Source organism: Bradyrhizobium genosp. L, from assembly GCF_015624485.1.
Classification (GTDB): domain Bacteria; phylum Pseudomonadota; class Alphaproteobacteria; order Rhizobiales; family Xanthobacteraceae; genus Bradyrhizobium.
Window position 1 is genome coordinate 681,420 of record NZ_CP061378.1, and the last position, 57,508, is coordinate 738,927.

The 57,508-nt window shown below is 64.3% G+C and carries 53 protein-coding genes (1 of these 53 running past the window's edge); 27 read left to right on the top strand and 26 right to left on the bottom strand.

Annotated elements, in window-relative coordinates:
• Positions 1–25, bottom strand: partial view of a bifunctional glutamate N-acetyltransferase/amino-acid acetyltransferase ArgJ gene (argJ, locus tag IC762_RS03135; protein ID WP_195787201.1) — the beginning only. It extends 1,217 nt beyond the left edge of the window; 25 of the gene's 1,242 nt are visible here — the first part of the coding sequence; the start codon lies at positions 23–25; its stop codon lies beyond the left edge, outside the window.
• Positions 26–479: 454 nt separating this feature from the next.
• Complete coding sequence (locus tag IC762_RS03140; RefSeq protein WP_195787202.1) at positions 480–1,418, bottom strand: peptidylprolyl isomerase; 939 nt, start codon at positions 1,416–1,418, stop codon at positions 480–482.
• 353 nt (positions 1,419–1,771) lie between these two features.
• Here IC762_RS03140 and secA point away from each other — a divergent pair, with 353 nt between their 5' ends.
• Positions 1,772–4,639, top strand: a complete 2,868-nt coding sequence (secA, locus tag IC762_RS03145; RefSeq protein ID WP_195787203.1) for a preprotein translocase subunit SecA — start codon at positions 1,772–1,774, stop codon at positions 4,637–4,639.
• Positions 4,640–4,843: 204 nt separating this feature from the next.
• Positions 4,844–7,615, top strand: coding sequence for an alpha/beta fold hydrolase (locus tag IC762_RS03150; protein WP_195787204.1), 2,772 nt, complete (start codon positions 4,844–4,846; stop codon positions 7,613–7,615).
• Between the two features lie 52 nt (positions 7,616–7,667).
• Here the strand turns inward: IC762_RS03150 and IC762_RS03155 are convergent, their stop codons facing one another.
• Positions 7,668–8,105, bottom strand: coding sequence for a VOC family protein (locus IC762_RS03155; RefSeq protein ID WP_195787205.1), 438 nt, complete (start codon positions 8,103–8,105; stop codon positions 7,668–7,670).
• Between the two features lie 254 nt (positions 8,106–8,359).
• Positions 8,360–8,803 carry a MarR family winged helix-turn-helix transcriptional regulator gene (locus tag IC762_RS03160; RefSeq protein WP_195787206.1) on the bottom strand — a complete coding sequence of 148 codons (444 nt, stop codon included), beginning with the start codon at positions 8,801–8,803 and terminating at the stop codon, positions 8,360–8,362.
• A 180-nt stretch (positions 8,804–8,983) separates the two neighbouring features.
• Here IC762_RS03160 and IC762_RS03165 point away from each other — a divergent pair, with 180 nt between their 5' ends.
• The 7 genes from IC762_RS03165 to IC762_RS03195 all read left to right on the top strand — a co-directional run bounded on the left by IC762_RS03165 (position 8,984) and on the right by IC762_RS03195 (position 16,488).
• Positions 8,984–10,168, top strand: a complete 1,185-nt coding sequence (locus IC762_RS03165) for a substrate-binding domain-containing protein (protein WP_195787207.1) — start codon at positions 8,984–8,986, stop codon at positions 10,166–10,168.
• Positions 10,169–10,306: 138 nt separating this feature from the next.
• The gene (locus IC762_RS03170) at positions 10,307–11,821 is read left to right on the top strand and encodes an amidase (RefSeq protein WP_195787208.1); all 1,515 of its coding nucleotides are present in this window, start codon (positions 10,307–10,309) and stop codon (positions 11,819–11,821) included.
• 51 nt (positions 11,822–11,872) lie between these two features.
• Positions 11,873–12,730, top strand: coding sequence for a branched-chain amino acid ABC transporter permease (locus IC762_RS03175; protein WP_195787209.1), 858 nt, complete (start codon positions 11,873–11,875; stop codon positions 12,728–12,730).
• A gap of 4 nt (positions 12,731–12,734) precedes the next feature.
• A complete protein-coding gene (locus IC762_RS03180; protein ID WP_195787210.1) occupies positions 12,735–13,955 on the top strand; it encodes a substrate-binding protein in 1,221 nt (406 codons plus the stop codon).
• A 7-nt stretch (positions 13,956–13,962) separates the two neighbouring features.
• On the top strand, positions 13,963–15,057 hold the full coding sequence (locus IC762_RS03185) for a branched-chain amino acid ABC transporter permease (RefSeq protein ID WP_246801406.1): 1,095 nt from the start codon (positions 13,963–13,965) through the stop codon (positions 15,055–15,057).
• Complete coding sequence (locus tag IC762_RS03190) at positions 15,057–15,791, top strand: ABC transporter ATP-binding protein (RefSeq protein ID WP_195787211.1); 735 nt, start codon at positions 15,057–15,059, stop codon at positions 15,789–15,791. Before IC762_RS03185 ends, IC762_RS03190 begins: the two co-directional genes overlap by 1 nt.
• On the top strand, positions 15,784–16,488 hold the full coding sequence (locus tag IC762_RS03195; RefSeq protein ID WP_195787212.1) for a branched-chain amino acid ABC transporter ATP-binding protein: 705 nt from the start codon (positions 15,784–15,786) through the stop codon (positions 16,486–16,488). Before IC762_RS03190 ends, IC762_RS03195 begins: the two co-directional genes overlap by 8 nt.
• A gap of 55 nt (positions 16,489–16,543) precedes the next feature.
• Here IC762_RS03195 and IC762_RS03200 read toward each other — a convergent pair whose 3' ends face one another.
• The 8 genes from IC762_RS03200 to IC762_RS03235 form a co-directional block, all read right to left on the bottom strand.
• Complete coding sequence (locus IC762_RS03200) at positions 16,544–16,759, bottom strand: hypothetical protein (protein ID WP_195787213.1); 216 nt, start codon at positions 16,757–16,759, stop codon at positions 16,544–16,546.
• A complete protein-coding gene (locus IC762_RS03205; RefSeq protein ID WP_195787214.1) occupies positions 16,756–18,099 on the bottom strand; it encodes a S41 family peptidase in 1,344 nt (447 codons plus the stop codon). The genes IC762_RS03200 and IC762_RS03205 overlap by 4 nt, the downstream gene beginning before the upstream one ends.
• Before the next feature lie 164 nt (positions 18,100–18,263).
• Positions 18,264–19,799 (bottom strand): Do family serine endopeptidase, encoded by a 1,536-nt coding sequence (locus IC762_RS03210; protein ID WP_195787215.1) that lies wholly within the window; start codon positions 19,797–19,799, stop codon positions 18,264–18,266.
• Between the two features lie 127 nt (positions 19,800–19,926).
• Positions 19,927–20,313 carry a nuclear transport factor 2 family protein gene (locus IC762_RS03215; RefSeq protein ID WP_195787216.1) on the bottom strand — a complete coding sequence of 129 codons (387 nt, stop codon included), beginning with the start codon at positions 20,311–20,313 and terminating at the stop codon, positions 19,927–19,929.
• A gap of 263 nt (positions 20,314–20,576) precedes the next feature.
• Positions 20,577–22,040, bottom strand: a complete 1,464-nt coding sequence (locus IC762_RS03220; protein ID WP_195787217.1) for a L,D-transpeptidase family protein — start codon at positions 22,038–22,040, stop codon at positions 20,577–20,579.
• Between the two features lie 230 nt (positions 22,041–22,270).
• The gene (locus IC762_RS03225; protein ID WP_195787218.1) at positions 22,271–23,233 is read right to left on the bottom strand and encodes an acetyl-CoA carboxylase carboxyltransferase subunit alpha; all 963 of its coding nucleotides are present in this window, start codon (positions 23,231–23,233) and stop codon (positions 22,271–22,273) included.
• 189 nt (positions 23,234–23,422) lie between these two features.
• On the bottom strand, positions 23,423–24,394 hold the full coding sequence (gene xerD / locus IC762_RS03230; protein ID WP_195787219.1) for a site-specific tyrosine recombinase XerD: 972 nt from the start codon (positions 24,392–24,394) through the stop codon (positions 23,423–23,425).
• Between the two features lie 17 nt (positions 24,395–24,411).
• Positions 24,412–24,558 carry a hypothetical protein gene (locus tag IC762_RS03235; RefSeq protein WP_016843561.1) on the bottom strand — a complete coding sequence of 49 codons (147 nt, stop codon included), beginning with the start codon at positions 24,556–24,558 and terminating at the stop codon, positions 24,412–24,414.
• 158 nt (positions 24,559–24,716) lie between these two features.
• On the opposite strand from IC762_RS03235, the gene IC762_RS03240 reads away from it, so the two are divergent.
• Genes IC762_RS03240 through IC762_RS03250 form a run of 3 tightly spaced genes read left to right on the top strand, consistent with a single transcriptional unit; the run spans position 24,717 to position 27,815 of the window.
• Positions 24,717–25,349 (top strand): shikimate kinase, encoded by a 633-nt coding sequence (locus tag IC762_RS03240; protein WP_195787220.1) that lies wholly within the window; start codon positions 24,717–24,719, stop codon positions 25,347–25,349.
• Positions 25,346–26,488, top strand: a complete 1,143-nt coding sequence (gene aroB / locus IC762_RS03245) for a 3-dehydroquinate synthase (RefSeq protein ID WP_195787221.1) — start codon at positions 25,346–25,348, stop codon at positions 26,486–26,488. Before IC762_RS03240 ends, aroB begins: the two co-directional genes overlap by 4 nt.
• A 16-nt stretch (positions 26,489–26,504) precedes the next feature.
• Entirely contained in the window at positions 26,505–27,815 is a 1,311-nt protein-coding gene (locus IC762_RS03250; protein WP_195787222.1) for an HlyC/CorC family transporter, read from the top strand.
• 6 nt (positions 27,816–27,821) lie between these two features.
• On the opposite strand, the gene IC762_RS03255 is transcribed toward IC762_RS03250, so the two are convergent.
• Both IC762_RS03255 and IC762_RS03260 read right to left on the bottom strand, forming a co-directional pair.
• Entirely contained in the window at positions 27,822–28,271 is a 450-nt protein-coding gene (locus IC762_RS03255) for a hypothetical protein (protein WP_195787223.1), read from the bottom strand.
• Between the two features lie 133 nt (positions 28,272–28,404).
• Positions 28,405–28,680 (bottom strand): BolA family protein, encoded by a 276-nt coding sequence (locus IC762_RS03260; protein ID WP_195787224.1) that lies wholly within the window; start codon positions 28,678–28,680, stop codon positions 28,405–28,407.
• A gap of 107 nt (positions 28,681–28,787) precedes the next feature.
• Between IC762_RS03260 and IC762_RS03265 the strand changes: the two genes are divergently transcribed.
• Positions 28,788–29,429, top strand: a complete 642-nt coding sequence (locus IC762_RS03265; RefSeq protein WP_195787225.1) for a J domain-containing protein — start codon at positions 28,788–28,790, stop codon at positions 29,427–29,429.
• A 150-nt stretch (positions 29,430–29,579) separates the two neighbouring features.
• Here IC762_RS03265 and IC762_RS03270 read toward each other — a convergent pair whose 3' ends face one another.
• Positions 29,580–30,671, bottom strand: a complete 1,092-nt coding sequence (locus tag IC762_RS03270; protein WP_195787226.1) for a citrate synthase/methylcitrate synthase — start codon at positions 30,669–30,671, stop codon at positions 29,580–29,582.
• A gap of 76 nt (positions 30,672–30,747) precedes the next feature.
• Between IC762_RS03270 and IC762_RS03275 the strand changes: the two genes are divergently transcribed.
• Positions 30,748–31,971 (top strand): citrate/2-methylcitrate synthase, encoded by a 1,224-nt coding sequence (locus tag IC762_RS03275; protein ID WP_195787227.1) that lies wholly within the window; start codon positions 30,748–30,750, stop codon positions 31,969–31,971.
• A gap of 5 nt (positions 31,972–31,976) precedes the next feature.
• On the opposite strand, the gene IC762_RS03280 is transcribed toward IC762_RS03275, so the two are convergent.
• Entirely contained in the window at positions 31,977–32,639 is a 663-nt protein-coding gene (locus IC762_RS03280; protein ID WP_195787228.1) for a DedA family protein, read from the bottom strand.
• A 291-nt stretch (positions 32,640–32,930) separates the two neighbouring features.
• Here IC762_RS03280 and cobS point away from each other — a divergent pair, with 291 nt between their 5' ends.
• From cobS to IC762_RS03315, 7 genes are all read left to right on the top strand, one after another.
• The gene (gene cobS / locus IC762_RS03285) at positions 32,931–33,929 is read left to right on the top strand and encodes a cobaltochelatase subunit CobS (RefSeq protein ID WP_195787229.1); all 999 of its coding nucleotides are present in this window, start codon (positions 32,931–32,933) and stop codon (positions 33,927–33,929) included.
• Positions 33,930–33,932: 3 nt separating this feature from the next.
• A complete protein-coding gene (locus tag IC762_RS03290) occupies positions 33,933–34,343 on the top strand; it encodes a GNAT family N-acetyltransferase (protein WP_195787230.1) in 411 nt (136 codons plus the stop codon).
• A complete protein-coding gene (gene cobT, locus IC762_RS03295) occupies positions 34,340–36,235 on the top strand; it encodes a cobaltochelatase subunit CobT (RefSeq protein WP_195787231.1) in 1,896 nt (631 codons plus the stop codon). The genes IC762_RS03290 and cobT overlap by 4 nt, the downstream gene beginning before the upstream one ends.
• Before the next feature lie 3 nt (positions 36,236–36,238).
• Positions 36,239–37,312, top strand: coding sequence for an esterase-like activity of phytase family protein (locus IC762_RS03300; RefSeq protein WP_195787232.1), 1,074 nt, complete (start codon positions 36,239–36,241; stop codon positions 37,310–37,312).
• A gap of 248 nt (positions 37,313–37,560) precedes the next feature.
• On the top strand, positions 37,561–38,673 hold the full coding sequence (locus tag IC762_RS03305) for an NADH:flavin oxidoreductase/NADH oxidase (RefSeq protein ID WP_195787233.1): 1,113 nt from the start codon (positions 37,561–37,563) through the stop codon (positions 38,671–38,673).
• 131 nt (positions 38,674–38,804) lie between these two features.
• The gene (locus IC762_RS03310) at positions 38,805–39,905 is read left to right on the top strand and encodes an LLM class flavin-dependent oxidoreductase (protein WP_195787234.1); all 1,101 of its coding nucleotides are present in this window, start codon (positions 38,805–38,807) and stop codon (positions 39,903–39,905) included.
• Positions 39,906–40,053: 148 nt separating this feature from the next.
• Positions 40,054–40,473 carry a hypothetical protein gene (locus IC762_RS03315; RefSeq protein ID WP_195787235.1) on the top strand — a complete coding sequence of 140 codons (420 nt, stop codon included), beginning with the start codon at positions 40,054–40,056 and terminating at the stop codon, positions 40,471–40,473.
• 3 nt (positions 40,474–40,476) lie between these two features.
• Here IC762_RS03315 and IC762_RS03320 read toward each other — a convergent pair whose 3' ends face one another.
• Positions 40,477–41,094 carry a TetR/AcrR family transcriptional regulator gene (locus IC762_RS03320; RefSeq protein ID WP_195787236.1) on the bottom strand — a complete coding sequence of 206 codons (618 nt, stop codon included), beginning with the start codon at positions 41,092–41,094 and terminating at the stop codon, positions 40,477–40,479.
• Between the two features lie 53 nt (positions 41,095–41,147).
• Here IC762_RS03320 and IC762_RS03325 point away from each other — a divergent pair, with 53 nt between their 5' ends.
• The 3 genes from IC762_RS03325 (at position 41,148) to IC762_RS03335 (ending at position 46,170) form a co-directional block, all read left to right on the top strand.
• Positions 41,148–41,384: a hypothetical protein gene (locus IC762_RS03325; RefSeq protein ID WP_195787237.1), complete on the top strand. Its 237-nt coding sequence runs from the start codon at positions 41,148–41,150 to the stop codon at positions 41,382–41,384.
• A gap of 288 nt (positions 41,385–41,672) precedes the next feature.
• Positions 41,673–45,125 (top strand): acyl-[ACP]--phospholipid O-acyltransferase, encoded by a 3,453-nt coding sequence (locus IC762_RS03330; protein ID WP_195787238.1) that lies wholly within the window; start codon positions 41,673–41,675, stop codon positions 45,123–45,125.
• A gap of 70 nt (positions 45,126–45,195) precedes the next feature.
• Positions 45,196–46,170 carry an alpha/beta hydrolase gene (locus IC762_RS03335; protein WP_195787239.1) on the top strand — a complete coding sequence of 325 codons (975 nt, stop codon included), beginning with the start codon at positions 45,196–45,198 and terminating at the stop codon, positions 46,168–46,170.
• Between the two features lie 134 nt (positions 46,171–46,304).
• Here IC762_RS03335 and IC762_RS03340 read toward each other — a convergent pair whose 3' ends face one another.
• The 3 genes from IC762_RS03340 to IC762_RS03350 all read right to left on the bottom strand — a co-directional run bounded on the left by IC762_RS03340 (position 46,305) and on the right by IC762_RS03350 (position 48,483).
• Positions 46,305–47,510 (bottom strand): ABC transporter substrate-binding protein, encoded by a 1,206-nt coding sequence (locus tag IC762_RS03340; RefSeq protein WP_195787240.1) that lies wholly within the window; start codon positions 47,508–47,510, stop codon positions 46,305–46,307.
• A gap of 269 nt (positions 47,511–47,779) precedes the next feature.
• Positions 47,780–48,004 (bottom strand): hypothetical protein, encoded by a 225-nt coding sequence (locus IC762_RS03345; RefSeq protein WP_195787241.1) that lies wholly within the window; start codon positions 48,002–48,004, stop codon positions 47,780–47,782.
• A 146-nt stretch (positions 48,005–48,150) separates the two neighbouring features.
• A complete protein-coding gene (locus IC762_RS03350) occupies positions 48,151–48,483 on the bottom strand; it encodes a hypothetical protein (protein WP_195787242.1) in 333 nt (110 codons plus the stop codon).
• A 384-nt stretch (positions 48,484–48,867) separates the two neighbouring features.
• On the opposite strand from IC762_RS03350, the gene IC762_RS03355 reads away from it, so the two are divergent.
• Both IC762_RS03355 and IC762_RS03360 read left to right on the top strand, forming a co-directional pair.
• Positions 48,868–50,874, top strand: coding sequence for an RDD family protein (locus tag IC762_RS03355; protein ID WP_195787243.1), 2,007 nt, complete (start codon positions 48,868–48,870; stop codon positions 50,872–50,874).
• A 115-nt stretch (positions 50,875–50,989) separates the two neighbouring features.
• Complete coding sequence (locus IC762_RS03360) at positions 50,990–51,238, top strand: hypothetical protein (RefSeq protein WP_246801408.1); 249 nt, start codon at positions 50,990–50,992, stop codon at positions 51,236–51,238.
• Between the two features lie 298 nt (positions 51,239–51,536).
• On the opposite strand, the gene IC762_RS03365 is transcribed toward IC762_RS03360, so the two are convergent.
• The 6 genes from IC762_RS03365 to rpmB form a co-directional block, all read right to left on the bottom strand.
• The gene (locus tag IC762_RS03365; protein ID WP_195787244.1) at positions 51,537–52,166 is read right to left on the bottom strand and encodes a hypothetical protein; all 630 of its coding nucleotides are present in this window, start codon (positions 52,164–52,166) and stop codon (positions 51,537–51,539) included.
• 23 nt (positions 52,167–52,189) lie between these two features.
• Entirely contained in the window at positions 52,190–52,768 is a 579-nt protein-coding gene (locus IC762_RS03370; RefSeq protein WP_195787245.1) for a hypothetical protein, read from the bottom strand.
• Positions 52,761–53,702, bottom strand: a complete 942-nt coding sequence (locus IC762_RS03375; protein ID WP_195787246.1) for a CBASS oligonucleotide cyclase — start codon at positions 53,700–53,702, stop codon at positions 52,761–52,763. Before IC762_RS03375 ends, IC762_RS03370 begins: the two co-directional genes overlap by 8 nt.
• A gap of 2 nt (positions 53,703–53,704) precedes the next feature.
• A complete protein-coding gene (locus tag IC762_RS03380) occupies positions 53,705–54,532 on the bottom strand; it encodes a hypothetical protein (protein WP_210338413.1) in 828 nt (275 codons plus the stop codon).
• 98 nt (positions 54,533–54,630) lie between these two features.
• Positions 54,631–55,221 (bottom strand): 7-cyano-7-deazaguanine synthase, encoded by a 591-nt coding sequence (locus IC762_RS03385; protein WP_210338414.1) that lies wholly within the window; start codon positions 55,219–55,221, stop codon positions 54,631–54,633.
• Positions 55,222–55,400: 179 nt separating this feature from the next.
• Positions 55,401–55,709 (bottom strand): 50S ribosomal protein L28, encoded by a 309-nt coding sequence (gene rpmB / locus IC762_RS03390; RefSeq protein WP_195787249.1) that lies wholly within the window; start codon positions 55,707–55,709, stop codon positions 55,401–55,403.
• Positions 55,710–56,053: 344 nt separating this feature from the next.
• Between rpmB and IC762_RS03395 the strand changes: the two genes are divergently transcribed.
• Positions 56,054–56,884 (top strand): DUF3108 domain-containing protein, encoded by an 831-nt coding sequence (locus tag IC762_RS03395; protein ID WP_195789975.1) that lies wholly within the window; start codon positions 56,054–56,056, stop codon positions 56,882–56,884.
• Positions 56,885–57,508 lie beyond the last annotated feature (624 nt).

Sequence of the window (57,508 nt, forward strand, 5' to 3'; positions counted from 1 at the left end):
CGAGGGGGGAGACGGCGGTGGACATCGGGAGGCATCCGGCTTCGGGGAGGGAAGCGCTGCTTATCATCAAGCCGGTCGGAGCGGGAGAGGGTGACCCGCAGGAATGCGTCGTCATGAATCGTTCAAGAAGCCTGGTCCGCGCCCGCCTCTCACCTCCCCTCGAAAAGGGGAGGTCGCTTTGCTCGTTAGAGCAAAGCGGGTGGGGATCTGGTCTCTCAGTATCGCTCGCGGCTGACCCCCATCCCGACCTTCCCCTTTCAGGGGGAAGGAGAAACGCGTAGCCCGGAGAAGCCAACGGGTCGCGCAACGCGCGCCCGACGACAGGCTCCTCGCAATCCGGGAGCCATGTAACCGCGGAAGGGCCTGTCCCGGATTTCACTGCGCTTCATCCGGGCGACACATACGGCAGGATTTCGCACCCGAAAATGCAAATGGCCGGGACATGCCCGGCCATCGCAACTGCGTCTGCTTCGCGGCGCTTACTTCTTCGCCGGCGCCATCTTGTTGTCGGCGGGCTTCGGCGCATCCTTGGCGGCGTCGGCCGGCGGGGCGGCGGGAGCGGCCGCGTCGGCCGGCTTGTCCATGCGCTCGACCTTGGCGGCCTCGCGCAGCTTGGCGACATAGTCGGCCTGGGCCTTGCGGGTCACGTAGGTCTCGATCTGGGCCTTCACCTGCTCGAAGTCGGGCGCCTTGCGGTTGCGCTTTTCCTCGACCTTGATGATGTGCCAGCCGAACTGCGACTTCACCGGGTCCGAGATCTTGCCCGGCTCGAGCGCGAAGGCGACCGCGGAGAATTCCGGCACCATCTGCTCCTTGGTGAAGAAGCCGAGGTCGCCGCCGTCGGAAGCGCCGGGGTCCTTGGACTTCTTCTTGGCGAGCTCGGCGAAATCGGCACCCTTGTCGAGCTCGGCCTTGATCGCCTTGGCCTCATCCTCGGTCTCGACCAGGATGTGGCGGGCGCGCACCTCCTGCTCGCCGGTGATCTGCTTGGCGGCCTCGTCATAGACCTTCTTCATGGCATCGTCGGTGGTGGCGGCCTTGCCCTCGGAGGCGAGCAGGCTGTCCATCAGGAGGCGATTGCGGGCGAAGGCCATGCGCCGCTTGAAGTCGTCGTTGTTCTCGATCTTCTTGTCCTCGGCGGCCTTGGACACGATCTTCATGTCGATCAGGAACGACAGCACGTTGTCCTTCTTGGTCGACGGGTCCATCTGCTGCAGGCTCGGCCCCAGTTCCTCTTCGGCCATCGCGACGTCGCTGGCATGGATCTCGGAACCGTTGACCTTCGCCAGGACCGGGTCGGATTCGGCGGCGCGGACCGGCAGGCCGGCGGCCAGCACTGCGACAAGACAGCCGGTTGCGGCCAGGGCGGCGAGCCCGAGGCGGAGGCCGGTTTTTGTTTCCGGAGGCGAGGTGGTCATGCAAAATCCTTAGGTCCAAAGGAGGGGCTTGAGCGGGGCGGACACTCGCCCAATCGCACCGCGATGGCAACGCGAAAGTCTTGTCAAAATGATGAATTCCTTGACATCCTGCCAACGTTGACAACCCCCCGACCGGGCCATATCTCTGCGCAATCGTGTCGACGGCAAGAGCGCTTATTTTGCTGCGTTTTTGGCCGTTGAACCCAGGATGGCCTGTTTCCCACTCAATTGGCGGAGAGCCCCCGGGTCGGGCTGTCGTCGCCGCGCGTCACGGTGAGTTGATTGGCGACCCGGTGGACTATCTCAGGCTGTAACCGAACAACGAACTCGAGACCGAAGAACAGGAATTTCGCATGATCGGCGCGCTCGCCCGCAAGTTTTTCGGCTCCTCCAACGACCGTCGGGTCAAGGGCTATCAGTCCCGCGTCAACGCCATCAATGCACTGGAGCCCGAGCTCATCGCGCTCACCGATGAGCAGCTCAAGGCCCGCACCGACGAATTCAAGCAGCAGCTCGCCGACGGCAAAACGCTGGACGACATCCTGGTTCCGGCCTTCGCCACCGTGCGCGAGGCGGCCAAGCGGACACTCGGCCAGCGCCATTTCGACGTCCAGCTGATCGGCGGCATGGTGCTGCACGAGGGCGACATCGCCGAGATGAAAACCGGCGAAGGCAAGACGCTGGTCGCCACCCTCGCGGTCTATCTCAACGCGCTCGCCGGCAAGGGCGTCCATGTCGTCACCGTCAACGACTACCTCGCCAGCCGCGACTCCGGCTGGATGGGCCAGATCTATGCGTTCCTCGGGCTTTCCACCGGCGTGATCGTGCATGGCCTCGACGATTCCGAGCGCAAGGCGGCCTATGCCTGCGACATTACCTACGGCACCAACAACGAATACGGCTTCGACTATCTGCGCGACAACATGAAGTACCGCCTGGAGGATATGGTCCAGCGCGGGCACTATTACGCGATCGTCGACGAGGTGGACTCGATCCTGATCGACGAAGCGCGCACGCCGCTGATCATCTCCGGCCCGCTCGACGACCGTTCGGATTTCTACAACACCATCGACACTTTCATGCCGAAGCTGACCAAGGTCGACGACTACGAGGTCGACGAGAAGCAGCGCACGGTGACCCTGACCGAAGCCGGCATGGAGAAGCTGGAGACGCTGCTGCGCGACGCCGGCCAGCTCAAGGGCGAGTCGCTGTACGACGTCGAGAACGTCTCGGTGGTGCATCACGTCAACCAGGCGCTGCGCGCGCACACGCTGTTCACCCGCGACAAGGACTACATCGTCCGCGACGACGAGCTCGTGATCATCGACGAGTTCACCGGCCGCATGATGCAGGGCCGCCGCTACTCCGAGGGCCTGCACCAGGCGCTCGAAGCCAAGGAGCACGTCTCGGTCCAGCCGGAGAACCAGACGCTGGCCTCGATCACCTTCCAGAACTATTTCCGGATGTACGCCAAGCTGGCGGGCATGACCGGCACGGCGCTGACCGAAGCCGACGAATTGTTCGACATCTACAAGCTCGAGGTCGTCGAGATTCCGACCAATCTGCCGGTGGCGCGTCTCGACGAGGACGACGAGGTCTACCGCACGCAGAATGAGAAATACGGCGCGATCCTCGCCGAGATCGAGCGCGCCAACAAGCGGCTGCAGCCTGTCTTGGTCGGTACGGCGTCGATCGAGAAGTCGGAGGTGCTGGCCGAGTACCTGAAGAAGCACGGCTACAAGCAGATCGATTTCAGCTCCGGCTCGGGCATGGAGAAGCTCTACGCGGCCGCCCGCGCCGGCAAGCCGGCCAAGCTGTTCGCGGTGCTGAACGCGCGCTTCCACGAGCAGGAAGCCTATATCGTCGCCGAAGCCGGCGTACCCGGCGCGATCACGATCGCGACCAACATGGCTGGCCGCGGCACCGACATCAAGCTCGGCGGCTCGCTCGATATGCGGCTCCAGCAGGAGACCGCCGGCATCACCGACGAGGCCGAGAAGGCGACGAAGATCGAGCAGATCAAGGCCGACATCGAGCGCTTCCGCGAGATCGTGCTGAAGGCGGAGGAGGATTTCGAGGTCGAGCCGGCGAAGGGCAGCAAGCCCGCCAAGACGGTGAAGAAGCCGGGCGGACTCTACATCATCGGCTCCGAGCGACATGAATCCCGCCGCATCGACAACCAGCTGCGCGGCCGCTCCGGCCGTCAGGGCGATCCCGGCCGCTCGAAGTTCTTCCTGTCGCTGGAAGACGATCTGATGCGCATCTTCGGCTCCGACCGGCTCGACAGCATGCTGCAGCGGCTCGGCCTGCAGGAAGGCGAGGCCATCATCCATCCCTGGATCAACAAGGCGCTGGAGAAGGCGCAGCAGAAGGTCGAGGCGCGCAACTTCGACATCCGCAAGAACTTGCTCAAGTTCGACAACGTCCAGAACGACCAGCGCAAGGTGATCTTCGACCAGCGCGTCGATTTGATGAAGGACGACAGCGTCGCCGAGACCGTCACCGACATGCGCCACGCCTTCGTCGAGGACGTGGTGACCAAGTACATCCCTGAGCATGCCTATGCCGAGCAGTGGGACACCGCGGGCCTGAAGGAAGAGCTGAAGCGCGTGCTCGACGTCGATCTGCCGGTCGACGAATGGGCCAAGGAAGAGGGCATCGCCGACCAGGAGCTGCTCAACCGGATCGAGACCAACGTCGACGAGCGCATGGCGGCCAAGGTCGCGCAATGGGGCCCCGACGTGATGCGCTATGTCGAGAAGACCATCCTGCTGCAGACGCTGGACCATCTCTGGCGCGAGCATCTGATCATGCTCGACCATCTGCGCCAGGTGATCGGCCTGCGCGGCTACGGCCAGCGCGATCCGTTGCAGGAGTACAAGACCGAGGCCTTCAATCTCTTCCAGGAGATGAGCGCGCATCTGCGCGAGGCCGTCACCGCGCAGCTGATGCGGGTCGAGATCGTGCCGCCCGAGCAGCCGCCGGAGCCGCTGCCGCCGATGGAGGCGCACAAGCTCGATCCCAACACCGGCGAGGACGAGTTCGCCCGCGCCAGCCTGACCGAGGCCACCTACGCCCAGGCCTCGCTGGCGCCGGGAATGCCTGCCGGCGGCACCCGCGATCCGAATAACCCCACCAGCTGGGGCAAGGTCGGCCGCAACGAGGACTGCCCCTGCGGCTCGGGCAAGAAGTACAAGCACTGCCACGGGCGGTACGCGTAAGCTGGCGGTGGCGGGTGGGCCAACGACCCGCCTGCCGCAGCGCAGTGGCCAGAGCCACTTGCAGCGCTTGTGAAGCCCTTCACTTTGCAACTTCTAAGTGATCGAGTAGCCTTGGCGTTGCGGCGTCCTGGCTGACGTTCGGCGGCATTTTTTCGTTGCCGCACGGGCCTTTGTCGTCGAGCCGGACGTTCGACGGGGCCGATCATGTCGCGTCTGATTCAAATTGCGGATTGGACTGGCGAGAAGCGTGCCAATGTCGTGTTCGTTCACGGACTTGGCGGGCATCCCTATGACACGTGGCGACGCTCGCCGACCGGCGACACGTTTTGGCCGCTTTGGCTGGCCGAGGACGTCAAAGGCCTGAGCGTCTTTTCGTTCGGGTATATATCTCCGGCAACGAACTGGCTCGGGACGGCGATGCCGCTGCTCGACGAGGCGGCCAATGCGCTTCGGGTGCTGTTGAACGATACCAGGCTTCATGATGGTCCCATCGTATTCGTGTGTCACAGCCTCGGTGGCTTGATCGTCAAGCAGGTCCTCCGCGCTGCGAACGAACAGCGGAGCGACCCGCAAACGGCCGAGTTCCTCGCCCGGGTCCGGCAGGTCGTTTTCGTCGCCACCCCACACACCGGGTCCGGCAAGGCGACGCTTCTCGAACGACTGGGTTTCTGGACCTGGGGATCGGATTCGGCGCGCGACCTCGTCGCCAACAAGCCAGAACTTCGCGATCTCAATTTCGGCTATCGGATTCTGGCCAGGGAGCGAAAGGATCAGCTACGGCATCTCAGCTACTACGAGATGGTCAACACTCTGTTTGGGCGGATCGTGGAGCCCGACTCGGCCGACCCCGGGCTCCCCGATTGCACGCCGACGCCGATCAGGGAGGATCACATCACCATCGCCAAGCCGCGCCGCCGCGACGAATTGGTGTACGCCGAGACGCGGAATTTCATCGCGAAGCTCGCGCCCGAGCCTGGTGGCGCAGCGGTGCTGCGCACATACCCGCTCGAGCCTTTCACGGTCGAATGGTCATGGTCGCAATTTGTGCCCAAGCTGATCCGGATCGGCGCGATCGGGCTCGTTGCGGTAGCGATCTGGTTCGCTGTGCCGCGGCTGCATGCGGTCTATTCCGCCATTTTCAGCACCCAGGCGCAGGTCAGCAAAACCCAGTCGAAGATCGAGCAATTGCACTCCGATGTGGTTCGGATCGTTTCGGAGAAGGAGGGCGTGCCTCTCGATATGTTGCGCGCGGTCGTCGAGGAAATGGGCGCGGCCGCGACAACCAAGGACCCAGGAGAGATCGGCCGGCTGCTGATGCAGAAGGCCGATGAGTTCAAGGCACTGACCGAACGTCTCAACCGCCTCTCCGATAGCGACCCGGAGGTCAAGAACCTGAGACTGGCGGCTGCGGCCGCCCTGACAGAGGGGCGCTTTGCCGACGCGAATTCGTATTTCGCCTCCGCTCAGTCGCGCGATCTGGCTGGTGTGGCGGATATCGAGGCGATGGCCAGGAAGAAGCGCCTCTCAGCCGCAGAGTCGACTGCACAATGGGCATCTGCGGCCATGCTGCGGCCCAACCCGGGCGCCTACCGTGAGGCGGCGCAGCACTATGCGGAGGCCGCACGCATCGCGATCCCCGCAGATCCCAAGGTCGCGCGAAACTATCAAAGACAGCAGGGCAACGCGTTGAGCGCGCTCGGCGGAGAGTTCGGCCAGAACGAAGCGTTACACGAAGCGATTGATGATTTTCGCGGCTTGCTGGGGACGATCGATCGGACCAGCGATCGGCTCGGTTGGGCACGTGCCAAGAACGATCTGGGTTTCGCTCTCTGGAAGCTCGGCGGGCGGGAGCCTGGCGTCGGAACGCTGAATGAAGCTGAACGGACCTACCGCGAGGCACTGGAAGAACTGACGCCGGAGCACGAGCCGGCCGACTGGGCGGATGTGCACAACAATCTTGGGCTGGTGCTCTTCGCAATTGGAGAACGGGAAGCGGCCGCCGACAAACTGAAGGATGCCGTCGTCAATTTCCGCCAGGCACTCGAGGTGAGGAGCCGCGAGAAAACTCCCGTCGCTTGGGCGCAGACACAATCCAATCTGGGCATGGCTCTTTTGAGGCTTGGGCAGCGGCAAAGTGGCACCGAGACGCTTGAGCAGTCCAAGGCTGCCTTCGAAGAGGCCTTGAAGGTGAGGACTCGCGAGAAGAGCCCCTTCGACTGGGCGGAGACACAGAACAGTCTTGGATTTTCGCTGACGGAAATCGGACAGCGACAAAACAGCAACGAGAAATTGGAGCAGGCGGTCGGCATTTTTCGCGAGGTCCTGAAGGAGAAGAGCCGCCAGCGTTTCCCGCTTGATTGGGCGATGGCGGAGACCAATCTGGCCATCGCGCTCGTCGGGCTCGGGCTACAGGAAGGACAGCCTCAGAAGTTCGAGGAGGCGACCGCGCTGCTTCGGGAAGCGTTGGAAGAACGGAGGGAGGATCGCGTTCCGCTCGATTGGGCCGCAACGCAAGTCGTGCTTGGCGGAACGCTTGCACAGATCGGGCACCGGGACCGCAGCACCGAGAAGCTGAACGAGGCGATTGCATGCTACCGGGAAGCCCTCAAGGAATATACCCCCGAACGGCACGCGCCAAACTGGGCGGCCACGGAAGTGTCTCTTGGCATAACCCTGATTTCGCTTGGCGAACTGAGCGGTGACGTAGAGAAATTCCAGGACGCCGTCGTGGCTTTGAAGGCGGGACTGCAGCAATACACGCCCGAACGCTTTCCGGTGCAATGGGCGGCAACTCAGGTCTCGATAGGCTATGCGCTTTGCAGAAAGGGTAAGCAGGGCGGCGAAACGCAGAATTTGGTGGATGGGGTCGCAGCCCTTCGCGAGGTGATGAAGGCGCAGATATTCGATCAGGCCTCGGCACAATTCGAGATGGTCCGGAACGAGATCGCTTCCTGCGCGCCTCCTGGCTCGCAGTGACGAAACGTCATCTGCGTGGGAATGGCGGGCGCATGCTCCGGTTGCGTCCGTCTCACCCCGCGAACGCGCTATCGAGATCGGCGATCACGATCTTCTTCATCTTCATCATCGCCTGCATGGCGCGGTTGGCCGCCTCGCGGTCGGAGGCGCCGAGGTAACCGCCGAGCGCTTTCGGGACGACCTGCCAGGACAGGCCGAATTTGTCCTTGAGCCAGCCGCAATTGCCTTCCTCACCGCCGTCAGCGGTGAGCTTGTTCCAGAAGTAGTCGACCTCCTCCTGGGTCTCGACGCTGATGAAGAACGACACGGCTTCGTTGAACCTGTATTTCGGACCGCCATTGAGCGCGTGGAAGCGTTGCCCTTCGAGCTCGAAATTCGCCATGAAGTCATTGACCTGTTCGATCCTGGCGTTGGGGAACACCGATTTGTAGAACGCGACCGCGTCGCGGACGTTGTTGTCGAGCCAGAGGAACGGGGTGATCGACGGCATCGGGAACTCCTGGTTGGGGACGGCGGATCGACCTGCGCGACGGCGCGCGGGCTGCGCCAAACGGGCGCGCCCATAGGACGCGCGCGCGAGCCCACACCCGACATGTCCTGAGAACTTTTTTATGGTTCGCCGGGCTCGGCCCGCCGTGCCGCCAGAGCGTTTTCGAGCGAAGTGGATACCGGTTCGCGTGAAGAAAACGCGTCAAAACAAAAAGCTAGAGCTTCGGTTCTGATTCAATCAGAACCGAAAATGCTCTAGTTCGCGCTGCCGATCAGGCTTTCCAGCAGGCGCTTGAGCTCGTTGGTCGACTTGTCGCCATAGCTCTCGACGATGTGCTCCTCCTGGCTCACCGCCAGCGAGTTGAGCCGCCGCGACAGCGCCTTGCCGCGGTCCGAGACGAACATCAGGACCTTGCGCCGGTCCTTCGGATCCTGCACGCGGTAGACCAGCGCGTCCGACACCATGCGGTCGATCATCTTGGTCAGGGTCGGATGGTTGAGCAGCACGGCATCGGCGAGCTCGCCCATCGAGTGGCCGTTGCCGTCAGACAGCACCTTGAGGATGCGCCACTGCTCCACCGGCACGCCCTCCTTGCTGAGGCGTATTTCCAACTGCCGGTTGATCTCCCGGTTGGCTTGCGCCAGCAGGTAGGCGAGATGTTCGGTGATCGGGAAATTTTCTTTCGACGGTTTGGCCACGGTGTGAGACTTCGTATTGGTCCAAATGAGCGAATGACCGGCAACGGTTGCTGCATCTATATGCACGCCAATCCTTGAATATTCAATATTCTCAAAATAGGATCATTGCCCAACAAAAGGGCGGATGCCGCGGGTCGCCCGCTGAATGTGCTTTGAGCCTGGTGTTAGACAGGAGTTGGCGTGCGCTCGACGGTAAACTTCCCGGCTCGCGGCGAGCCTGCCTTTCCGCCGTCTTTGCTGCTCAGGAATCTGTCGTCGCCGGCGATCGATCGCGCCTTGTCGCCGGACGACCACGCCTTTGGGCGCCGCAGCGCCCGCGCCAAGCTCCGGATCGGCGGCTTCATCTGCTGCTCCGGCTCGCCCGGGGTCTGGGGTCCCTGCGCCACCAACAGCGCCGAGCTTGCGGTTGCCGAGATCAACCGCCGCGGCGGCATTCTGGGACGCGAGATCGAGCTGTCGATCTACGATGCCGGCGGGCCGGTCGACGAGGTGGTGCAGCGCGCCGAGCAGGCGCTGGCGTTCGACGATCTCGATCTCGTCGTCGGGCTGCACACCAGCGCGGTTCGCGTCGCCTTGCGCAAGGTGATCACCCGCAAAGGCATCCCCTATATCTATACGCCGGTCTACGAGGGCGGCGAGCAGACCCCGGGCGTGGTGGCGATCGGCGAGACGCCGCGCTGGCAGAGCCGGCCGTCGATCCACTGGCTCGCCGAGGTGAAGCGCGCCGCGCGCTGGTACCTGATTGGCAGCGACTATGTCTGGCCGTGGCAGTCGCATCGCGCCGTCAAGCGCTACATCGCCGAGACCGGCGGCTATGTCGTCGGTGAGGAGTTCGTTCCGCTCGGTGAGGACAATCATGAGCCGCATCTGGCGCGCATCCGCGCCGCCAAGCCCGACGTGGTGCTGATCTCGCTGATCGGCACCGATAGCATCACCTTCAACCGCGCCTTCGGCGAATGCGGGCTCGCCACCACCACGCTGCGGCTCGCGGGCGCGATGGACGAGACCGTGCTGCTCGGTATCGGCGCCGACAATTCCGAGAACCTGTTCTGCGCCTCCGGCTATTTCCCCGGCATCGGCTCGCGCGCCAATGACGATTTCCAGGGCCGCTATTTCGCGATGTTCGGTCCGAACGCACCACCGATCGGTTCGCTTGGCCAATCCAGCTATGAGGGGCTCTGCCTGCTCGAGGCCGCCGCGGCCAAGGCTGGCACCCTGGCGATGCGCCCTTTGCTCGCGGCGGCGCGCAACATCGTCTATTCGGGGGCGCGCGGGCCGGTCACCGTGCGCGATGGCCGCACCCGGATGGCGATGTATCTCGCGGAAGCCGACGGGCTCGATTTCCGGCTGATCAAGCCGATCTGACGGCGGCCTGCGACCGCCGGGGTTCGAAATAATACTTGAAAAGGAAAATATTTCCGTTTTGAATAGTGCATCTCGCCGACCGCCCGCCAAGACGGGCGCGGCGCCATGCCCAGGGACCACCAAATCCAGGAGAGCTCCGTGACCGTCTCCCTTCCCACGCCCACGCAACTTCGTGCCGTCGCCGAACAATGCGGCCTGTCGCTGACCGACGAGGACGTTGCCTCCTTCCGCGGCCTGATGCAGGGCTCGATCGAGGCCTACAATCTGGTCGGCGCGATGCCGGACGAACTGCCTGAGGTGAAATATCCGCGCACGCCGGGCACCCGCCCCGCGCCTGAAGACAACAAGCACAACGCCTGGTACCGCAAGGCGACGGTGAAGGGCGCGAGCTCCGGCAAGCTGAAGGGCAAGACGGTCGCGCTGAAGGACAACATCATGCTGGCCGGCGTGCCGATGACCAACGGCTCGTCGACACTCGAGGGCTACGTCCCCGACTTCGACGCCACCATCGTCACCCGCATGCTCGATGCCGGCGCCGAGATCAAGGGCAAGGTGCATTGCGAGCATTTCTGCCTGTCCGGCGGCAGCCACACCGGCTCCTACGGTCCGGTGCACAATCCGCACAAGATGGGCTATTCGGCCGGCGGCTCGTCGTCCGGTTCTGGCGTCGTGGTCGCGCTCGGCGAGGTCGACATGGCGATCGGCGGCGACCAGGGCGGCTCGATCCGCATGCCGTCCTCGTTCTGCGGCACTTACGGCATGAAGCCGACCTGGGGCCTGGTGCCCTATACCGGCATCATGCCGATCGAGATCTATGTCGACCACACCGGGCCGATGACCGCGACGGTGGAAGACAACGCGCTGCTGCTCGAAGTGCTCGCCGGCGACGACGGCTACGATCCACGCATCAAGGCGCCCAAGGTCGAGGACTACACCAAGGCGTTAGGGGCCGGCGTCAAGGGCATGAAGATCGGGATCGTCAAGGAAGGCTTCGAGCAGCCGACCGCTGAGGCCGCCGTCAACGAAAGCGTCCGCGAGGCGGCCAAGCGCTTCAAGGATCTCGGCGCGAGCATCGAGACCGTCTCGATCCCGATGCACATGGCCGGCGGCGCGATCTGGACCCCGATCGGTACCGAGGGACTGACCCAGACCATGATGTTCGGCGACGGCTACGGCCTCAGCCGCGGCGATCTCTATTCGACCTCGCTGATGGATTTCCATCGCGGCTGGCGCCGCCAGGCGGATTCGCTGTCCGAGACCACAAAGCTTTTCATGCTGCTCGGCACCTACATCAACAACAGCTTCGGTCCGCGCTTCTACGGCAAGGCGCTCAACATTTCCCGCCGGCTGGCTGCGGCCTACGACAAGGCCTTTGGGGATTACGACCTGCTGCTGATGCCGACCACGCCGATGAAGGCGACCAAGCTGCCGGCGCCCGACGCCAGCCGCGAGGAGATTGTCGCCCGCGCGCTGGAGATGATCTCCAACACCGCGCCGTTCGACATCACCCATCACCCCGCGATGTCGCTGCCCTGCGGCATGGTCGATGGCCTGCCGGTCGGGCTGATGCTGGTCGGCCGCATGTTCGAGGAATCCACCATCTATCGCGCCGCGCATGCCTTCGAGCAGGTCGGCGACTGGAAGAAGATGTGAGGCGGACGTTGTTCCAGGTAGAGGCCGCAAAGTCTGGATGGATCGGACGCCATGGCTAGCACGTTTGCCGCGGCGTTCGAGATCATCAGCTTCGGCGCGATCATCGTCCTGGTCGTGCTCGGGCTCGGCATCATCGCCAGCATGATGGGCATCTTCAACTTCGCGCAGGGCGAGTTCGTCCTGCTCGGGGCCTATGTCACCTATCTGGCGTCGGCACATGGCGCGCCGGTCTGGGCCGGCATGGTCGCCGCGCCCTTCGTGGTCGGCGCGCTCGGCTTCGTGCTGGAGGCGCTGATCATCCGCCGCTTCTATGCCGCGCCAGTCGTCGCGATGCTCGGCACCTATGCGCTCGGCCTGATCATCCGCGAGAGCGTGCGCACTTTGATCGGCGGCTTCTATCTTACCGTGCCGGAGCCGATCGGGGGCTCGATCGATCTCGGCAGTATGCACATCTCGGCCTGGCGCTTCACCATCATCGTGATCACGCTCTTGGTGATGGCCGGCTGCTATCTGTTGCTGGCGCGCACCTCGTTCGGTCTGCGCGTGCGCGCCACGCTGGAGAACCCGGCGCTGGCGCGCGCCTCCGGCATCTCGACGCCGCTGATCTACGGCGCCACCTTTGCATTCGGCGCGGCGCTGGCCGGGCTTGCCGGCGCGCTGATCGTGCCGGTGTTCAGCCTGTTCGCCGATCTCGGCATCCGCTTCCTGATTCAGGGCTTCGTCGCCGTCATGGTCGGCGGCGTCGGCTCCTTCATCGGCCCGGTTGCGGGCGCCGGCGTGATCGGCACGCTGAGCGCGGCGCTGCCATGGGTCATGTCGCCCGTCGTCGCCGACGTGCTGGTCTTCGTGCTCGCCATCGCCTTCATCAAATTCCGGCCGCAGGGCCTCATCGCTGGAAGAGGGGTTTAGTCGCATGTCATTTCAACGCACCGATCTCACGCGCCGTCGCTTCATGAGCAATTTTGCCTTCGCCACCGGCGCGCTCGCGACCGGCGTCGGCAGCTGGGTGATCCGTCCCGATTGGGCCAATGCGGCCGAGGGCCCGATCAAGGTCGGCATCGCGACCGACCTCACCGGCCCGATCGCCTATGCCGGCAATGCCGACGCCAATGTCGCCAAGATGGTGATCAAGGAGATCAACGCTGGCGGCGGGCTGCTCGGCCGGCCGCTCGAGCTCTACATCGAAGACACCGCCTCCAACGAATCGGTCGCGGTCGGCAACGTCCGCAAGCTGATCCAGCGCGACAAGGTCGACATGGTGCTGGGCGGCATCACCTCCTCGATGCGTAACGCGATCAAGGATCCGATCGTGGCGCGCGGCAAGACGCTCTACATCTATCCGCAGCTCTACGAGGGCAAGGAGTGCACGCCGTATCTGTTCTGCACCGGCCCGACGCCGGCGCAGCAATGCGACGAGTTCATCCCCTGGCTGATCAAGAACGGCGGCAAGAAGTTCGCGCTGCCGAGCGCCAACTACGTCTGGCCGCACACGCTCAATGTCTATGCCCGCAAGGTGATCGAGGCCAATGGCGGCGAGGTGGTGTTCGAGGAATACTACCCGCTCGACCAGGTCGATTTCTCATCGACGGTCAACCGCATCATCTCCAACAAGGTCGACGTCGTCTTCAACACCGTGATCCCGCCGGGCGTCGGCCCGTTCTTCAAGCAGCTCTATGAAGCGGGCTTCCTCAAGAATGGCGGCAGGCTCGCCTGCGTCTACTATGACGAGAACACGCTCGCCATCAACCAGGCCAACGAGATCGAGGGCCTTGCCAGCTGCCTCGACTATTTCAAGGTGCTGACCAAGGACGATCCGGTCTCGGCCAAGATCCAGGCCGCCTACGATAAGGATTTTCCCGGCAACTTCCTGTTCGCTGCCGGCAGTGCGGCAACCGGCACCTATCGCGGCCTCAAGCTGTGGGAAGCCGCCGTCAAGGAGGCCGGCAAGGTCGACCGGGATTCGGTTGCAGCCGCGCTCGATCATGCCAAGATCGCGGAAGGGCCGGGCGGGCCGGCCGAGATGGTTCCGGGCAAGCGTCATTGCAAGATGAAAATGTACACGGCCGTCGCCAAGGCCGGAACCTACGAGGTCGTGGCGCACAGCGACGGTCTCGTCGACCCCAAGGAATGCTGAGCGACCGATGGGTGGAGCAGAGCAGGCGGTCGCCGACGCCGGGAAGGGACCCGGCGTCGTGACGGGCGAGATTGCACCGGCCGCACGCGTGCCGGCGGGACGGGCGTCGGCACGATGGAAGATCCTGCCGATCGTGGAAGGGCTGGTGCTGCTCGTGGCGCTGGCCCTGCCATGGGTCCTGCAGGATTATCTGACGGTGTTCGCCACCCGCGTGGTGATCCTCGCACTGTTCGCCATCTCGTTCGACTTGGTCTGGGGCTACGCCGGCATCATGAGCTTCGGCCAGGCGCTGTTCTTCGGCGCCGCCGGGTACGGCGTCGCGCTGCTGGCGCGGGACGTCGGCGTCACCTCGATCTTGCTGATCCTGCCGGCGGGCGCTCTGATCGGGCTGACCGCGGCGCTGCTGCTCGGCGGCTTCCTGCTGCTCGGGCGCTACCCGTCGAGCGTGATCTTCGTCTCGCTCGGCACGCTGACGGGTTCCTATGCGGCCGATCGCCTGGCGCGCGGCTGGTATTATCTCGGCGGCCAGAACGGCATCCCCTCGATCCCGCCGCTCACGCTCGGCAGCTACGAGTTCGAGGAAGGCCCGGTCTATTATTACACGGTGCTCGGCATCCTCCTCGTGGTCTATCTGCTGTGCCGTTTCCTGGTCCGCTCGCAATTCGGCCTCGCGCTGGCAGGGTTGCGCGAGAACGAGCAGCGCATCGCCTTCTTCGGCTACAAGGCGCAGCACCTCAAGGCCATCATCTTCGCGATCGGCGGCACCGTCGCCGGCCTCGCCGGCAGCCTCTATGCCTTTCATGAAGGCTTCGTCTGGCCCAACATGCTCGGCGTCGTGTTCTCCACCCAGGTCGTGCTCTACGTCCTGTTCGGCGGCTCCGGCACGTTGATCGGCGCTGTGATCGGCACCGTCATCATCGAGGGCGTCAGCTTCTGGCTGTCGGACAATTACCGCGACATCTGGCCGATCATCCTCGGCGTGCTGCTGCTGCTCGTCATCATGTTCCGGCCACTCGGCCTGATCTCCTTCGTGCTCGGCGAGCGCGAACGGGTCGGCAGCTTCGGCAAGGAACCTGAAGAGTCGCCGAAGGAGGGCCGCTAATGCCGCTCCTCGAAGCCTCCGGCATCAGCAAGATATTCGGCAAGCTGACCGCGCTCGACGGCGCGGCGCTGACCGTCGGCGAGAACGAGTTTCACGGCCTGATCGGCCCGAACGGCTCCGGCAAGAGCACGCTGATGAAATGCGTCGCCGGCGCCGAGGTACCGACCACGGGCAAGGTCTCGTTCGTCAACACCGACATCACCGCGTTCACGCCGACCGAGCGCGCCCGTGCCGGCATGAGCCTGAAATTCCAGATCACCTCGGTGCTGCCGACGCTGACGCTCTACGACAACATCCTGCTGGCGTTGCAGGCGCAGTGCTCGCTGCTCGATCTGGTGTTCTCGCGGACGCGGGCGGCGTTGCACGAGCAGGTGATGACGATGCTCACTCAGTTTCGCCTCGCCGATCGGGCGCACGATGCCGCCGCCAATCTCTCGCATGGCCAGCAGCAATGGCTGGAGATCGCGATGGCGCTGGTCGGCAAGCCGCGCCTGCTGCTGCTCGACGAACCGACCGGCGGCATGAGCCTGGAGGAGCGCCGCGTCACCGGTGAACTCCTGCAGCCGATCAAGCAGCATTGCTCGCTGGTCATCGTCGAGCACGACCTCGATTTCATCCGCGACATCTGCGACCGCCTCACCGTGCTCGACCAGGGCAAGGTGCTGGCATCGGGGACGGTCGCCGAGATCCAAGCCAACAAGAGCGTCCAGGAGATCTATCTGCGCCGTGCCTGACCCATCCTTCCTCGATATCAGGCATCTCGATGCCGGTTATGGCCGCAGCCAGGTGCTGTTCGATGTCAACATCGGCATCCCCTGGCGCGGCGGCGTCGCCGTGCTCGGCCGCAACGGCGCCGGCAAAACCACGCTGATGAAGACCATCGTCGGCGAGCTCGCGAGTTCGCAAGGCGAACTGCTGTTCGACGGCCGCGACATCACCCGCAGCCGTACCGAGCAGCGCGTGCGCTCCGGCATCGGCTACGTGCCGCAAGAGCACTCGGTATTCGCCCGCCTCTCGGTGCGCGACAATCTCGCCGTCGGCTCGTTGAGCAACCCGGACGCGGCGCGCGCGGTCGACCGCGTGCTCACGATCTTCCCGAAGCTCGGCCAGCGCCTCGACCAGCCCGCCGGCACGCTGTCCGGCGGCGAGCGCAAGATGCTGGCGATCGGCCGCGCCATGCTCGGCAATCCGAAATTGCTGCTGCTGGACGAGCCGACCGAGGGCGTCTGGATCGGCGTCATCGAGGAGATCACCGAGCGCCTGATCGAGCTTGCCAAGGACATCTCCGTCGTGATCGTCGAGCAGCATCTCGACCTCGCGCTGCGCGTCGCCGACTACGCCTACGTGCTCGACCGCGGCCGCGTCGCGCTGCAGGGCGAGGCGGGCAGGGTGCGCGGCGATCCGGAGCTGCTGCGGTATCTGGCGCCGTAATGCTCCGTCATTCCGGGGCATCGCGAAGCGATGAGCCCGGAACGACGAAGGCGGCTCAGGCCTCAGGGCCCACGAACAGCCGCCAAACCCCCTCGAACAGCGCCATCGCGATAAACAGCGTCGACGCACTCAGCAGGACGCCCGCGGCGAAGTCATGATACGGGCCGCCTCTCGTGAGCCAAAATCCAATCAGCGCAGCGCCGATCACGCAGATCCAGCCGGCCAGCGCGCGCCGGGACTCGCGGAGCAGGGCGGAGATGCCGCCGGTCACCCCGGCGCACTCGTCCGGATCACCGTCGGATTGGCCGACGGTGCGCGTTCGAGATGGCTCAACGCTGCCTTGAGCTGGCTGTCCTGTTCGGTCCCGATCAGTTGCTCCTTGATCGGCGGTGACGCGGTCGCGGGCGATGCGCCCTTGCTGCCCGGCGTCACGTCGGAATTTGGCAGCGTGCCAGGATTGGCGAACGCGCCGTGCAGTTGCGCTTCCCGCCAGATCAGGGAATTTTCGACCTGTTCGTCCTTGGCTGCCTGGACGACGATGTCCGGCGTGATCCCGTCACCCTGAATGGAGCGGCCCGACGCGGTATAATAGAGCGCCGTGGTGAGCCGCAGCGCGCCATGCTCCTTGATCGGGATGATGGTCTGGACCGATCCCTTGCCGAAACTCTGCGTTCCCATCACCGTCGCGCGGTGGCGATCCTGCAATGCGCCTGCGACGATTTCGGATGCGGACGCGGAGGCGCCGTTGACGAGCACCACCATCGGGGTATCCGGCAGCAAGGCGCCGCTCGCGGGCGCGGTGAACGATTCATCGTCGTTGCCGTTGCGGCCACGGATCGAGACCACGGTCCCGCCGTTCAGGAAATCGCTGGAGACGTCGACCGCGGACGTGAGCAACCCGCCGGGGTCGTTGCGGAGATCGAGCACGACACCGGCAAGCTTGCCGTTGGCCTCGTGCTGCAACGACATGATGGCCTGCTTCAGTTCGTTCGGCGTCTCCGCGCCGAACTCGCTGATCCTGAGATAGCCGACATCGTTCGGCTCCAGCCGCGACTTGACGCTATGGACTTCGATGATCTGCCGGGTCAGCGGCACGTCGAAGGGCGACTGGCTGCCGCGCTGGATCGTCAGTTTGACGACCGATCCCGGCGTGCCGCGAATCTTCCTGATCACGTCCATCAGGTCGATGCCATGCGTGCTCTGGCCGTCCACCGACACGATCGCATCGCCCGGCTGCAAGCCGGCGCGGGCGCCCGGCGTGTCGTCGATCGGCGAGAGGACGGTCGGCAATCCGCTATGATCGGTGATCTTGAGGCCGACGCCGCCGAACTTCCCGCTGATGTCCTCGCGGGACTCACGGAATTCCTGTTCGGTCATGTAGGAGGAGTGCGGATCGAGCCGCGACAGCATCCCCTTCAGGGCCGCGTCGGTCAGCTCGCCCGAGCCGACCGGATGCACGTAGTCCTGCTGCACGAGTTGCATCACGCCGGCGAGAAGGTCGACGTCGACCCTTGAAGGACCGGCGGCGACCTCGGAAGCGAGAGCGAAGCCCGCGACGGCGGCCGTGGCCACGCCGACGATGGCGATCGTACGCAAATGGGATGTCTTCATTGCTGTCCGTCCGGTGAATGCACATGCGACGCGAGGATGCCACGGGAGCCGCCGCGGCGTACTTCAAACAAAAGCGATGAGATCATGATGCGGTTCCATGGCATCGCATCATGATCCCGAGAACCAGCCGTCGCCAGGAGACGCCGCGGCGGCTGGCCGGCCGATCAGCCGATCGGCATGGCGACGAAGCGGGTATTGTCGGACGTCTTCACCCGCATCAGCACATCGTGCTTGCCGTCGGATTTTGCTTCCGAGAGCGCGTTGCGAAGGTCAGCCGCGGAGCTGACGCTCTTGCCGCCGACGGCCAGGATGATGTCGCCGGATTGCAGGCCGTGCTCGGCGGCCGGGCCGTCCGGCTCGATCCCGGTCACGACCACGCCCCTGTCGCCGGCGCCGCCGACGTCGCTGGCGGGGGCGACCGACAGGCCGAGATGCGGAATGCCCTTTGCGCCCTGCTCGGAGCCGTCGGCCCGGGCAGTCTTCTGGATCTCGTTCGGCATCTTGGCGAGGGTCACGTTGATCGTCTGCGCCTCGCCCTTGCGCAGGATGTCGAGCTTGGCCGAGCTGCCCGGCGCCATTCCCGAGATCTCGCGCGCCAGCGTCCGCGAGTCCTTGACCGCGTTGCCGTTGACCGCCGTGATCACGTCACCCGGCCGGATGCCGGCCTGCGCCGCAGGCGTGTCCGGCTGGGCCTCGTCGACCAGCGCGCCCCGGGCCTGCTTCAGGCCGAGGCTTTCGGCGATGCCGGTCGTCACCGGCTGCACCTGCACGCCGATGTAGCCGCGCGTCACCGTGCCGTGCTCCTTGAGCTGGGCGACGATCATCTTCACGGTCGATGCCGGGACGTCGAAGCCGATGCCGACCGAGCCGCCGGACGGCGAATAGATCGCGGTGTTGACGCCGATGACGTTGCCATTGGTGTCGAAGGTCGGGCCGCCGGAATTGCCCTTGTTGATGGGCGCGTCGATCTGGATGTAATTGTCATAGGGGCCCGCGCCGATGTCGCGACCCTCGGCCGAGATGATGCCGGCCGTCACGGTGCCGCCGAGACCATAGGGGTTGCCGACCGCCACGACCCAGTCGCCGACCCGCGGCGTCTGGTTTTCGAGATTGACGTAGGTGAAGTCGCTCTTGCCTTCGACCTTGATCAGCGCGAGATCGGTCTTCGGATCGGTGCCGATCACCTTCGCGGTATAGATGGTGCCGTCGTCGGTGGTGACCTGCACCGAGGTGGCATGATCGACGACGTGATTATTGGTCACGGCATAGCCGTCCGCAGAAATGAAGAAACCGGAGCCGACGCCGGTGATGACCTGATGGCGCTGCAGTCTGCCGCCGTCGGGCGAGCCGTCATAGCCGAATTGACGGAAGAATTTCTCGAATGGCGTGCCGCGCATCGACGGCGGCAGGTTCTCGGCCCCGGGACCGGCCGCGTTCGCATCGCCTTCGTCGAGCTTCACGCGGACCGAAATGACGGCCGGTTTGACCTTCGCGACCAGGTCGGCGAAGCCCGCCGGGCCCTGCGTCTGCGCGATCGGCGCGGCGAATGCCCGTTCGACGAATCGCCCGTGGCTCAGCGCCCCCGTGACGGCGACGGCAGCGCCGATCATTGCGACGGAGCCCAGCAGCGCGAGCCGGCGGGCCGAAAGCGGTTTGCGATTTGATTTGCCGTTGTCGTTTGATGTGTTGGTGTCAGGCATGATGTCTCTCGCGGAAATGGTTGATGTCGCCGACACCAAACCTATCGCCGCCGCATTACGACGTCCTGTCCGAGGCATTAATTCGAGGGATAGGTTGCTAAATTCGCGGTAACGCTCGACGGACGCGTCATGTCTTTGCGATGCGCTCGACCAGATGCGCGCGCGAAGCGCCGGGCTCGAACCGATCCGCAAAATACTGAGTTTCGTGGATGACCCGACCGTCGCGGAATTCCATGATGCTCACCGTGTAGGAAGGGACGCCGTCATAGGTCAGCACGAATTCGGTGACCCAGAGATCGCCGCTGCCGATCATGCGCCGGATCGTGAAGCGCTTGGTGTTCGGCTGCACCGTCCGGCTCTGCTGGATGTTGCGCCGGCCGCGGATCCGCTCGCCCGATTGCGGATAGTCGAGCACCGCATCGTCGGCGTAGATGTCGTGCTCCGCCTCGAAATCGCTGGCATCCGACGCCTCCCAGTGACGCTGCAACGCAGCCCGCACGGTGCGATCATCCATGGCAATCTCCCGGCCGTGATTGTGCGGCATTTCACGCCCTGCCTCACGCCATTGGCAAGCGCAATCTCGTCGCGATGTTGCAAGGACTCTCTACGCCGTCATTCCGGGGCATGCGAAGCATGAGCCCGGAATCCATTCATCCAGGCGTGGTGTGGCGCGATGGATTCCGGGTTCTCGCGGAGCCTGTCATCGGGCGCGCGTTCGCGCGACCCGTTGGCGACCCCCGGAATGACGAGTGGAGAGACGGCGGCTGGAGCGCCGCGCTACTTCATCGCCGAGAAGCGATTGTCGAACGAGCTGGACTGCACCACCGGAGCGGCGCCGGCGAGCTGGCTGTTGGTGGTCGGGGCAGGCGCAGGCGCTGCGGCGGTGTCGGTGATCGACGGCTTCAGCGCCGGCCTGGCGGCGGGCTTCGGCGCGACGCGGACCACCGATTGCGGCTTGGCTTCGGCGAGCTTCGGCCTGGCCGGTGCCGCCGCGACCGCCTTGGGTGCGGGCGCAACGGGTGCTGCCGGGGTCGCGTCGGCCGCGGCAGTGCCGCCGATGCCGACCTTGCGGGCGAAGCTGGAGAAGAAGCCGCCTTCGGACTTGTCGGCCCTCGCCGTGGCGACACGGGTCGTCGGCGTCGACGACGTCGTCGCCACCGCGGGCTCATCCTGCGCCACTGCGAGATTCGGCTTCGGCGGGTTGACCGTGCCGGGGATGGTGCCGGGCGCGCGCGCCAGCGCCATCGATTGCAGGTTCTGGCTGTCGCCGCCTTCGGAGAGACCGGTGTTGCCTTCCGGAATCTTGGAGGCGAAGATCGCGTTCATGCCGCCGTCGATGCCGGTGTTCATGCGGGCCATCGGCGTGCCCTTCGACACCAGCTTGGCCATCTCGGCGTTGTCCTGCTGCTCCTTCTCGCGCACCGCATTCGCGATCTCGTCGGGGATCACATAGGCCGGGCACTTGGCGGAGGCGTTGAACACCGGATCGCGTGTCGCGTTCGGCGGCTTGGCCGCATCGAACACATATTTCTTCTCGCAGAAGTCGACCTTCGGCTCCTGCTTGGTCACCTCGAAATGGTCATTGCCTTCCTTGATCATTCGCCAAAAAGGCATGTTCGGGTTGTTGCGGTGCTTGGCCATGTTGGCCGCGGTCATGTGGAACGGATAGGCCTGGAATTGAAACGCCTTCTGGCCGCCGAAGAAGGACTCGCGGCCGAGCGAATAGATCTCCGCGATCTGCTCGTCGGTCATCGCGTAGCAGCCGCGCGAGGAGCAATCGCCATGCACCATCAGCTCGGAGCCGGTGCGGCCGAGCGCCTTGTCGAAGGCGTTGGGGTAGCCGGTGTTGAACGAGAGGTAGTAGGCCGACTGCGGGTTCATCTGGCTCGGGTTGATCGAGTAGAACCCTTCGGGCGCCTGGCGGTCGCCTTCGCGCACCTTGGGGCCGAGATCGCCCGACCAGCGGCAGATCGGATAGGTCTTGAGCAGCGCGAACTGGCCGGAGCGGTTCTGTTTCCAGACCTCAAGCGTGGCCTCTTCCTTGAACAGGCGGACCAGGATCGGCGACTGCAGGTCCATGTCCTTCTCGGCCATCGCGGCGACGAGTTTCGGCGGCACCGGCTGATTGGCCTTGGCGTTCTGGGCCAGCGAAATCTGGTCGGTGTCACAACCGGCGAGCAGCACGCTCGCCGCAAGGGCGGCGGAGGCGAGAAGCGCGCGTACGACCGTGCGATGATTCAAAGTCCGAGCTCCACACCCACCGGGCGATTTTTCGCGACCCCAACACGGCGAAAAAGCCCTGAAGCCATTGTCTAAAATATTAGCCTTCGCTCCCCCTGCTCGCAACCTGAACGGGGGGAACCAAACCTTACGGTAGCAGGCATGGTTCAAGGAATGTTAAAGACCCGGCTCGGGGCTGAATTGCGGCCAAAATTGCCGATTTGGGCCAAAAATCGCGCCGTTTCGGCACATCAGCCGAGCTTGCGGCCGATATCCAGGAATTTCTGCCGCCGCTGTTTGCGAATCGCGTCCGGATCAAGATTTCGTAGGTCGCCAAGCGCCTGGGCGATGGCATCGCCGGTGGTCGCGATCATCGCCGCGGCATCCCGGTGGGCGCCGCCGGAGGGCTCTTTCAGGATCTGGTCGATCACGCCGAAGCGCAGCATGTCCTGGGCGGTGATCTTCATGCTGTTGGCGGCTTCCTGCGCCTTGGTGCCGTCGCGCCACAGGATCGAGGATGCCGCCTCCGGCGAGATCACGGAGTAGATCGCATGCTCCATCATCAGCACGCGGTTCGCGGTCGTGATGGCGATGGCGCCGCCTGACATGCCCTCGCCGGTGACGATCGCAACGTTGGGTACGCCGAGCGAAAGGCAGGCATCGGTCGAGCGCGCGATCGCCTCGGCCTGGCCGCGCTCCTCGGCGCCGATGCCGGGATAGGCGCCGGCGGAATCGACGATCGACAGCACCGGGATGCCGAAGCGGTCGGCCATCTCCATCAGCCGCACCGCCTTGCGGTAGCCTTCCGGCCGCGCCATGCCGAAATTGTGCTTGATGCGGCTCTCGGTGGTGGCGCCCTTTTCCTGGCCGACCACGCAGATGCTCTCGCCGCGGAAGCGGCCGAAGCCGCCGACCAGCGCCTCGTCGTCGGAGAATTTGCGGTCGCCGGCCATCGGCGTGAATTCGGTGATCAGGCCGCCGATGAAATCGGTCAAATGCGGCCGCTGCGGATGCCGCGCCACCAGCGTCTTCTGCCACGGCGTCAGATTGGCGTAGAGCTCGGTGAGCGCCTGCGCCGCCTTGTCCTCGATGCGGGCGACCTCGTCGCCGATGTCGCTGCCGCTGGCCGCGAGCGCACGCAACTCGTCGATCTTGGATTCAAGCTCGGCGACGGGTTTTTCGAAGTCGAGATAGCTGCGCATCGGGTCAGGCATCGCGTCAATATAGGGAGGAAGGGTGCGAGGGGCGAAGCGGTTTTGGCGTCGGATAGAGAAGTTTTGATACTTCAATTGGTTAACGCGCGCTCGGGTCGAGCGCACGCTTCGTCGCGGGCAGGTGACGCTCTTTCTGCGGAGACGCCGCGGAAGTCAAGACGTTGCCGTGGTCCCGTAGCCCGGATGGAGCTACGCCTTCTCGGCCAACGGGTGCAGGTCGCGGACCAGGCTCTTCAGCCGCTCCTCGACCACATGGGTGTAGATCTGGGTTGTCGAGATATCGGTATGACCGAGCAGGGTCTGCACGATGCGCAAGTCAGCACCGTTGTGCAGCAGGTGGCTGGCGAAGGCATGGCGCAGCACGTGCGGAGAGACCAACCGCGGCGCGAGGCCGGAGGCGCTCGCGAGCTCCTTCAGGTCGCGGGCGAAATGCTGCCGGGTCAAATGGCCGCTCTCGCCGAACGAGGGAAACAGCCATTTCGATGTTGCTGCTTTCTTCTTCTCGGGCTGCATCACGGCCATCGCCGCGAGGTAATCCGCCATCGCCTGGCGCGAGGCGTCGTTCAATGGCACCAGCCGCTCCTTGTTGCCCTTGCCGCGCACCACGATCATCCGCGTGTCGCGCCGCGCTGCGGACAGCGGCAGCGACACCAGCTCGGAGACGCGCAGGCCGGTGGCGTAGAGCACCTCGAGCAGGCAGTAGAGCCGCAGCGCGCGCAGCCGCTGCGCCGGCGAGACGTCGCTCCCGGTCAGTTGTTTCGCGCGGGTCAGCATGCGGTCGACATCAGTGATCGACAGCACCTTGGGCAGGCCGCGTCCGCGCTTCGGGCCGGACAGGATCGCGGCCGGATCGTCACTGCGGATCCGCTCATTGAGCAGGAAGCGATAGAGATGCCGGATCGCCGACAGCCGCCGCGCCACGCTCGACGATTTGAAGCCGCGCGTATCGAGATCGGCGAGATAGCCGCGTAGCGCCTCGGTGTCGGCGCCGGTGAAATTCGTACCGGCGTGGCTGAGGTAATCGGAGAAGTCGGTGAGATCGCGCCGGTAGGCGTCGAGCGTGTTGGCGCCGGCGCCCTGTTCCGCGGCGAGCATGTCGAGGAACAGCGCGGTCAGGCGGGCGTCGGAGGATTTGGCAGCAGGTCTGGCAGGAGCGGGCATGCCAGCAATCATAGCGCCTATTTCTTGAGGAACTTATCCGGCGGGATGGTCACCGTCATTTCCCGCGGCTTGGGATGGACGAAATTGGCCAGCGCGAACACGATCCCGTAGCCGATGCCGAAGATCACGGCGACGACCGTCAGGAAGCGGAACAGGCTGGGCATGGAGGCGGCTCGGGAGGCGAATTAACCAATGAAATCATCCAACATGTTCCCCGTGTCGTTGCAAGTCTGGCTGGTAAAGTCTGGCTGGTAACGGTATCGCCGGGGGTAGTATAGGTGGCCTTCAATATGACAAATCGCCCCGCGACCAGAGCTTTTTGATGTCCGACGCAGCCGTCCCGGCACCCACCACTCCGACCCTCGAGGCCGATATCGCGGCCGCGCTGGGGCCGCGGTCGATCGTGCTGGTCGGCATGATGGGGGCCGGCAAATCGACCATCGGCCGGCGGATCGCGGCGCGCCTGCGGCTGCCCTTCACCGATGCCGACACCGAGATCGAGACCGCCCACCGGATGACGATCCCGGAAATCTTCCAGGAATATGGCGAACCCTATTTTCGGGACGGCGAAGCGCGGGTGATCGCGCGGATACTCGAAGAGCGTCCGGTCGTGCTGGCGACCGGCGGCGGCGCCTTCATGCGCGAGGAGACCCGCGACCGGATCCGGGAGCGGGCGGTCTCGATCTGGCTCAAGGCCGACACCGACATCATCATGCGCCGGGTCCGTCGCCGCGCCGACCGCCCGCTGCTGCAAACCGCCGATCCCGAGGCGACGGTCAATCGTCTGCTCGGCGAGCGCGAGCCGGTCTACGCCAATGCCGACCTGACCGTCGCCTCGCGCGACGTGCCGCATGACCGCATCGTCGACGAATGCCTCGAGGCCCTGCGCAGCTATCTCTGCGGCCCACGCTCGGCTGTCGAGCCGCCATCCGATGGAATGAACGCAACCTCATGACTGCGCCTTTGAAACACTCCGCATCCGTCACCGTCGATGTCGCGCTCGGCGATCGCGCCTACGACATCGTGATCGGCCGCGACGTGCTGAAATCCCTCGGCGAACGCGTCGCGGCGCTGCGGCCCGGCGTGCGCACCGCCATCGTCACTGACCGTACCGTCGCGAAGCACTGGCTGGAGCCGACCGAGGCGTCGCTGGCCGCAGCCGGCATTCCCACGGCGCGGATCGTGGTCGAGGAGGGCGAGGCCTCGAAGAGCTACGCGACGCTGACCCAGGTTTCGGAAGCGCTGATCTCGGCCAAGATCGAGCGCAACGATCTGGTGATCGCGCTCGGCGGCGGCGTGGTCGGCGATCTCGCGGGCTTTGCGGCCGCGATCCTGCGCCGCGGCGTCGATTTCGTGCAGGTGCCGACCTCGCTGCTGGCGCAGGTCGATTCCTCGGTCGGCGGCAAGACCGGCATCAACTCGCCGCAAGGCAAGAACCTGATCGGCGCCTTCCACCAGCCGGTGCTTGTCATTGCCGACACCTCCGTGCTCGACACGCTGTCGCCACGCCAGTTCCGCGCCGGCTACGCCGAGGTGGCGAAATACGGCATCCTCGGTGACGAGGCCTTCTTCACCTGGCTGGAGAAGAACCACGCCGATATCTTCGCAGGTGGCGCTGGACGCGAGCACGCCATCGCGACCTCCTGCCGCGCCAAGGCTGGTGTCGTCTCCCGCGACGAGCGCGAGATCGGCGAGCGTGCGCTGCTCAATCTCGGCCATACCTTCGGCCATGCGCTGGAAGCTGCGACCGGCTTCTCCGACCGCCTGTTCCATGGCGAGGGCGTCTCGGTTGGCATGGTGCTGGCGGCGGAATTCTCCGCGCAGCTCGGCATGATCGCGCCTGACGATGCGGCCCGCATCGCGCGTCATCTTTCCGCGGTAGGATTGCCGACGCGGCTGCAGGACATCGCCGGCTTCAAGCAGGAGGGCCTTGCCGACGCGGACGCGCTGCTGGCGCTGATGGCGCAGGACAAGAAGGTCAAGCGCGGCAGGCTGACGTTCATCCTGCTCGAGGCCGTCGGCCGCGCCGTGATTTCCAACAATGTCGAGCCGTCGCTGGTGCGCGACTTCCTGCAAGCCAGACTGAAGGCCTAAACCGCGGATCAAGTCAGTGGGCTGGTTCACCTTCGCGATCGTGCTGGTCTGTCTGCTCGTTTCCGCGTTCTTCGCGGCGAGCGAGACCGCGCTGACCGGCGCCTCGCGCGCCAGCATGCTGCGGCTGTCCAAGCAGGGCAACAGCGAGGCCAGCGTCGTCTCGAAGCTGATCGCCATGCGCGAGCGGATGATCGGCGCGCTGCTGCTCGGCAACAACATCGCCAATATCGGTGCCTCGGCGCTGGCGACCGGCGTGTTCACCGCCTGGTTCGGCGATGTCGGCGTGCTCTACGCCACCGCGGTCATGACCGTGATGGTGGTCGTGTTCGCCGAGGTGCTGCCGAAAACCATCGCGATCAACGCCCCGGACCGTATCTCGCTGCTGGTTGCGCGGCCGATGCGGCTGACGATCCTGCTGCTCGGGCCGCTGCTCGCGGTGATCGAGGCCATCGTGCTGGCGCTGATGAAGCTGCTCGGCATCAAGGTCGGGGCCCATCAGGCCGTACTGTCGCCGACCGAGCGCCTGCGCGGCGCGGTCGACCTGTTGCATCACGAGGGCAAGGTCGAGAAGCAGGACCGCGACATGCTCGGCGGCCTGCTGGACCTGCGCGAGCTTCAGGTCTCCGACGTCATGGTCCACCGCACCGAGATGACCATGGTCAATGCCGATCTGCCGCCGGAGGAACTGGTGCGCGAGGTGCTGGCGAGCGAATACACCCGGATCCCGCTGTGGCGGGAAAAGCCGGAAAACATCATCGGCGTGCTGCACGCCAAGGATATGCTGCGCGCGATCCGCGCCAATGAGGGTGATATGTCGGCGATCGACGCCTCGGCGATCGCGCTGCCGCCCTGGTTCGTGCCGGAGATGCGCCCGGTCTCCGAGCAGTTGAAGGCGTTCCGCCGCCGCAAGACCCACTTCGCCCTCGTCGTCGACGAGTATGGCGAGGTCGAAGGTATGGTGACCCTTGAGGACATTCTGGAGGAGATCGTCGGCGACATCTCCGACGAGCACGACGTCGTCGTCGCCGGCGTGCGCGCGCAGCCCGACGGTTCGGTCGTGGTCGACGGCTCGGTGCCGATCCGCGATCTCAACCGCGCCATGGACTGGCACCTGCCGGACGAGGAGGCGACCACGGTCGCCGGCCTCGTGATCCACGAAGCGCGCTCGATCCCTGACCGCGGCCAGAGCTTCACTTTCCACGGCTTCCGCTTCCGCGTGCTTCGCCGCGAGCGCAACCGCATCACCGCGCTGCGCATCGTCGCCGTGCCGCGCGAAGGGACTGAGCTCGAGGAGAAGAAGCCGAAGCGCGCGGGCACGGCGTTCTGAAGCGGCCTACTCGATATCGATCGAGATGCCCGACAGCTTCCACAATCCGTCGGAGGCGATGAAGCCGAGCTGGTACTTCACCTGCTTGGGCGTGGTGTCGAAATGGCCCTTCAGCCGCAGCACGCCCTTGTCGTCGATCTTGGCGTCCTCGTCGAGGATGATCGGCTTGGCGACCACGGCATCGAACACGGCGTGCTTGTCGACCAGGTCCTTGAAGATCGTCTGCAGCTTGTCCGGCGGGAACTGGTCCCGGAACGGCTTCGATATCTTGGCATGGAAGACGGTGAAGTTATTGGCGGCTACCGCATCGTTGAGCGAGACCAGGATGCTCTTGATCAACACTTCCTGAACGAACGGGCTCGGCATGTCCAGCGCCGAGGCCGGACCCGTCAGCCAGACCAGAAGCAGGCCGGCAATGGCTGCGATCGACCGGAAGCGCACCCTGCAAGGGATCATCGACGGCCCCTCTCAAATCGGCTGGCGATGTGATCCTTGAGCCTGCCCGCTCACAGACGGGACTGTCCATCGCCGAACAATATCCGTCCCTCAATAGAGCAAAACCACCGCGGCGTCTTGCGGCAAGCGCGAGCTAGCGCGGCTTTTCCCCGGGAGCGTGTGCGTGGATCGCCAGCGCATGCACGGAGCCGGCGAGTTCCTGCGCCAGTGCTGCATTAATCATGCGGTGTCGCTCGATCCGGCTCTTTCCTTCGAACGCCGGCGACACCATATACACTCGGAAATGCGTCTCGCCGCCCGGGCTGTGGCCGGCGTGGCCCTCATGCAGATGTGATTCATCGACGACGTCGAGGCTTTCCAGCAAGAAAGCTTCACGCAACTTGTTTATGATAACGTCCTTCGTGCTCATGCTGCGGCATTACGTTCGCGGCGGCTTTTCGTCAATGATGTAGCGGGAAACGAGGTCTGCGCAATGTCAAGACTTGAAGAATTGTGCATTGCGTAGTCAAACAAAGCATGCCGATCGATTCATCCAAATTCTTCGACTCCATTCGCATCAAGCCGACCAAGGTGAGTGCGAAGCGCCAGGCGCAGGCCGGCGATCAGGCCGTGACCTGCGAGTGGGCGGGCTGCCAGAACAAGGGCGCGCACCGCGCCCCGAAGGGTCGTGACAATTCGCGCGAGTACTGGCACTTCTGTCTCGATCACGTCCGCGAATACAATCAGTCCTACAATTTCTTCCAGGGCATGAATCCGGACGACGTCGCGCGCTACCAGAAGGATGCGCTGACCGGTCACCGGCCGACCTGGAAGATGGGCGCCAATGGCGGCAAGAAGGGCGAGGGCGACATCGACGCCGCGTCCGATCCGTTCCACATGTTCTCCGAGCTCAACGGCCGCGGCCGCTGGCGGCCCGGCCCGGGGGGCGCGCAGGAGGCCAAGCAGGAAACCCGCAAGGTCATGAACGCCGAGCGCAAGGCGCTGCAGGTGATGGGGCTTGCCGCCGGTGCGACGCTGGAAGACGTCAAGGCCAAATACAAGGCGCTGGTCAAGCAGCATCATCCCGACGCCAATGGCGGCGACCGCTCCACCGAGGATCGCCTGATCGAGATCATCAAGGCGTATAATTATCTGAAGACCGTGGTACGCGAGGCTTAGGCCTTCGCGCTTAACCTCCCCTTGAAAAGGGGAGGTCGCTTTGCTCGCGAGAGCAAAGCGGGTGGGGATACCCTCTCCGCATACAGTGTCGCTCGCGGCTGACCCCCATCCCGACCTTTCCCCTTTTAGGGGGAAGGAGAAGATTTTCGATCACTTCGGCATCGCCCCGACATAGGACGAGCTCGGCCGGATCAGTCGGCCGGTGCGGCGTTGCTCCAGGGCGTGGGCGGTCCAGCCGGCGGCGCGGGCGACCGCGAAGATCGGCGTGAACGCCTGCCGCGGGATCTGCAGCGCGTCGAGCAGGATCGCGGTGAAGAATTCGACATTGGTCTCCAGCGGCCGTTCCGGGTTCTTGTTCCGCAGCGCTGCGCGGATATAGGCCTCGACCTCGCCGGCAAACGGCAAATCGGCGCCGTCAGCGGCGAGCCGCTCGATCGCGGCTTTCAGCACGTCGGCCCGGGGGTCGCGCACCCGATAGACGCGGTGGCCGAATCCCATCAGCCGTTCGCCGCGCGAAAGCGCGTCGTCGACCCAGGGCTTGATCCGCTCGCGCGTGCCGATCGCATCCAGCATCTCCAGCACCGGCTCCGGCGCGCCGCCATGCAGCGGCCCGGTCAGCGCGCAATAGCCGCCGGTGATCGCCGCAAACAAATCGGCCTGGGTCGAGGCGATCACCCGCGCGGTGAAGGTCGAGGCGTTCATGCCGTGATCGCAGACCGTGACGAAATAGGCATCGAGCGCTGCGACCTCGCGCGGCTCGGCCTTGCCACCCCGCAGCATCCGCAGCGTATCGGCGGCGTGGCTGATCGTCGGGTCCGGCGCGATCGGGTCGTGGCCCTTGGCACGCTGGACCAGCGCACCCGCGATCACCGGGAAGGCGCCGACGATGGTCGCCTCGTGCTCCAGCCCGTTCTCGCCGCGCAGGCCAGCGCTCGCGGCACGAAAGCCGTCGACGATCGACATGCCGCGGGTCGCCGGCAACAGCTCCGGCAGGCGGGCAAAGGCGCGTTCGCGGGCGGCGCCGAGGCCGGCGCGGACATTGGCCTCGCTCAGCGCCTTGCCGGTGGCGCCGTTCCACAGCCGCGCGGTGACGCCCTCGAAGCCCGACTTGCCGGCGAGGTTGGCGACGTGCTCGCCGGCGATGATCAGTTCGCCGCGCTCGCCGTCGACATGGCTCAACACGGTCTCGGCGGCGGGAACGCCGTCCAGACCGATCGTGCTTTTGGTGAGGTGCAGATTCATGGCCCGATCTCCTTGTTTCGTACCGATAAGGTCGGGCCTCTCGACGTATTGATCAACCTTGATTATATCAATCAATATGAAAAAATCCGCCGAGCTTTACCTCTCCGCCCGGGAAGCCGCCGCCGAGCTCGCGATCTCGCCGGCCACGCTCTACGCCTATGTCAGTCGCGGCCTGATCCGCTCCGAGCCGTCGCCGGATTCGCGCAGCCACCGCTACCGTGCCGAGGACATCAGGGGCCTGAAGGAACGCCGCGTGCCGTCGCCGGAGCCGCGCGGTTTTCGCAACTTCGACGCCGATCTGCCGGTGATGGATTCGGCGATTGCGACCATCACCGAGCAGGGCCCGATCTATCGCGGCGTCAACTGCGTCGACCTTGCCCAGCGCGACACGCTGGAGCACACCGCAACGCTGCTCTGGGATGTCACCACTGTCGATCCGTTCGCGGCGGACAATTGTCCGCATGTGTCGGACGAGATGCGCGCGATTGCGGACGCCGCGCGTCGCGCGCCGCCGATCGATCGGACGGTTGCGGTGCTGGCGCTGGCCGCCAGCGCCGATCCCCACGCCTTCACCCGCGCGCCCGATGGCCGCGCCATGGTCGGCGCGCGGATCCTGCGGCTGCTGGTTGCGACCATGCTGAATGTACCGGCGTCGGCCGATCTGCTGCATGAGCAGGTCGCCCGCGTCTGGACGCCTGACAACAAGCACGCACCCGACCTGATTCGTCGCGCGCTGGTGCTGCTCGCCGACCACGAGCTGAATGCCTCGACCTTCACGGTGCGCTGCGCGGCGTCGACCGAGCTCAACCTCTACGACGCCGTGATCGCGGGGCTGGTGGCGCTGAAGGGACCCAAGCATGGCGGCGCCGGCGTGCTGGCCTCGCGGCTGGTCAGGACGATGGTCGACAACGACGTCGCCCCGGTGATTCGCGAGCGGGTGGCGCTGGGCGAGCGCTTCCCTGGCTTCGGCCACGGCGTCTACAAGAACGGCGATCCGCGCGCGATCTCGCTGCTGGACGCGCTGACCCGCGCCGGCGCGCCGCGCAAATTCACCAGGGAGGTACCGGAGCGGATCGCGGAAGCGACCGGCGAGTTCGTCAACATCGACTACGCGCTGGCGGTGCTGGTGCACGCGCTGCGGATGCCGGTGGGGAGCGAGCTTGCGCTGTTCGCGATGGCGCGCAGCGTCGGCTGGATCGCACATGCCAGCGAGCAGCTCCAGCATGGCAAATTGATTCGGCCGCGCGCCCGCTATGTCGGCCCGGCACCCGGCCGCGGCGGTACGACCAACAGCCTCTGACTCGCTTACTTTGTCGACTTGGCCGGCTCGATCAGGCCACCGCCGTTGCGGCGGCGGATGGTCCAGACCGCGAGCGCGAGGATCACGGCGCCGCCGGCGACCGCGAACATCCAGAGATGCTTGCCGACATGCTCATGGTGCGGCAAGCCGGCATAATCGTGCAGCGCGGTGACGGCGAGCACGCCGGGCAGCACATGCGCCGGCGCCCAGAGCAGGATCGCGGGGATGTTGACGGCGTAGAATCGCGCCGGCGGCATGCCGAGCGCGCCCGCCGTGATCGGCACGAAAGCGCGGATCGGCGGCACGAAGCGGGCAAAGAACACCGCCAGCACGCCCCAACGGTTGAAGAAGGCTTCGCTCTGCGCGACCACGTTCGGATATTTGTTGAGCGGCCAGCAGGTCAGGATCTCGCGCTGGCTGCGGTAGCCGATCAGATAGGCGACGCCATCGCCCAGCATCGCGCCGGCCGCGGCCCAGGCCAGCACCGGCACCAGCTTCAATTCGCCGCCGGGCACCAGCGCGCTCAGCGCCAGGATGATGGTCGAGCCCGGCACCAGCGAGCCGATCACCGGGACCGCCTCCAGCAGTGCAGCCAGGAACAGCGTCAGGTAAGCAAGCCAGGCATGGGCCGAAACGAAGGTGATGAGAGGGTTAAGAAAGGAAGTCACAAAATCCCTTTGGCGCCGGTGACATGGTTCTGAGAGGTAACAACTCTCAACCGGGGCGGAAAGTGCCCGACCGGGCAGGCGTTCCCGCGACCGTACAAGAGTGCGGTATGATTCGCAGAGCAGCCTTCCAAAAACCCCCCTCCGGCACTATCTCTATGACAGGACAACGGAACTTTGATTTGCCGGCGGGCTTCTGCCGGCCGTTGCTCTCTGCTAGGCTTGTGCGAAGCACCCCATCCGCAGCCAATCGATCAATCTGGTTTCGGGAATGCCCGGGACCTCGGAGGATGAATGACGACCGCCGTCCAGACCAAACAACAGGAACCCGTCGGTTTGCCCGACATGAAGGTGTCGGTCCGGCAGGTCTTCGGCATCGATAGCGACCTCGAAGTTCCCGCCTATTCCGAAGTCGATCCGCACGTGCCCGAAGTCGACAGCGACTACCGCTTCGACCGCGCCACCACGCTCGCGATCCTCGCCGGTTTTGCCAAGAACCGCCGCGTCATGGTCACCGGCTATCACGGCACCGGCAAGTCGACCCATATCGAGCAGGTCGCAGCCCGCCTCAACTGGCCCTGCGTGCGCGTCAACCTCGACAGTCACATCAGCCGTATCGATCTCGTCGGCAAGGACGCGATCGTGGTCAAGGACGGCAAGCAGGTCACCGAATTCCGCGACGGCATCCTGCCCTGGGCGCTGCAGCACAATATCGCGCTGGTGTTCGACGAGTATGACGCCGGCCGCCCCGACGTGATGTTCGTGATCCAGCGCGTGCTGGAAGTCTCCGGCCGCCTGACACTGCTCGACCAGAACAAGGTGATCAAGCCGCATCCGGCGTTCCGCCTGTTCTCGACCGCCAACACGGTCGGCCTCGGCGACACCTCAGGCCTCTATCACGGCACCCAGCAGATCAACCAGGGCCAGATGGACCGCTGGTCGATCGTCACCACGCTGAACTACCTCGCCCATGACGAGGAAGTCGAAATCGTGCTGGCCAAGGCGCGCCACTACCGCACCCAGGAAGGCCGCGACATCGTCAACAAGATGGTGCGGCTGGCCGATCTCACCCGCAACGCCTTCGCCAATGGCGACCTGTCGACGGTGATGAGCCCGCGCACGGTGATCACCTGGGCCGAGAACGCCGATATCTTCAGCGACATCGGCTTTGCGTTCCGCGTCACCTTCCTCAACAAGTGCGACGAGCTGGAGCGGCCGCTGGTCGCCGAGTTCTATCAGCGCTGCTTCAACGTCGAGCTGCCGGAATCTTCCGTCAACGTGGCGCTCAGCTAGCCCATGCCGAAAATCTCCGTCGAGCGCACACTGACCCAGACCAAGAAGGCGGTGCTCGGCGGATTGGGCCGCTACAACGACGAGAAGATGGGGAAGCAGCTCTACAAGCGCTTCGCCATCTCGCTGCGCGAGCGCGACGAGATCGTCGGCGGTATTGTCGGCGAGCTCTGGACCGCGGTGCTGTTCATCCAGTACTTCTGGATGGAGCAGAAGTTTCGCGGGGCGGGCCTCGGCGGCAAGCTGATCAAGGCGATTGAGGACGAGGCACGGCGCTTCGGAGCCGTCCGTGCCTATGTCGACACCATGAGCTTCCAGGCGCCGGACTTCTACCGCGCCAATGGTTATGAAGAGTTCGGTTCGATTGAGGGGTATCCCGGCGGCGCGACGCGCCATTGGTTTACGAAATCGCTATGACAACCTCCAACAGCAAATTCCGTCCCGGATCAAAGGAAGCGCCGACCGAGCCGTTCAAGCGCTCGGTCTCCGCATGCCTGAAGGCGATCGCCAGGAAGCCCGAGCTCGAGGTTAGCTTCGCCGCCGAGCGGCCGGGGCTCGCGCCCGGCAAGGCGCGGCTGCCGGAGCCGGCGCGCAAGATGACCAAGCGCGATGCCGCGATCGTGCGTGGGCACGCCGATTCGATCGCGCTGAAGATCGCCTGTCACGATCCCAAGGTGCATCGCAAGCTGATGCCGGGCAATCCGCAGGCGCGCGGCGTGTTCGAGGCGGTCGAGCAAGCCCGCGTCGAGGCGATCGGCTCGCGCCGCATGTCGGGGGTTGCGAAGAACCTCACCGCGATGCTCGACGATCATTTCCACCGCGGCAAGTATGACGAGATCACCGACCGCGCCGACGCGCCGCTGTCGGATGCGCTGGCGATGCTGGTGCGGGAGCGCCTGACGGGGCTGGCGCCGCCCGCGGCCGCCAAGAAGATGGTCGATCTCTGGCGTCCGGTGCTGGAGGACAAGATCGGCGCGCGGCTCGACAAATTGAGCCGCTTCACCGAGGACCAGGCGCGGTTCGGCGACCTCGTCCACGATCTGCTGTCGGCGCTCGATCTCGGCGACGAGCGCGACATGGACACCGACGATGACGACCAGGACGAGAACCAGGACGGCGACAGCGATCAGTCCGGCGCCGAGGGCTCGCCCGATTCCGACGCCGCGCAGGAGATGAGCGCCGACCAGGCGCAGGCGACCGCGGAAGAGATGAGCGAAAGCGCGATGGAGAGCGCGCAGGCCTCGACATCTGATACCTTCGACGACGGCGAGCTCGGCGACGACGAGACGCCGGGCGAGGCGACGCGGCCGAATTCGCGCGGCCAGAACGAGCCGCGCGGGCCGGAGTACCACGCCTTCGCGCCGAAATTCGACGAGGTGATCGCGGCCGAGGATCTCTGCGACCATGACGAGCTGGAGCGGCTGCGCTCCTATCTCGACAAGCAGCTCGCGCATCTGCAAGGCATCGTGGCGCGACTCGCCAATCGCCTGCAGCGCCGCCTGATGGCGCAGCAGAACCGCGCCTGGGAGTTCGACCTCGAAGAGGGCATCCTCGATCCGGCACGGCTGTCGCGCGTCGTCACCGATCCCTATCACCCGCTGTCCTTCATGCACGAGAAGGAGGCGACCTTCCGCGACACCGTGGTGACGCTGCTCTTGGATAATTCCGGCTCGATGCGCGGACGTCCGATCACGGTCGCCGCCACCTGTGCCGATATCCTGGCGCGCACGCTGGAGCGTTGCGGCGTCAAGGTCGAGATTTTGGGCTTCACCACCCGCGCCTGGAAGGGCGGGCAGTCGCGCGAATCGTGGCTCGCCGCCGGCAAGCCGGCCAACCCCGGCCGCCTCAACGACCTCCGCCACATCATCTACAAGTCCGCCGACGCGCCCTGGCGTCGTGCGCGCAAGAACCTCGGCCTGATGATGCGCGAGGGACTGTTGAAGGAGAACATCGACGGCGAGGCGCTGGACTGGGCGCACAAGCGCCTGTTGGCGCGTCCCGAGCAGCGCCGTATCCTGATGATGATCTCGGACGGCGCGCCGGTCGACGATTCCACGCTGTCGGTCAATCCCGGCAATTATCTCGAGCGGCACCTGCGCCACATCATCGACGAGATCGAGACCCGCTCGCCGGTCGAGCTGATCGCGATCGGCATCGGCCATGACGTGACGCGCTACTATCGCCGTGCCGTCACCATCGTGGATGCCGAGGAGCTCGGCGGCGCGATCACCGAAAAGCTGGCCGAGCTGTTCAGCGAGACTTCCGGCTCCGCGCCTGCGCAGGGCACCCGCCGCCGTCTCCACTCGTGAGACATGCGCTCAACCCCTAGCCGCCGGCGCTTCCTGCAAGATGTGGCGGCGGGGTTGTCGGCGGCGGCGCTGCCGCAGCTTGCGCTGGCGCAGAGCGCCACGCAGCCGCCGACCAGGCGGGCAGCCAAGCCCAACCCGCACTTCGTCAACGAGCCCGCCGCGATCGAGGTCAAGGCGCGGCCGCTGCCGTCCTTCGACACCCGCGATCGCGCGCGCGTCCGTTTCGGCCAGTTGGAATATCGCAGCGGCCTGGTGCTGACCTCGGCATTTTCAGGCTTCGGCGGCCTCTCGGCGCTGCGCCTCGACGCAAAGGGCGAGCGCTTCATCGCGGTCAGCGATCAGGGCTCCTGGTTCACCGGCCGCATCGTCTATCAGGGCCGGGCGATGACCGGCCTCGACGACGTCGAAGCGGCGCCGCTGCTCTGGTCCGACGGCAAGCCGATCACCGCGCGCGGCTGGTACGATTCGGAATCGCTCGCGCTCGACGGCTCGTTCGCCTATGTCGGGCTCGAGCGCGTCAATCAGGTGCTGCGCTACGATTTTTCGAAGGGCTTTACCCGCGCACGCGGCGAGGTCGTGCCGACGCCGCCGGCGGTGCGCAAGCTGCCGTTCAACCAGGGGCTGGAGGCGCTGGTTGTCGTGCCCAAAAATCTGCCGCTCGCCGGCACATTGATCGCGCTCTCCGAACGTGGGCTCGATGCCGACGGCAATCTGATCGCCTTCCTGGTCGGCGGCAAGACGCCGGGCCAGTTCAGCGTCCGTCGCACCGAGAATTTCGACATCAGCGACGCCGTGCTGCTGCCGTCGGGCGATCTCTTGATCCTGGAGCGGAAGTTCTCCTGGTTCGGCGGCGTCGGCATCCGCATCCGCCGTCTCGCTTTGTCCGAGATCGCGCCCGGTGCCGTGGTCGACGGTCCCGCGATCTTCAATGCCGATCTCGGCGACGAGATCGACAACATGGAGGGCATCGACGCCCATGTCACCGCGGAGGGCGACACCGTGCTGACCATGATCTCCGACGACAATTTTTCCCTGATCCAGCGCAATCTGCTGTTGCAGTTCACGTTGGTGGGGTGAGATTCCGGTGCGCCCATTTCAACGTCGTCATGGCCGGGCTTGTCCCGGCCATCCACGTCTTCTTTTCTCGGAGGCCAGACGTGGATGCCCGGGACAAGCCCGGGCATGATGATCTCTGGTGTGCCGGCGAGGCGGCGTTCCCGCATTGCTGGTCTGCGCCGCGGCTCGTCCGACGGGGTCGGCAGTTGTGATCGTACTCGCCGCCGCTATCTTACCCGCACCCTTTCCCCGGTCCGGATGTCCCCCGCATGAGCACCCTGTTTTCTCCGATCGAGCTGCGCGGCCTGAAGCTTGAGAATCGCATCATGGTTTCGCCGATGTGCCAGTATTCGGCCGTCGACGGCTCCGCCACCGATTGGCACTTCACCCACGTCAACATGCTGGCGCTGTCCGGCGCGGCGATGTTCTGCATCGAGGCCACCCATGTCGAGGACATCGGACGGATCACGCCGGGCTGTCTCGGTCTTTACAGCGATGCCAACGAGGCGGCGCTGAAGCCGATCCTGGCTTCGGTGCGCAAGCATTCCAAGGCGGCGGTCGCGATGCAGATCGCCCACGCCGGCCGCAAGGCCTCGAGCGCGCGTCCCTGGGATGGCGGGCAACTGATCCCGATCGCGGACGGCGGCTGGCAGACGGTTGCGCCGTCGGCCGTCCCGCACAAGGACGGCGAAGCTTCGCCGACAGCACTTGATGACGCCGGCCTGAAGCGCATCCGTGAGGCTTTCGTCGCCTCGGCCAAGCGCGCCGAACGGCTCGGTATCGATGCGATCGAGATCCACAGCGCGCATGGCTATCTCTTGCATCAGTTCCTGTCGCCGCTGGCGAACAAGCGCACCGACCGGTATGGCGGCTCGCTGGAGAACCGGATGCGGTTTCCGCTGGAGGTGTTCGACGCTGTGCGGTCAGCGTTTCCCGACCGCAAGCCGGTCGGCGTCCGCGTGTCGGCGACCGATTGGGTCGAGGGTGGCTGGGATGTCGCGCAGACCATCGAATATACGAAGGAGCTGCAGAAGCGTGGCGTCGACTGGATGGATGTCTCCTCCGGCGGCGTCTCGCCGCTGCAGAAGATTCCGCTCGGGCCGGGTTACCAGGTGCCGGCGGCGCAGGCGGTGAAGGAAGCGACCGGCGTCACTACGATGGCGGTCGGCCTGATCACGGAAGCAAAGCAGGCCGAGGAGATCGTGTCGTCCGGCAAAGCCGACATGGTCGCGCTGGCTCGCGGCATGCTCTACGAACCGCGCTGGGGCTGGCACGCCGCCGCCGAGCTCGGCGGCGAGGTGCCCGCGCCGCCGCAATATTGGCGCTCGCAGCCGTCGACCCAGAAAGCGCTGTTCGGCAAGACCACGTTCGGGGCGAGGTGAACCTGTAGCCCGGATTGCGCTTCGCTCCATCCGGGCTACGCTGCGCGGCAGAGCCATTGTCTTGCCGCAACCAAGGCAGGTACTCTTCCGGTCGCGTGCGGAAGACACGCAGTCAACAAGAGAGGAAGCCCATGGAACTCGGATACTTCGCGATGCCCTCGCATCCGCCGGAGTGCGGATTGAAGGAGGGGCACGATTGGGACCTGCAGACCCTGCGCTGGCTGGATGAGCTCGGCTATCAGGAAGCCTGGATCGGCGAGCATCACACCGCGCCGTGGGAGCCGCATCCCTCGCCCGATCTGTTGATCGCGCAGGCGCTGCTGCAAACCAAGAATCTGCGCATCGGCCCCGGCGGCTTCCTGCTGCCGTATCACCATCCGGCCGAGCTCGCTAACCGCGTCGCGATGCTCGATCATCTCTCGAACGGCCGGCTGAACTTCGGCGTCGCCGCCTCGGGCCTGCCGAGCGACTGGGCGATGTTCAACGTCGACGGCATGTCGGGCCAGAACCGCGACATGACGCGCGAGGCGCTCGAGATCATCCTGAAGATGTGGACCGACCCGGCGCCCTGGACCCACAAGGGCAAGTTCTGGACGGTGAGCAAGCCGGACACGATGTTCGATTTCCTCAAACCCCATATCAAGCCGCAGCAGGCGCCACATCCGCCGATCGGCGTCGCCGGCCTGTCGAAGAATTCCGACACGCTCAAGCTCGCCGGCGAGCGCGGCTTCATTCCGATGAGCCTCAACCTCAACCCGGCCTATGTCGGCAGCCACTGGGACTCGGTGGAGGCCGGCGCCGCCAAGACCGGCCGCAAGCCGAGCCGCAAGGACTGGCGGATGGTGCGCGAGGTGTTCGTGGCCGACACCGACGAGGAGGCCTGGAAGCTCTCGACCGGCGACATGATGGGCCGGATGATGGGCGAGTACTTCCTGCCGCTGCTCGGGCACTTCGGCTTCAAGGATTACTTGAAGGCGTCACCCGACGTATCTGACAGCGACGTCACGGTCGAGTATTGCGCGCGCAACAACTGGATCGTCGGCTCGCCTTCGACCGTTACCGAGAAGATCGAGAAGATCTACCGGGAGGTCGGCGGCTTCGGCGTGCTGCTGGTATTCGGCTTCGACTACAAGCACAAGCCCGAGGCCTGGCACAATTCGCTGCGGCTCCTGAAGCAGGAAGTGCTGCCGAAGCTGAAGCATCTCGACGCCTCGCTCGGACGCGCGGCGTAGCCTTTGACGTGGGTGAGGGAGCGCGCGGGGCAGCGGCAACGTTGCCCCGCGCTTCGTTGGTGGTCGCGCGCATGTGACGCCACGGCACCTATCGCGGCGCAGCAAGAAGGCCTAGTTTCGTTGCGGGGCGATTGATGAGGGCACAGCGATGCGAGCCCGGGTGCGGAAATTCGCTCATATCCTGGAGCGGTTCGGCCTTGCCATGGCAGGCGCCGCCAGCGGTCTGTTCGTCGCCATCCATGTCGGCTCCAGCGTCTCGGCGCTGACCTCGCAGGCGTTCCTGCTCTTGATGATGCTCGGCGGCGCGGTCGGCTTCTATCTTGGCATCGATACGCCGCAGCTCGCCTTTCATCCGAGGGACGATAGCGCCACGCGCCAGATCGATGCGGCCGAGTTCCTCAGTGCGGTCGGCACCTTTCTTGCGACCTTGGTCGCGTTCTTCTCGGTCGGCGTCATCGTGCTGCGCGGCGAGCCGCACATCGCCTGGACCGCGGCGATCATGCTGGGTTGGGTGCTCGGCGTCGCCATGCAGATCGTGGCCGGGACCATTGCGCGCCGGCGCGCGTGAACTTTACGCACGCGAGACACCTAGCCCTGCAAGATGCGTATCGATGAATTGCGCGAGCCGCTCGCGCAGTTGTTCGGGCGGCACTGCGACCATGCGTTCCTCGAGCCCCAGCGAGATGATGCCGTGGACCGCGGAGAACATCATCCGCGCCAGCAGCGCAACGTCGCCGGCATCCCGATCCGGCAATAGTCGCGCCAGCGGGGCATGCATCAGCGCGAAGGCGTCCATCACCATGGCCAGGATGTCTTCCGGAAACGGCCGGTCATCCTCCATACGGTGTTCGAACAGCGAGCGCAGCAGATTGGCGTGCACGGTCGCGAAGCCGAGATAGGCGTCCGCGAGCCCATGGAGCTGGCGGAGCGGATCCTCGGCCGGAACGGCCTTCAGCTGAGCGGTCAGGGCCTCAACGGTCTCCCGGTTGACCGTCAGGATCAGGCCGTCGAAATCGCCGAACTCATTATAGACGCTGCCGATGGAGCAGTCGGCGGCTTCGGCGACATCACGAACCTTCAATGATCTCAATCCTTTAGTTGCGATCAAACGGCGTGCGATCTCAATCAGCAGGGCCCGCCGCTGAAGTTTTTTTCGTTCTCTTCGCGATTCTTCTTGAACAATGTTCATTTTTATCCTACTAATTTGAGCGTTGCTCAAATACTGCTCTGGAGGCCACCCGCATGCAGACCCTAGCACTCGAACTGACCACCACCTTCGTCGACGACGCGATCGAGCTCGTGAAGGGCCTTGGCCGCATCACGGTCGACCTGGCGACAGCGCCGATCGAGCGCATCGCCCGCGCCTGCGACGTCGCGGGCGTGCTGGAGCAACGGCGCGCCAACCGGCGCGCGGCGTCCAGCCAAAGCTGCAACCGGCGCACCTGCTCGCCGTTCGGCGGCCTCAGCGAGCTGACCTGAAGCAACGCCCGATCGCGCCGGCAATTGTTGTCGAATCCTCAACAAAGCACTCACCATGTCCCGCCTTCGCCTCATCCCGCGTCGGTTGACCGCAGTCCCGGCTAAGGTCTCGTACATCTCTGCCGGGCAATGTCGCGGCATCTCGCCGATTTGCACCGGATCGAACCGATACGTTACGAAAAAGACTAAAGGCTGCGGCATCTTCGCCCCATCAGCCGGCTCGCCATTCTCCGCCACGCCAGCTCGCAGATAGTCCCGCGCGGCACGCCTGAACCCAAGGAAACGGTCATGATCAAGGAACTGATGTCGTCCCGCCGCTTCGCGCCGCTGTTCTGGGCGCAGTTCTGCTCGGCGCTGAACGACAACGTCTTGAAGAACGCGCTGGTCATCATGCTGCTGTACGGCGCCGCCACCGAGCAGGGGCCGATGCTGGTCACGGTCGCTGGCGCCGTGTTCATCTTCCCGTTCTTCGTGCTGTCGGCGCTGGGCGGTGAGCTCGCCGACAAATACGTCAAGTCGGTGGTCGCGCGGCGGTTGAAGTTCTTCGAGATCTTTGCCGCAGCCTTCGCCGCGGCCGGCTTCTTCCTGCATTCGATCCCGCTGCTGTTCGTCGCGTTGCTGCTGTTCGGCACCGTCGCGGCGCTGTTCGGGCCGGTGAAATATGCCATCCTGCCGGACCAGCTCTCGGTGCCGGAACTCGCCACCGGCAACGCGCTGGTCGAGGGCGCAACCTTCATGGCGATCCTGATCGGCACCATCGCCGGCGGTCTGTTCATTGCGGGCGCGACGCATATGGGCTGGATCTGCGCCGCCGTGGTCGGCCTCTCCATTCTCTCATGGGCGTTCGCGTCGCGCATTCCGGTGACGCAGCCGTCGGCGCCGGATTTACCGATCACCAGGAATCCCTGGACCTCGACCGTGCGCCTGTTGAAGTCGCTCTACGCCGAGCCGCGGCTTTGGGACGGCATGGTGATCGTGTCGTGGTTCTGGATGGTCGGCGCCATCGTGCTGTCGCTGCTGCCCGCGCTGATCAAGGAAGGTGTCGGCGGCACCGAGGGCGTGGTTACGCTGTGCCTCGCGGTGTTCGCGATCGGCATCGCGGCCGGCTCGCTGTTCGCCGCCCAGCTCAGCCATACCAGACCCAATATCGCGCTGGTGCCGATCGGCGCCATCGTGATGGGCCTGGTTGGTCTTGATCTCGCCTGGGCGATCGGCCACACCGCGACCAGTCATGATGTCACCGCCGCTGATTTCGCGGCCTCGTTCAGTGGCTTCCGCATGCTGTTCGACTTCTTCCTGTTCGCCTTCGGCGGCGGCCTGTTCGTGGTGCCGGCGTTTGCCGCCGTGCAGGCCTGGACCGCGCCGTCCGAGCGCGCCCGCATCATTGCCGCCGGCAACATTTTGCAGGCCGGCTTCATGGTCGCCGGTGCGCTGTTCGTCGCGGCGCTGCAATCCGCCGGGCTTGCGATCGCCTGGATCTTCTTCGGGCTGGCGATTGCGAGCTTCGGCACCGTCTGGTTCGTGCTCTCCAAATGGGGCAAGGAGGGCGTGCGCGATTTCGGTGGGCTCTTGTTCCGCGCGCTGTTCCGCGTCGAGGTCCGCGGCATGGAGAACCTGCCGCCGGCGGGCACGCGGATGCTGATCGCGCCCAACCACGTCAGCCTGGTCGATGGCCCGCTGCTGCACGCCACCTTGCCGATTGATGCGAGCTTCGCGGTCGATACCGGCATCTCCAAGGCGTGGTGGGCCAAGCCATTCCTGAAGATGATCAAGCACTACACGATGGATCCGTCGAAGCCGCTGGCGGCGCGCGACCTGATCAAGCTGGTCGCCGCCGGCGAGCCGGTGGTGATCTTCCCGGAGGGCCGCATCACGCTGTCGGGCTCGCTGATGAAGGTTTATGACGGCACCGCGATGATCGCCGACAAGGCCGATGCCGTGGTCGTGCCGGTTCGCATCGAGGGCGCGCAGCGCTCGCATCTGTCCTATCTCAATCAGGGCGAGATCAAGCGCTCCTGGTTCCCCAAGGTGACGATCACGATCCTGCCGCCGGTCAAGCTGCCGGTCGACCAGGCGCTGCGCGGCAAGGCCCGCCGCAATGCCGCCGGCGCCGCGCTTCAGGACGTCATGATCGACGCCATGGTCAAGAACGCGATGCTCGACCAGACCCTGTTCGAGGGCCTCGGCCACGCCTATCGCGACCGCGACACTGGCAAGCCCATCATCGAGGACGCCCTCGGCACCAAGCTGACCTATCGCAAGCTGATCCTCGGCGCCCAGGTGCTGAGCCGCAAGCTCGAGCAGGGGACGTCGGTCGGGGAATATGTCGGCGTGCTGCTGCCGAACTCGGCCGGTGTCGCCGTCGCCTTCTTTGCGTTGCAGACCATCGGCCGCATCCCGGCGATGCTCAACTTCTCGGCCGGCCCGGTCAACGTGCTGGCTGCGATGAAGGCGGCCCAGGTGAAGACCGTGCTGACCTCGAAGGCGTTCATCGAGAAGGGCAAGCTCGACAGACTGATCGCCGCGATCGCGGGGCAAGCCCGCGTCGTCTATCTCGAGGATGTCCGCGAGACCATCAGTCTCTCCGACAAGATCGCGGGCTTCCGTGCCGGCATCGCGCCGCGGGTCGCTCGTCAAGCCAATGATCCCGCGGTGGTGCTGTTCACCTCGGGCTCGGAGGGCACGCCGAAGGGTGTCGTGCTATCCCACCGCAACATCCTCGCCAATGCCGCGCAGGCGCTGGCGCGGGTCGACGCCAATGCGCGCGACAAGGTGTTCAACGTGTTGCCGGTGTTCCACTCGTTTGGTCTCACCGGCGGCATGATGATGCCGATCCTCGGCGGCATCCCGATCTTCATGTATCCGTCGCCGCTGCACTACCGGATCGTGCCCGAGCTGATCTACCAGACCGGCGCCACCATCCTGTTCGGCACCGATACCTTCCTCACCGGCTACGCCCGCTCGGCGCATGCCTACGACTTCCGCACCCTGCGGCTGGTGATCGCGGGCGCGGAGGCGGTGAAGGAGCGCACGCGGCAAATCTACATGGAGCGCTACGGCGTCCGCATCCTCGAAGGCTACGGCGTCACCGAGACCGCGCCGGTGCTGGCGATGAACACGCCGATGGCCAACCGCCAGGGCACCGTCGGCCGCATCTCGCCGCTGATGCAATACCGCCTCGATCCGGTCCCCGGCATCGAGGAGGGCGGACGGCTCTCGGTGAAGGGCCCGAATGTGATGCTCGGCTACCTCCGTGCGGAAAATCCCGGCGTGCTGGAGCCGCTCACCGACGGCTGGCACGACACCGGCGACATCGTCACGGTCGACGCGCAGGGCTTCATCGCCATCAAGGGCCGCGCCAAGCGCTTTGCGAAGATCGCGGGCGAGATGGTCTCGCTGTCGGCGGTCGAGGCGATGGCGACCGCGCTGTGGCCGCAGGCGGCCTCGGTCGCGGTGTCGTTGCCCGACCAGCGCAAGGGCGAGCGCATCGTGCTCCTGACCACCGAGAGGAACGCCGACCGCTCTGCGATGCAGCGCCAGGCAAAGACGACGGGCGCCTCCGAGCTCGCGGTGCCCGCCGACATCCGCATCGTCGACAAGGTGCCGCTGCTCGGCACCGGCAAGACCGACTATGTCGGCGCCACCGCGCTGGCAAAGGAACTTGCTGCCGCGCCGGCGCAGGGCGAGCCGACTGGCGAGGAAGGCGCGCCCGACGCGGAGCCGCAACAGCACGTCGCATGACGGACGGGTTGTGCTTTCGGGGAGCATGTTGTCAGATGCCGGCAACTGCTCCCCGAAGAAAGCACTCTTCATGCCGCTTCCGCTTGATCCCGTCGTCGAGAAGATCATCCCCCTCCTGCCGCTGCGCGACCCCGCGACCATGACGCCGCAGAGCGCGCGCGATTCGCTCCGCGCGCTGGCCGATGCCCGCGCCGCGATCCCGCCGCCGCCGAACGACACGGTCCGCAACATCGAAGTCGCGGGCGCGGCCGGCCCGCTCGCGGCGCGGCTCTATCGCAACGGCCAAGAAAACTCCCAGGGCCGCGCGCCGACCGTGATCTTCTTTCACGGCGGCGGCTGGGTCGCCGGCGATCTCGAGACCCATGACCGCCAAGCCCGCAACCTCGTGATCGAGACCGGTGCGGTGGTGATCTCGGTCGATTACCGCCGCCCGCCGGAGACCCGCTTTCCCGGCGCCTTCGAGGATGCCTTCGCCGCGGTCCGTGATGTGGTCGCGCGCATCGGTGAGTTCGGCGGCGATCTCTCCCGCATCGGCGTCGCCGGCGATTCCGCGGGCGGAAATCTCGCCGCCACCACGGCGCTCGCCTGCCGCGATGCCGGCATCAGGCTCGCGGCACAATTGCTGGTCTATCCCGTCACCGACGTGGTCGGCAATTACGCCGATCCGACGGAGAATGCGAAATTCCCGTCGCGCGCCGAGAACGCCGACGGCTACTTCCTGTCGCGTGCGGTGATGGAGTGGTTTGCCGGGCATTATCTCGGCGACAGGACGCAAGGCACGGACTGGCGCGTCTCGCCGCTGCGCGCGACATCGCTTGAAGGTGTCGCGCCTGCCGTCGTCACCACCGCCTGGTTCGATCCACTGCGCGACGAGGGGCATGCTTACGCGAGGGCGTTGCAGGCTGCCGGCGTCCCGGTGACGTATCACGCGGGCGAGGGCCTGATTCACGGCTATTTCGGCCTCGGCGATGCCTCCGAGACGGCGCGTGCCGAGGCGCAGCGCGCGCGGGCCGATTTCAAGGCGTTGTTCGATCGCGGCGTCTAACCTCCTCGTCGACTGCGTAGGGTGGGCAAAGGCGCGGCAGCGCCGTGCCCACCATTCTTGCTCCGTGCTCGCGATGGTGGGCACGTCGCTTCGCTCCTTTGCCCACCCTACGCATCTACGTTCAATACTCCCCCTCAATCATTCCCGATCGTGTCCCCGAACAGCTTCCACGTCTCGCCATCGAATTTTTGCAGCCGCATTGCTTCGACCGGGAAATAGTCGGTCGGCGAGGTCTTCACCCTGATGCCGGGCAGGAACATCGGCAGCTCGATGTCGAGATTGGCGGCCTGCTTCATGATGTTCTCATGGGTGAGGTCGTCGCCGCACTGCTTCAGCACCTGCACGGTCGCCTCCGCCACCACATAGCCGTAGACGATCAGCTGGTCCTGTTGGCTGCCGTCCGGAAAATACTTCGTCATGAAGTCGTGCCAGGCGATGACGTCCTTGTCGTCTTTCCACTGCGGATCGTTCGGATCCTTCAGCGAGTAGGACGAGATGATGTCCTTGGAATACTCAAACCCCGCGGGCTTCAGCACCGAGGACACCGAGGTCGAGGTCGCCGCGAGGAAGAACAGGTCCGGCTTCCAGCCGATCTCGCCGATCTTCTTGATCGCCTGCGCCGCCTGCTTCGGGATCGCGTGCATGAACAGCACGTTGGCGCCCGACGATTTCAGCTTCACGATCTGGCTGTCGACCGTCGGATCGGTCGATTCATAGGTCGCTTCCGCCACCACCATCTTGGCGGTGTTCTCCGGCCCCAGCCCCTTCTTGAAGCCGTTGCCGTAATCCTTGCCGGCGTCGTCGTTCTGGTAGAACAGCGCGATCTTGGCGTCCGGCTTGTTGGTCAGCACGTATTTCGCATAGACCGCGGTCTCGGCCTGGTAGGACGGCTGGAAGCCGATCGACCAGGGATAATGCGCATAGTCGCCCCACAGCGTGGCGCCGGCGCCGACGAACAGCTGCGGCACTTTCTTGTCGTTGAGATATTTGCGCACCGCGAGGCCCGTCGGCGTGCCCAGCGGATTGAGGATCGCGGCGACTTCCTCCTGCTCGACGAGCTTGCGGGTCTGCTCTACCGTCTTCGGCGGCGAGTAGCCGTCGTCGAGCGTGATCAGAGTGATCTTGCGCCCGTTCACGCCGCCCTGGTCGTTGATCATCTTGAAGTAGGCGGCCTGCACCTTGGCGATCACGCTGTAGGCCGACGCCGCGCCGGAGAACGGCGAGGTCTGCCCGAGCTTGATCTCGGTGTCGCTGGTGCCCGCGCCATATTTTTTTTCGGCAGCGTGCGCCTGCGCGGCAACCGCAAGCACGGCTGCGGCCGTGATGGCCTTCCATCTCATCGTGAGCCTCCCTGTGGCGTTTTGCTTTTTTTGGCAGGAGGAGCTTACGCGAGGTAACGCGGGGAAGGCTTGCGGGGAGATGCTGGGGGCAGGGATGCGGAAATAGCACCACATTCGTCGTCCCGGCGAAGGCCGGGACCCATAACCACGAATGTTTGCCGTCTCGTGGAATGTGGCCCCAGCGTCGCGCCACAATTGACAGCCGGGGTAATGGGTCCCGACCCCCGTGCGCAATTGCGCTCCAGGCCGGGACGACGATGTTAAATCCCTTACCTTACCCGCACGCTGCCGGTGGTGATCGGATCGGTCGGCAGAATGGTCGCGCCGGCGCGGCTCGCGGCGGCCGAGGTGATCATGCCGGGCTCGCCGCTTGCGACATTGCGGGGCGGATTGAATTCGAACAGAAACAGCACCGTCGTCGCCAGCACCGCGATTGCGGCGGCTGCGAGCATCGGCACCAGTCTTCCGCGCGGATCGGCTGCGCGAACTTGCATTGACGTATTCCTTGACTGAGGTCGTTCTTGAGATGTGATCTATGTGCGGTGCGGCATCTTCCCAAGAGCAAGGCGCATGCGCCTCACGATGAGTTGTGCCGACCGTGATGATCCTGCAACGCTTTGAATGACTCCAAGTGTTCGAGCTACGCGGAATATCGCGTCACGGTTTCACGCTTGAGGGCCAATCGCCGAATCGCAAGGCGCGGCGGACGGCGTCGTTCGCACACAACGCGCAAAAAGAGATCGCGGCGTTTTGCATGCGCCGCATGCGTGCGCAATGTCGTGAGCAAGTCGCGGTCGTTAAGCATTCCTTCACCGCGCTCCGCCTCAAACGCACGTTGATTTGCGCTTATCGGGCGATAGAAGCCGCCGATGATTGCGGTGTCATTCCTCGACATTGTTAACCGCAAAACGAACTTGCCGCGCGTCAGCCCTGGCGTAGGTGAATGTTGCTCGTGAACCGTGATGTGCAGCACAATCTACTTCGCGATCATCTCGCTTCGCCGGGGGGGCCGCCACGAACCGATGTTCGAGCGCCGTCGCGGCCGCGCGCGGCCAAAAATGTCGAAAACAACCCCATGCAAAGGGAGTCGGTGGTTGCCGGCGTCCGATACGACGGCTGTCGACACGGCCGCTTGACACGCCGGGCAAATCAGCGCTATTATTCTAATATTCCGAAGTCACGCAGGCGCTGTCCTCGTCACCGCTGGTCTTGTGCGCGCGATAACCATGCGGCGCGCCTGCGGTTGCCGTCCCTTGTCACGACAACCGAATTTCGGCACCATGCTTGATGTGGCGGCGGCGACGCGCCTTGGCGCGCGGGCAGTGCTCGCCGCGCCGGTTTTGTTTGGCAGATTGTCTTGACTGATTTCCTGACCGGTCTCCCCCTTCCGCCTGCGGCAGGCAACGCGTTCGAGCGCGCCGGCTTCTGGCGTCGTGCCACCGCGCTGCTGGTCGATCTCGCGATCGCGACGCTGCTGCTGCAAATCCTGGCCTTCGTGCTGTATCCCGCGACCGGCGGCCGCGTGCAGTTCGCCGGCGGTTTCATGCTGCTCACTTGCGACAAGCTCGATGCCGTGCCCGAAGGCTTCAAGCTTCCCGGCGATTTCGTCCCCACCAGCATCGTCGAGTGCCGGCAGGGCCTGTTCGGGTTGACCTCGGCGCGCACCCTGCAGCTGACGCAGGTCTGGCAGAACGGCGCGCTGACACAGAGCAAGTACATCACCTTCCTGCGTGATGCCGAGGGCAGGCCGGTGACGCACTCGATTCTCGGCGAGGCCTGGCTGGCGCTGTTCTTCCTGCTGCGCCTGCTGTTCGATCGCCGCCGCGGCACGCCCGGCCGCCGCCTGCTCGGCGTCCGTCTCGCGGCGGCCGCGACCGGGCGCACTCCGCCGCCCTCGCGCGACGTGACCAGGCGCTATCTGCTGCAGGCCCTGCCGTTCGCGCCTTACATCATCCTGCCGGTGCTGATGCATCTGTTCGGGATCGAGATCGTGCCATTCAGCATCGCAGGCTTGATCCTGATGATCGCGCCCGGGCTCTGCGGCGGCGCCGGATTGCTGATCGCGCTTTACGCGATCGTCAAGCGCCGCGATGCGTTCTACGATTCGCGTGCGGGGACCGCCGTGCCGCGGATCGTTGGGCGCAGTGCCACGGCGCCGTCCGCGCAACCGGCATTGCCGCCGCCTGCTGTCGTGCCGGACGAGCCCGAGGTTGCCGATGCGGTCGTGGTGCAGCCACCGCCTCTGCCGCGGCCGGCCAACTATGTCGTGCGGCACTGGCGCGGCGAGCTGCCGCTGCCGCTCTCGTTCTGGGTCAACGACATCGTGCTCGGGGTCGCCTTCAGCATCCCGCTTGCGTTGCTGATCTCCCTGGCCGCGCAGCGCAGCGGCGAGCAGCCGCTGCTGTGGCTGGTCGTGCTGAGCATGGTCTGGCTCTTGATCGCGCTGTTGCGGGTCTGGCAGGCGGTCGGTATCTGGCGCGCGGCGTCGCGCTACGATGCCAACGGCCTGACCTTCTGGGGTGGCGCGGCGAAGCTCGCGACCGTGGGGATGCTGCTCTACTTCGCCTATAGCTTCGTGGTCGCCGCGATCCCGCAACTCGCCGGCATCTACGAGATCGTCGCCGGCGATGCGCTGGTCGGGCCGCACCAGTTCCGCGTGCTGGCGAACGGCCGGACGCTGGAGTTCTCCGGCGGCATCACCTTCGGCGTCGCCAAAGAGATGGAGAATTTCCTCGGCGCGATGGGCAACATCAGGACGGTGCGACTGAACTCGACCGGCGGACGCATGCTCGAAGCGCAGAAGATGGCCGACCTGATCAAGGCGCGCGAGTTGACCACCTATGTGGCGCAGGACTGCCTCTCCGCCTGCACCGTGGTGTTCCTCGGCGGCAAGGACCGCGTGCTGCTCAAGGGCCGCGGCCGGCTCGGCTTTCACCAGGTCAGGTTTGCCGGCATGACCTCGGCCAGCCGCAGCCTCGCGATGTCGAGCGAGATCGCACGGCTGGAGCGCTTCGGCCTCAGCCACGCCTTTGCCGAGCGCGCGATGTCGGCGTTGCCGAGCAGCATGTGGTACCCCGACCAGGACGAGCTGCTGCGCGAGAAGGTGGCGACGCGCCTGTTCACGCCGCCGCTGAAGCCACAAGCCTCGACCGCCGATGCCACCGCATCGGAGCCGGCGCCCGCGCCAGCCGAGCCCACGCCGCCCGCGGACACAGCCGCCGATCACGCCGTCCTGGCGCCGGCCCCACCTCGGCAAACCGACTCCGCCAGGCTGGAGTCCCGCAGCGTCTCGCTGCCGACCGAGCTCGTGAAACGGCTGACGCCGAAGGCCGCGGTGAAGGCAGGGGCGACCGAGGCGAAGTAGCGGGCGGCCAGGGCGGCACGCGATTTCCCGTCCGCTGTGTGCACAAGTGGACAGTCCGGCTGTTCCCTCCTGGTGTAGCGTCACGCATCACCGCACGGACCCCCGGCAGCTATCGGTGACCGAGAACGCCAGTTGCGCTCCCGCCTTCGTTCAGTGGAGCAGCATGATGCAGATCAAACTTTCCAATCCCCGCAAATCCGTCAAGCAACGGCTCGCCGACGAATCGATCCGCCTCCGCGACGAGGCGGGCGCCATGCCGCCCGGCGTCGCCCGCGACCGCCTGATCCGCATGGCCCGCCAGGCCGAAACCGCCGCGCGCGTCGATGCGTGGCTGACCTCGCCGGGATTGCAATCGCCGAAGTGAGCGAGGACGTCCGCCGCGCATTAACGCCGATGCGTTGAGCGACGGTGGCTGCATGGCGGACACAAGGAAATACTGGTTTGTGTGACGGAGCGGCGTGAGAGGTGGCTTCCCGATCTCGTGGGAGGGGTGGGCTTGGCTGTTCGGGGTGTTTGAGATCGAGGTTGCTGTGACGCGGGAGTTGCAGGGAGCGCTGCGGGTGGTCGCGCTTTGTGTTGTGATCGTCGTATTCTTTCTGCTTGCCAGGGGGAGAACGCAGGTAGTGTCGCAGAAATACTAGCCCGCCGACCGGTCGTTCTTCCTACGAATCTGCACGTTTGGAGGCCCGCAAAGTTGCACCGAAGTGCTGCTCTTCAAAACGCCATAACACGATGTCCGTCACGCTGATATTGTCACCCGTGACAAACGATAACGTCGAACACATCTCGTTTACCGTGGAATATCCAAATCGCAAGGCCAGTCTTGCGAGATGACGGTCCGGCTTCGCGGTCTTTACGCCAAGGTTTTTAGCAAGGTGGTGCACGGTGATCGGACCTATCAAGGGAAAGGAGGTAGCGAAGCCGAAGAAGTCATTATCGAGATAGGCTTTTACTTGCTGAAAGCCTAGTTGGTGCACAATCGCTGCTGTCTGCGAGATCGCTTGCAGCTTCCTTCTATTGCCAAATACAGTTAATGCCGTTGAGCTACAAACGTCTGACAGTTCGCATATCTCTCGCGCTGATTGCCAGTCGCAATAGCAAAGGGAGATAAAGTTGAAGTGTTTTCTAACCACCGACTCGCGAAAGCCCGAATTCAGCACCACCCAAGCATATTCCCGAAGGAAATCCGATTCGGAGAAGCCATTCAGGCCGGCGCGTTCTTGCCAACGAATCTCGTTGGCATATGCAGATCGTTCAATCCACGACTTTGCAGACAAGTAAAATTCAAGCAAGTTAGTGTCTACAGAGCGAGCCATTATCTATTATCGCGGAGAAAGAGTTTAATTTTTGCTAGCCAGATGAATGCGCCCGGCTTCTCGTCGATCAACCGGCTGATCTCAATCTTCATCTTGTGGTGTTGCTTAAGCGGCAAAAACTCCTGTTCGGGAATGCCGCTCCCGACGTCACTAGCCATGTCGTATCTATCTACCAAGCGTTGAAAATCCTTCGCCGGGATGTCGATTGATGTCGTTAGGAAATATCCTGCCTCTCGTTTTACCTCGGCATACATGGTGAAACTGCGTTGGTGAGCTTCACTCCGCCCGCGCCAGTCGGCTTTGAACTGAATTAACGTCAGTCCAAAAGTGACAGCGCCGAGCAGGCCGATCCACAACTGAGAATCCAAACGAGGTGGAGTAAGCCACTGGGCCATCTTAGGATCGACGAAGGCCATAGAGGTAATCCACGCAGACAGCAAAAGTATGGCGACGTCTGCAGCAAACTGCCGCCGGGCAAATCGATCGCGTAGGGCAGCGTGAGCTGAGCAGAGCTGATCGGCGACCCGACGAATCCGCTCGGCTTCGGTACGGAACGATGAATTATCCGGATCAGTCATCAATCAATCCGAGTGTCGCTTTCCACTGATCGCGCGACATGTGAGAGCTAGCATTCCGCATTCGTTTTGCGATCCGTCCAAGTATGTGACCTGCCGCAATTCTTTGGGGACTATTTGCCTCTCCGAGGTATCCATCCACGTGCACCGACTGACCAGAACTGTCGCGAATGGGCTGCAACACCAGATCCCGCGACCTTTCGAAGAAAACCGGGAGCATTGCGGCGGTCGTACTGGGGCCGGAATAGTCTTTGAAGGCGGCAATCGCCAGACTTTCTACATGATAGCCGGAGAGCCGTTGTCGTTCCGGCAGTGTACCTATTGCTGCCTTAGCGAGCTTAATCGTCGGAATAAGCTTTCCGTGACATTCTTGATTGCGCGTTGACAGCGCAGTTTGAAACTCCTCCGGGGAGATATGGGACCAGCCGTCCCGCATAAATGAAGGCACTTTCAGGCCTTCCTTAAACCGAAAGGCAGGTAGAAGCTGAATTTGCATTCCATCGCCATACTCGATGGTCACAGCCAATTTGCCTGCGCCAACTGAAGCTGTCGTTGGAACGGCATTCCGAACGATGTCGGCCACTCTCGGTAGCGCTTCTGATGGCTTCAGCCCCTCAAGCTCCGACCCGTTGAGAATAATGAGCGAATCAATGTCGCTGAGCCCATCAACGTAGGTGTGCTTTGCGACTGATCCGCCGAACAGCAAGTCAGTTGAGGTCTCCAAAGCATCGCTCATTTCGTCTTTAATTTCGTCGAGCCGCTCCTGAACGAGGCTGACGTCGCGGCTGTTCGCCGTGGCAAGAAGTTCTCCAAGAAGTGCGCTCAGTTCGGCGCCAAACGCCTTTATGGCGGTTTCGTCTTCAGCCTTTCGAACTTGCTTGGCGAGTTCTGCTGGAGACCTTCCTAAGAAGGGATCGCCGCCGCCGCTTCCGCCCATGGTTAGTCTCCCAGCAACATAGCGCACATTTCTTGATAGGCGCTCTTGATCAACTCATGATGCTTGCCAAAATGCCCAAAGTCACCATCGCTGACGTGTTTCAGCATGTTGAGCTGCATCTGTCGCATGTACTGATAGTTATTAGACCAGCAGCGACCTTCGACGATGTCCGAGTTGATGCTAATGGGTAAATTCAATGCGCCGTATGAGTGTCGATAGATCGTGTCTCCGTTGGAAAATGCGTATCGAAGCCAAGTTAGGCCGTCGAAGATGTCTGCGCCGGCTAGGAAGAATAGATACGTTGAGATCGTGTCCAAGCTTCCAAAGACGTGTATCGGCATGTTTGCGTATTGCCGATCGAGGAGCTTTCGAAGGCGCGCTACATTGACCATCCGCGTTAGTATCGAATTGCCTATCTCCTTTTCGGTGACGCCAACGACGGCGAAATCCTTCAATCGTGTAATATGGGGAGCAATATGATCGAGGTGGAGCCGGATCGAACCTTCACTTTCCGGCTTTAAGAGTATCGATCGAGCATGCTCTCCGGGCGGGAGAATCAGCTGCTGAGCTCGTTCGATTTGCGCTTGTGTATTAGTTCTATGCTTTGGATGGTCGAAGCTAACGAACACAGTCGGTGAATTACTGGTCCAACCTTCCACCACTTGTGCGTACTTCTCGGGGGACCATTCTTTCGCAACATGCTCGCCGTCGTAGATTTCTGAGAGGTCAGCATCTTTTGAGGCTTCATAACCTCCGCTATCGAGAAAGATGGCCGAGGCAAACTCGAACTCGGGGGAAATTACTCCATACGAAATATCGTAAGCGCTCACCAAAATTTCGTCGGATATGTATTCTTCGGACGCCTTGATGATCTTCTGGACCTTGGGAAATCCCTTGCTCGAGAAAGAAGGTAAGAGAATGGGAGTCGTTAGCTCTGTATGCGTGCCGAGTCTGACGGTCCTTTTCCTAGCGAACATTCCAACCTCTTCCGGTCAAGGCAGGATGCGCAACGATCGCAAGGCGGTTGATTGCCTGCTTCGCAGCTATAAGTTGCGCTGATTGAAATGTTTTGCGATAAGAAATAGCTATAGACGTCATCTTTGCTCCAATGAACGAATGGCGTCAGAACGGTCAGCTTTCCGTCGGAGCACTGCTGGACCAGTTCGTCTAACCTCTCAACGAAATCAGGTGAGCAATCGTAGTACGGTGTGCCGGCATGAATGCCGATTCCAATCCCGCCGGGTTCGCAATTCCCCAGCAGCACGGCAGCAAAGACTAAAAAGGCGTTTCTTCCCCTCAGCTCACCCGCGCCGTGTTTGGCGTGTGTGCTAACTTGCAATTCATCTACGGTAATTCCTAGTACATCCCTTAGCCGAGCCACGGCCTGGCGCTCCATATCGCGCGCCGCTTGACCGTAATCGATAAAGAGTCCTCGTACTGCAAAGCCGTTCGATCTCAGCAGAAGCACGGCTGATGCAGAATCGATTCCTCCGCTGAGCAGAACGGTTGCTGTTTTCATACGAATCAACCTCTAAAATACCTCGCAGAGGCGGAGGGTTTCTAGTGGGCGGATTGCGCTCTCAACTCCACTTTCGTTCAATATCTCTGACTGTCAGGCAAAAACAAAAACGGCCAGATCTTCCGACCCGGCCGTCCAAAACTATCTCCGCGCTTTTCTGCGCCGCAGCTAGCCTTCGCTCAGCCCGCCTTCTTCACCGGCGCCGGCTTGCCCACCTTCTTCTCGATCGCGCGCTTCAGGTCCAGGGCGCGGGGCGAGAGGACGTCGGCCTTGGCCTTGATCAGGTAGGCGTCGAGGCCGCCATTGTGGTCGACGCTCTTGAGCGCATTGGTCGAGACGCGCAGGCGCACGTTGCGGCCGAGTGCTTCCGAGATGAAGGTGACGTTGGCCAGGTTCGGCAGGAAGCGCCGCTTGGTCTTGATGTTGGAGTGGCTCACCTTGTGGCCCGTCAGGGGGCCCTTGGCCGTCAGTTCGCAGCGCCGCGACATGTCACAAAATCCTCATTGCATCCCCGGCATCGGCGGCACGTGCGATCACGCGGCCTGCGCGGGGGTTTTGAATTCGCGTCCATTTTCCAGGAACCGCGGGTGTATAATTGGGGATGGCGCCAGCGTCAAGATCAGACAGCGCCGAGGAGGTGACGGATATTCGCGGTTCATAAGCCGTTCCAGCCACTTAACGGCGGATATGGCAACCATATAAAGGGCGTATTCGGCTGCAAACTAGGTTCCATAAGGGCCCACGCGTTGTCTGGCCGGATCTGTCGCCTAGATGACTTCAAGCAGCGCCCGATAGCAGGACCGTCAGGTAAGTGACCGCCCCAATTGCCATTTTGCCGCCGTCCGGGTGGCTTGTCGGCCTTCTGGCCGGCGCCTTGCTGCTGTTCGGCGGCGAGGACGCGCGCGCGCAGGGGCGGCTCGATGCGCAGTACGAGGCGACCCTGGCCGGCATCCCCGTCGGCAAGGGCACCTGGACCGTCGAGGTCAGCGACGACTCGTTCTCGGCCTCGGCCCAGGGCGGCACCGCGGGGCTGTTGAAGGCGTTTTCCGGCGGCGCGGGCTCCGGCGCCTCGCAGGGCCGCATGGCCAACGGCGTGCCGATCGCGAACTCCTACACCGCGACCACCACGACCTCGAAGAAGTCAGAGACCATCCGGATGGTGCTTTCGAACGGCGTCATCAAGGAATCCGCGATCGAGCCGGAGCCGCCGGTCGATGCCGACCGCATCCCGGTCACCGACGCGCAGAAGAAGGGCGTGCTGGATCCGATGACCGGCTCGTTCCTGCGCATCCCCGGCAATGCCGAGCCGATGAGCCCGGACGTCTGCCGCACCGCCAACGGCGTGTTCGACGGCCGCATGCGCTACGATCTGCGCGCCGATTTCAAGCGCGTCGAGATCGTCAAGGCCGAGCACGGCTATCACGGGCCGGCGCTGGTCTGCGCGATCTATTTCGTGCCGATCGCGGGCTACATCCCGGATCGCCCGGTGATCAAATATCTCGCCGCCCAGCGCAACATCGAGATCGCCTTCGTGCCGATCGCGGGCACGCGCCTGCTGGTGCCGTTCCGCATGACGATCCCGACCCCGCTGGGCCAAGCCATGCTGGAGGCGACGTCGTTCATCACCACAGCCGCGCCGCCGCGCGTGGCGAAGACGCAGTAGGCCTTCGTCGCAAGGCGTGCTTGCTTCGCCTTCCCCCTGAAAGGGGGAAGGTCGGGATGGGGGTCGGCCACACGCACTGCTGCGCGCGGAGAGACATGATCCCCACCCGCTTTGCTCTGCGAGCAAAGCGACCTCCCCTTTTCAAGGGGAGGTGAGCGAGAGGCAGGCGTCGGGAATGCAACAAACGTCACTGGAATCCGGTTGACTCTCGTCCGGTTCTGATTCGACTCGGTGTTCTCACGAACTTAAGGAAATCAGTCCTCATCACAGCGGCTTGTGGAGCCCTCGCAAACTTGATCTAGTGCCGCCGCCTTGGATGCCACCGAGATGTTGCGGTGAACGTTTCAGGCCTGGATGCGAGTCAGCGATTCGGCCGCGATTCGTTCCGGACTCGTTCCGAAGCTTAAGGCGAAGGCGGAAAGCGTCGCATTGTGAGACAGATTTTGCGCAATTCTCTCTCCCGTCACCCTGAGGAGGCCGCAGAGCGGCCGTCTCGAAGGGCGACAGCCCGACTCGCTCCACGTGAGGAAAGTCCGATCAAAACCTGCGGATAGATTTCGGCCGTGCATCCTTCGAGGCTCGCGAGCGCTCGCACCTCAGGATGACGGGACGGCTATCTTGCCA

Coding starts and splice junctions, on each gene's coding strand:
- IC762_RS03290 (WP_195787230.1), top strand. CDS start 33,933: ATGCCGAAAATCTCCGTCGAGCGCACACTGACCCAGACCAAGAAGGCG.
- IC762_RS03325 (WP_195787237.1), top strand. CDS start 41,148: ATGCAGACCCTAGCACTCGAACTGACCACCACCTTCGTCGACGACGCG.
- IC762_RS03335 (WP_195787239.1), top strand. CDS start 45,196: ATGCCGCTTCCGCTTGATCCCGTCGTCGAGAAGATCATCCCCCTCCTG.
- IC762_RS03320 (WP_195787236.1), bottom strand. CDS start 41,094: ATGAACATTGTTCAAGAAGAATCGCGAAGAGAACGAAAAAAACTTCAG.
- IC762_RS03225 (WP_195787218.1), bottom strand. CDS start 23,233: ATGCCTGACCCGATGCGCAGCTATCTCGACTTCGAAAAACCCGTCGCC.
- IC762_RS03275 (WP_195787227.1), top strand. CDS start 30,748: ATGAAAAAATCCGCCGAGCTTTACCTCTCCGCCCGGGAAGCCGCCGCC.
- aroB (WP_195787221.1), top strand. CDS start 25,346: ATGACTGCGCCTTTGAAACACTCCGCATCCGTCACCGTCGATGTCGCG.
- IC762_RS03150 (WP_195787204.1), top strand. CDS start 4,844: ATGTCGCGTCTGATTCAAATTGCGGATTGGACTGGCGAGAAGCGTGCC.
- IC762_RS03315 (WP_195787235.1), top strand. CDS start 40,054: ATGCGAGCCCGGGTGCGGAAATTCGCTCATATCCTGGAGCGGTTCGGC.
- secA (WP_195787203.1), top strand. CDS start 1,772: ATGATCGGCGCGCTCGCCCGCAAGTTTTTCGGCTCCTCCAACGACCGT.
- IC762_RS03385 (WP_210338414.1), bottom strand. CDS start 55,221: ATGAAAACAGCAACCGTTCTGCTCAGCGGAGGAATCGATTCTGCATCA.
- IC762_RS03270 (WP_195787226.1), bottom strand. CDS start 30,671: ATGAATCTGCACCTCACCAAAAGCACGATCGGTCTGGACGGCGTTCCC.
- IC762_RS03305 (WP_195787233.1), top strand. CDS start 37,561: ATGAGCACCCTGTTTTCTCCGATCGAGCTGCGCGGCCTGAAGCTTGAG.
- IC762_RS03175 (WP_195787209.1), top strand. CDS start 11,873: ATGGCTAGCACGTTTGCCGCGGCGTTCGAGATCATCAGCTTCGGCGCG.
- IC762_RS03190 (WP_195787211.1), top strand. CDS start 15,057: ATGCCGCTCCTCGAAGCCTCCGGCATCAGCAAGATATTCGGCAAGCTG.
- IC762_RS03300 (WP_195787232.1), top strand. CDS start 36,239: ATGCGCTCAACCCCTAGCCGCCGGCGCTTCCTGCAAGATGTGGCGGCG.
- IC762_RS03375 (WP_195787246.1), bottom strand. CDS start 53,702: ATGGGCGGAAGCGGCGGCGGCGATCCCTTCTTAGGAAGGTCTCCAGCA.
- rpmB (WP_195787249.1), bottom strand. CDS start 55,709: ATGTCGCGGCGCTGCGAACTGACGGCCAAGGGCCCCCTGACGGGCCAC.
- IC762_RS03215 (WP_195787216.1), bottom strand. CDS start 20,313: ATGGATGATCGCACCGTGCGGGCTGCGTTGCAGCGTCACTGGGAGGCG.
- cobT (WP_195787231.1), top strand. CDS start 34,340: ATGACAACCTCCAACAGCAAATTCCGTCCCGGATCAAAGGAAGCGCCG.
- IC762_RS03235 (WP_016843561.1), bottom strand. CDS start 24,558: ATGCCCAGCCTGTTCCGCTTCCTGACGGTCGTCGCCGTGATCTTCGGC.
- IC762_RS03185 (WP_246801406.1), top strand. CDS start 13,963: ATGGGTGGAGCAGAGCAGGCGGTCGCCGACGCCGGGAAGGGACCCGGC.
- IC762_RS03345 (WP_195787241.1), bottom strand. CDS start 48,004: ATGCAAGTTCGCGCAGCCGATCCGCGCGGAAGACTGGTGCCGATGCTC.
- IC762_RS03205 (WP_195787214.1), bottom strand. CDS start 18,099: ATGAAGACATCCCATTTGCGTACGATCGCCATCGTCGGCGTGGCCACG.
- IC762_RS03340 (WP_195787240.1), bottom strand. CDS start 47,510: ATGAGATGGAAGGCCATCACGGCCGCAGCCGTGCTTGCGGTTGCCGCG.
- IC762_RS03260 (WP_195787224.1), bottom strand. CDS start 28,680: ATGAGCACGAAGGACGTTATCATAAACAAGTTGCGTGAAGCTTTCTTG.
- IC762_RS03255 (WP_195787223.1), bottom strand. CDS start 28,271: ATGATCCCTTGCAGGGTGCGCTTCCGGTCGATCGCAGCCATTGCCGGC.
- IC762_RS03180 (WP_195787210.1), top strand. CDS start 12,735: ATGTCATTTCAACGCACCGATCTCACGCGCCGTCGCTTCATGAGCAAT.
- IC762_RS03140 (WP_195787202.1), bottom strand. CDS start 1,418: ATGACCACCTCGCCTCCGGAAACAAAAACCGGCCTCCGCCTCGGGCTC.
- IC762_RS03265 (WP_195787225.1), top strand. CDS start 28,788: ATGCCGATCGATTCATCCAAATTCTTCGACTCCATTCGCATCAAGCCG.
- cobS (WP_195787229.1), top strand. CDS start 32,931: ATGACGACCGCCGTCCAGACCAAACAACAGGAACCCGTCGGTTTGCCC.
- IC762_RS03330 (WP_195787238.1), top strand. CDS start 41,673: ATGATCAAGGAACTGATGTCGTCCCGCCGCTTCGCGCCGCTGTTCTGG.
- xerD (WP_195787219.1), bottom strand. CDS start 24,394: ATGCCCGCTCCTGCCAGACCTGCTGCCAAATCCTCCGACGCCCGCCTG.
- IC762_RS03155 (WP_195787205.1), bottom strand. CDS start 8,105: ATGCCGTCGATCACCCCGTTCCTCTGGCTCGACAACAACGTCCGCGAC.
- IC762_RS03370 (WP_195787245.1), bottom strand. CDS start 52,768: ATGACTGATCCGGATAATTCATCGTTCCGTACCGAAGCCGAGCGGATT.
- IC762_RS03240 (WP_195787220.1), top strand. CDS start 24,717: ATGTCCGACGCAGCCGTCCCGGCACCCACCACTCCGACCCTCGAGGCC.
- IC762_RS03210 (WP_195787215.1), bottom strand. CDS start 19,799: ATGCCTGACACCAACACATCAAACGACAACGGCAAATCAAATCGCAAA.
- IC762_RS03310 (WP_195787234.1), top strand. CDS start 38,805: ATGGAACTCGGATACTTCGCGATGCCCTCGCATCCGCCGGAGTGCGGA.